Annotated in this window: 38 protein-coding genes and 3 pseudogenes (1 of these 41 cut by a window edge); 34 read left to right on the top strand and 7 right to left on the bottom strand. The window is 43.9% G+C overall.

Annotated features, from left to right (window positions below):
- Positions 1-295 precede the first annotated feature (295 nt).
- From EDD74_RS02475 to EDD74_RS02460, 4 genes are all read left to right on the top strand, one after another.
- Positions 296-1,756, top strand: a complete 1,461-nt coding sequence (locus tag EDD74_RS02475) for a putative DNA modification/repair radical SAM protein (protein ID WP_116442073.1) — start codon at positions 296-298, stop codon at positions 1,754-1,756.
- Entirely contained in the window at positions 1,753-2,583 is an 831-nt protein-coding gene (locus tag EDD74_RS02470) for a TIGR03915 family putative DNA repair protein (protein WP_116442074.1), read from the top strand. Before EDD74_RS02475 ends, EDD74_RS02470 begins: the two co-directional genes overlap by 4 nt.
- A 70-nt stretch (positions 2,584-2,653) precedes the next feature.
- Positions 2,654-2,884 (top strand): HPr family phosphocarrier protein, encoded by a 231-nt coding sequence (locus EDD74_RS02465; protein WP_008975922.1) that lies wholly within the window; start codon positions 2,654-2,656, stop codon positions 2,882-2,884.
- Between the two features lie 102 nt (positions 2,885-2,986).
- Positions 2,987-5,335 (top strand): ATP-dependent DNA helicase, encoded by a 2,349-nt coding sequence (locus tag EDD74_RS02460; RefSeq protein WP_116442075.1) that lies wholly within the window; start codon positions 2,987-2,989, stop codon positions 5,333-5,335.
- Positions 5,336-5,459: 124 nt separating this feature from the next.
- Here the strand turns inward: EDD74_RS02460 and EDD74_RS02455 are convergent, their stop codons facing one another.
- Complete coding sequence (locus EDD74_RS02455; protein WP_174704855.1) at positions 5,460-6,350, bottom strand: LysR family transcriptional regulator; 891 nt, start codon at positions 6,348-6,350, stop codon at positions 5,460-5,462.
- A 218-nt stretch (positions 6,351-6,568) separates the two neighbouring features.
- Between EDD74_RS02455 and EDD74_RS02450 the strand changes: the two genes are divergently transcribed.
- The 4 genes from EDD74_RS02450 (at position 6,569) to EDD74_RS02435 (ending at position 13,385) form a co-directional block, all read left to right on the top strand.
- Positions 6,569-7,252: a TIGR01906 family membrane protein gene (locus tag EDD74_RS02450; RefSeq protein WP_008975919.1), complete on the top strand. Its 684-nt coding sequence runs from the start codon at positions 6,569-6,571 to the stop codon at positions 7,250-7,252.
- Between the two features lie 105 nt (positions 7,253-7,357).
- On the top strand, positions 7,358-11,149 hold the full coding sequence (locus EDD74_RS02445) for a phosphoribosylformylglycinamidine synthase (protein ID WP_116442076.1): 3,792 nt from the start codon (positions 7,358-7,360) through the stop codon (positions 11,147-11,149).
- 138 nt (positions 11,150-11,287) lie between these two features.
- Entirely contained in the window at positions 11,288-12,622 is a 1,335-nt protein-coding gene (gene gdhA, locus EDD74_RS02440) for an NADP-specific glutamate dehydrogenase (protein WP_008975917.1), read from the top strand.
- A gap of 118 nt (positions 12,623-12,740) precedes the next feature.
- On the top strand, positions 12,741-13,385 hold the full coding sequence (locus EDD74_RS02435; RefSeq protein ID WP_008975916.1) for a type I phosphoribosyltransferase: 645 nt from the start codon (positions 12,741-12,743) through the stop codon (positions 13,383-13,385).
- A gap of 47 nt (positions 13,386-13,432) precedes the next feature.
- Here EDD74_RS02435 and EDD74_RS02430 read toward each other — a convergent pair whose 3' ends face one another.
- Positions 13,433-13,927, bottom strand: a complete 495-nt coding sequence (locus EDD74_RS02430; protein WP_008975915.1) for a DNA-deoxyinosine glycosylase — start codon at positions 13,925-13,927, stop codon at positions 13,433-13,435.
- A gap of 108 nt (positions 13,928-14,035) precedes the next feature.
- Here EDD74_RS02430 and EDD74_RS02425 point away from each other — a divergent pair, with 108 nt between their 5' ends.
- Positions 14,036-14,857, top strand: coding sequence for an acyltransferase domain-containing protein (locus EDD74_RS02425; RefSeq protein WP_116442077.1), 822 nt, complete (start codon positions 14,036-14,038; stop codon positions 14,855-14,857).
- A 40-nt stretch (positions 14,858-14,897) separates the two neighbouring features.
- Here the strand turns inward: EDD74_RS02425 and EDD74_RS02420 are convergent.
- Together EDD74_RS02420 and EDD74_RS02415 are read right to left on the bottom strand one after the other, a co-directional pair.
- Positions 14,898-15,284, bottom strand: a pseudogene (locus tag EDD74_RS02420) (peptidoglycan-binding domain-containing protein); the annotation flags it as partial.
- A 51-nt stretch (positions 15,285-15,335) separates the two neighbouring features.
- Positions 15,336-16,820: a recombinase family protein gene (locus EDD74_RS02415; protein WP_116442078.1), complete on the bottom strand. Its 1,485-nt coding sequence runs from the start codon at positions 16,818-16,820 to the stop codon at positions 15,336-15,338.
- Between the two features lie 122 nt (positions 16,821-16,942).
- Between EDD74_RS02415 and EDD74_RS14990 the strand changes: the two genes are divergently transcribed.
- The gene (locus EDD74_RS14990) at positions 16,943-17,095 is read left to right on the top strand and encodes a hypothetical protein (protein ID WP_165851609.1); all 153 of its coding nucleotides are present in this window, start codon (positions 16,943-16,945) and stop codon (positions 17,093-17,095) included.
- An 81-nt stretch (positions 17,096-17,176) separates the two neighbouring features.
- On the top strand, positions 17,177-19,531 hold the full coding sequence (locus EDD74_RS02410) for a glycoside hydrolase family 3 N-terminal domain-containing protein (protein WP_116442079.1): 2,355 nt from the start codon (positions 17,177-17,179) through the stop codon (positions 19,529-19,531).
- Between the two features lie 121 nt (positions 19,532-19,652).
- Here the strand turns inward: EDD74_RS02410 and EDD74_RS02405 are convergent, their stop codons facing one another.
- Positions 19,653-21,143 carry an aldehyde dehydrogenase family protein gene (locus EDD74_RS02405; RefSeq protein WP_008975909.1) on the bottom strand — a complete coding sequence of 497 codons (1,491 nt, stop codon included), beginning with the start codon at positions 21,141-21,143 and terminating at the stop codon, positions 19,653-19,655.
- 131 nt (positions 21,144-21,274) lie between these two features.
- Between EDD74_RS02405 and pdxR the strand changes: the two genes are divergently transcribed.
- From pdxR to EDD74_RS02385, 4 genes are all read left to right on the top strand, one after another.
- A complete protein-coding gene (pdxR, locus tag EDD74_RS02400; RefSeq protein WP_116442080.1) occupies positions 21,275-22,693 on the top strand; it encodes a MocR-like pyridoxine biosynthesis transcription factor PdxR in 1,419 nt (472 codons plus the stop codon).
- Positions 22,694-22,788: 95 nt separating this feature from the next.
- Positions 22,789-23,406, top strand: a complete 618-nt coding sequence (udk, locus tag EDD74_RS02395) for a uridine kinase (protein ID WP_116442081.1) — start codon at positions 22,789-22,791, stop codon at positions 23,404-23,406.
- Positions 23,407-23,451: 45 nt separating this feature from the next.
- On the top strand, positions 23,452-24,081 hold the full coding sequence (locus EDD74_RS02390) for a glycerol-3-phosphate acyltransferase (protein ID WP_242990178.1): 630 nt from the start codon (positions 23,452-23,454) through the stop codon (positions 24,079-24,081).
- Positions 24,078-25,184, top strand: coding sequence for an MGDG synthase family glycosyltransferase (locus tag EDD74_RS02385; protein ID WP_116442082.1), 1,107 nt, complete (start codon positions 24,078-24,080; stop codon positions 25,182-25,184). Before EDD74_RS02390 ends, EDD74_RS02385 begins: the two co-directional genes overlap by 4 nt.
- 75 nt (positions 25,185-25,259) lie before the next feature.
- Here EDD74_RS02385 and EDD74_RS02380 read toward each other — a convergent pair whose 3' ends face one another.
- Both EDD74_RS02380 and EDD74_RS02375 read right to left on the bottom strand, forming a co-directional pair.
- Complete coding sequence (locus tag EDD74_RS02380) at positions 25,260-26,300, bottom strand: FAD:protein FMN transferase (protein ID WP_116442083.1); 1,041 nt, start codon at positions 26,298-26,300, stop codon at positions 25,260-25,262.
- On the bottom strand, positions 26,293-26,877 hold the full coding sequence (locus EDD74_RS02375) for a TetR/AcrR family transcriptional regulator (RefSeq protein ID WP_008975903.1): 585 nt from the start codon (positions 26,875-26,877) through the stop codon (positions 26,293-26,295). Before EDD74_RS02375 ends, EDD74_RS02380 begins: the two co-directional genes overlap by 8 nt.
- 204 nt (positions 26,878-27,081) lie before the next feature.
- Between EDD74_RS02375 and EDD74_RS02370 the strand changes: the two genes are divergently transcribed.
- The 19 genes and pseudogenes from EDD74_RS02370 to EDD74_RS15680 form a co-directional block, all read left to right on the top strand.
- A complete protein-coding gene (locus tag EDD74_RS02370) occupies positions 27,082-29,358 on the top strand; it encodes a glycoside hydrolase family 2 protein (protein ID WP_008975902.1) in 2,277 nt (758 codons plus the stop codon).
- 215 nt (positions 29,359-29,573) lie between these two features.
- Entirely contained in the window at positions 29,574-29,963 is a 390-nt protein-coding gene (locus tag EDD74_RS02365) for a GrdX family protein (RefSeq protein ID WP_116442084.1), read from the top strand.
- 90 nt (positions 29,964-30,053) lie between these two features.
- Positions 30,054-30,761 (top strand): TetR/AcrR family transcriptional regulator, encoded by a 708-nt coding sequence (locus tag EDD74_RS02360; protein WP_008975900.1) that lies wholly within the window; start codon positions 30,054-30,056, stop codon positions 30,759-30,761.
- Between the two features lie 265 nt (positions 30,762-31,026).
- Positions 31,027-32,313: a sarcosine reductase complex component B subunit alpha gene (gene grdG, locus EDD74_RS02355; RefSeq protein WP_008975899.1), complete on the top strand. Its 1,287-nt coding sequence runs from the start codon at positions 31,027-31,029 to the stop codon at positions 32,311-32,313.
- A gap of 30 nt (positions 32,314-32,343) precedes the next feature.
- A complete protein-coding gene (grdF, locus tag EDD74_RS02350) occupies positions 32,344-33,663 on the top strand; it encodes a sarcosine reductase complex component B subunit beta (protein ID WP_081637470.1) in 1,320 nt (439 codons plus the stop codon).
- Between the two features lie 94 nt (positions 33,664-33,757).
- A complete protein-coding gene (locus EDD74_RS02345) occupies positions 33,758-34,894 on the top strand; it encodes a YkvI family membrane protein (protein ID WP_008975896.1) in 1,137 nt (378 codons plus the stop codon).
- Positions 34,895-35,195: 301 nt separating this feature from the next.
- A pseudogene (locus EDD74_RS02340) lies at positions 35,196-37,060 on the top strand (polysaccharide biosynthesis protein).
- A gap of 171 nt (positions 37,061-37,231) precedes the next feature.
- Positions 37,232-37,861, top strand: a complete 630-nt coding sequence (locus tag EDD74_RS02335; RefSeq protein WP_009261682.1) for a hypothetical protein — start codon at positions 37,232-37,234, stop codon at positions 37,859-37,861.
- A gap of 4 nt (positions 37,862-37,865) precedes the next feature.
- Positions 37,866-38,519 carry a class D sortase gene (locus tag EDD74_RS02330; RefSeq protein ID WP_116442085.1) on the top strand — a complete coding sequence of 218 codons (654 nt, stop codon included), beginning with the start codon at positions 37,866-37,868 and terminating at the stop codon, positions 38,517-38,519.
- 11 nt (positions 38,520-38,530) lie between these two features.
- Positions 38,531-39,409 (top strand): hypothetical protein, encoded by an 879-nt coding sequence (locus EDD74_RS02325; RefSeq protein WP_116442086.1) that lies wholly within the window; start codon positions 38,531-38,533, stop codon positions 39,407-39,409.
- Positions 39,410-39,429: 20 nt separating this feature from the next.
- The gene (locus EDD74_RS02320; RefSeq protein WP_116442087.1) at positions 39,430-40,164 is read left to right on the top strand and encodes a CpsB/CapC family capsule biosynthesis tyrosine phosphatase; all 735 of its coding nucleotides are present in this window, start codon (positions 39,430-39,432) and stop codon (positions 40,162-40,164) included.
- A gap of 31 nt (positions 40,165-40,195) precedes the next feature.
- Positions 40,196-40,912 (top strand): YveK family protein, encoded by a 717-nt coding sequence (locus EDD74_RS02315; protein ID WP_116442088.1) that lies wholly within the window; start codon positions 40,196-40,198, stop codon positions 40,910-40,912.
- 18 nt (positions 40,913-40,930) lie between these two features.
- Positions 40,931-41,653 (top strand): polysaccharide biosynthesis tyrosine autokinase, encoded by a 723-nt coding sequence (locus tag EDD74_RS02310; RefSeq protein WP_116442089.1) that lies wholly within the window; start codon positions 40,931-40,933, stop codon positions 41,651-41,653.
- Between the two features lie 215 nt (positions 41,654-41,868).
- Positions 41,869-41,979: pseudogene (locus tag EDD74_RS15610) on the top strand (polysaccharide biosynthesis protein); the annotation flags it as partial.
- A 493-nt stretch (positions 41,980-42,472) separates the two neighbouring features.
- Positions 42,473-43,144, top strand: a complete 672-nt coding sequence (locus EDD74_RS02300) for a PIG-L deacetylase family protein (RefSeq protein ID WP_116442090.1) — start codon at positions 42,473-42,475, stop codon at positions 43,142-43,144.
- A 3-nt stretch (positions 43,145-43,147) separates the two neighbouring features.
- On the top strand, positions 43,148-43,810 hold the full coding sequence (locus EDD74_RS02295) for a sugar transferase (RefSeq protein ID WP_116442091.1): 663 nt from the start codon (positions 43,148-43,150) through the stop codon (positions 43,808-43,810).
- The gene (locus EDD74_RS02290; protein WP_116442092.1) at positions 43,807-44,931 is read left to right on the top strand and encodes an ATP-binding protein; all 1,125 of its coding nucleotides are present in this window, start codon (positions 43,807-43,809) and stop codon (positions 44,929-44,931) included. The genes EDD74_RS02295 and EDD74_RS02290 overlap by 4 nt, the downstream gene beginning before the upstream one ends.
- 66 nt (positions 44,932-44,997) lie before the next feature.
- Positions 44,998-45,732 carry an APC family permease gene (locus tag EDD74_RS15685; RefSeq protein ID WP_330410014.1) on the top strand — a complete coding sequence of 245 codons (735 nt, stop codon included), beginning with the start codon at positions 44,998-45,000 and terminating at the stop codon, positions 45,730-45,732.
- A protein-coding gene (locus EDD74_RS15680; protein ID WP_330410015.1) for an APC family permease crosses the window boundary here: on the top strand, positions 45,726-45,899 show its 5' end (the start). The gene runs 486 nt beyond the window's last position; the window shows 174 of its 660 coding nt (coding positions 1-174); the start codon lies at positions 45,726-45,728; its stop codon lies beyond the right edge, outside the window. Before EDD74_RS15685 ends, EDD74_RS15680 begins: the two co-directional genes overlap by 7 nt.

Below are 45,899 nucleotides of genomic sequence, written 5' to 3'. Positions count from 1 at the left end.
GGTTGCAATACGAAATTCGTGTACTGCGTAAAATCTTAATCGTAAAGACATTATTACTGTATGGCATGGGAAGTTTAGTACCTGATACAGTTACAAGCCCATGACCTTTAGGTCGTGGGTAGTTGACAAGGAACAGTTACATAGGAAGCTGCGCCGCTTTTCGATAAAGAAAGGCTGCGCAGTTTCTTTGTGCAAAAAACAAAACAAGTATTGCAAACATATGTTCCTTGTGATAAGATAAAACAAACAGATGTTCCGAACAAATGTTTGAAAAAGAAGGGAGAGGAAGAGTCAGATGCAGGGACTGATACTAGGAAAATCAGAGATACAAAGGAGTATGACCACACAGCCGATAGGAAGAACTTTTGGGACAGCTCCGGCACTCTTTGGTGGGCAGAAGTCACTATATGAGAAGCTGAGTATTCTGTCAGATGCGGCGAAGTATGATGTGGCATGCACATCTAGCGGAACGAGTCGGAGGGGTGATGGAAACGGACTCGGAAGCTGCGAAAAAGCAGGGATCTGTCACAGCTTTTCTGCGGATGGGAGATGTATCTCACTTCTGAAGATTCTTTTTACGAATGAGTGTATCTATGACTGCAAATACTGTATCAATCGTGCATCCAATGATGTAGAAAGGACTTCCTTTACCCCGGAGGAGGTATGCCGGCTGACGATGGAGTTTTACCGGAGAAATTATATTGAAGGATTGTTTTTGAGTTCGGGAATTTGGAAAAGTCCCAACGAGACGATGGAGCAGATTGTGACCACACTCTGGAAATTGCGAAATGAATTCCGCTTTCAAGGATATATTCATGTGAAGGCAATTCCCGGAGCAGATGAGCGCCTGATTGCCCGTGCGGGATTCCTCGCAGATCGTATGAGTGTCAATTTGGAGCTTCCGACAGCAGAGGGGCTCAGGCAACTTGCCCCACACAAATCCAGAAAAAATATACTTACACCGATGCGGTTAGTACAGAATGGGATGTCAGAGAATCGGCAGGAGATTCAGCTATACCGCAGCGCGCCAAAGTTTGTGCCGGCAGGACAGAGCACTCAGATGATTATTGGTGCGACACCAGAGACTGATTTTCAGATTATGCGTGTGGCAGAGTCACTGTACCAGAAGTTTGATCTAAAGCGAGTATTTTATTCTGCATTTGTACATGTCAATGAAGATAAGGCCCTTCCGGCAGCGGGGGAGCAGGGGCCTCCTCTTTTGAGGGAGCATCGTCTTTATCAGGCAGATTGGCTTTTGCGGTATTATGGATTTCGGGCGGAAGAACTGTTAGATGAACAACAACCGAATTTCAATGTTTTACTGGATCCGAAGTGTAACTGGGCACTGAAGCATTTAGAGTATTTTCCGGTAGAGGTAAATCGGGCGGATTATTTTACATTGCTTAGAGTGCCGGGGATTGGTTACAAGTCAGCGGAGCGTATTGTAAAAGCAAGGAGAATGGGCAGCCTTTCCTTTGAAGATTTAAAGAAAATGGGAGTCGTATTAAAAAGAGCGCTATATTTTCTGACTTGTAATGGCAAAATGTTTGGTCAGGTACGGATAGAAGAGGATTATATTACAAGAAATCTTCTTCAGACAAAAGAGAGCTTGCCGGATTCTGTCAGAAACATGAATTATCGTCAGTTATCATTGTTTGATGATGTAAATTTTCGGGAAATCAATCGGATGGACGGAAGTCTTGGATGTTTAGCTGTTTTGGATGAGAGTGAACTAAAGGAAAAGGTGGCAGGATGAGAACTATTTACGTTTGTGAAGATAGCCTGACCGGGATCTTTTCAGGCATCTATGAGGTGTGGAAGAGAAAAATGACAGCGGAAGAGGCGGGGCTGGAAGTGGGAGATAGTTTTGAAAGACGATTGTTCTGCGAATATATTTTCTGTAAGGCGGAGGAAAGAAAGGCACTTGCTGTTATCCGCATGATTCAAAAAAATCTTGGGGCGGACGTCTATGAGAAAATCTCTTATGCATTGTTATCGGCGGACAGAAGAAAGGCGGATATGGTATTTCGTGCAATGCTCGAGGCGAAGAAATTATCTAGGAAAGATCGGTTGATGGAACATTTGGGAAATGAGGCAGTCAGAGCTGTTTTTGGAATGTACCGGCAGGTGGCAAACGAAGCACATCATTACAAAGGTTTTGTGAGATTTCGGGAATTAAAGAATAAGACACTGTTTGCAAAAATTGAGCCAAAGCATGCAGTACTTCCGTGTATTGCAGAACACTTTGCAGATCGCTTTCCACAGGAAAACTGGATCATTTATGACAAGACCCATGAAGTGTTTCTCATTCACGAGAAGGGGAAAAGATATTACTTTTTGCAGCAGTATATGTGCATGAAGGGAGATTCTGGGAGTGCTCAGAATATTGCCGGTGGATTTTCAGAAGAAGAGATGGACTATGAGACATTGTGGAAAGGATTTGTTCAGAGCATCAGTGTTGCAGAGAGGGAGAACCGCGCATTACAGAATCAAAATCTTCCGCTTCGTTTTCGAACAAATTTGGTGGAGTTTAGTAAAGAAGAATGGTCGGATTCCCCGAATTTTGGAGAGTTTTCTAGTTGACTTTCTGAGAAAATGGTGACATAATGGGTTCCGTGTTATACAAACAATCCATTGGAAAGGGGTGTTGGTAATGGAACAGAAATGGAAGATTAGATTATCAGCAAATGAAGATGTGAGAGACTTTGTAAGAACAGCAGAAAAATGTGATTTTGATATCGATATATTTCATAATAGAAGAATTATAGATGCGAAGTCGATTCTCGGTGTGTTAAGCCTTGATTTGACGCAAGTATTGACGGTTCGCTTTTACGGAAAAGATACAGCATTTGAAGATGTTCTTCAGAGATTTTGTGTTGCATAATACATCACATCAAAGTTCACAGGTGGCGGGATATTCCGATAGGAGTATGCCGCCATTCCTGTATAAAAATGTCCATGGATAAGAAAGAGGCGGTAGAGAGGGATGAGTGAGACAGTAAAGATTTCTGTCCGGAATCTTGTGGAGTTTATTTTAAGAGAGGGAGATATCGATCAGCGGCGGACGGCAGGAGCGGATAAAGAGCAGATGCAGCTTGGGGCAAGGATCCACAGAAAGATCCAAAGACAGATGGGATCGGATTACCATGCAGAAGTACCTTTGAAGATGGAAGTTTTGTGCGAAGGATTCACACTTTGTCTCGAAGGAAGGGCAGATGGAATTATTAAGCGGGAAGATGAGATTGTCATTGATGAGATCAAAGGGGTTCTCAGAGAGTTAAAATATATCGAGGAACCAGTCGCAGTGCATCTGGCGCAGGCTAAGTGTTATGCATATATGTATGCATCACAGAATCATCTGGAAGAGATCCGGATCCAAATGACATATTGTCAGATGGAGACAGAGGAAATCAAGAGATTTTTGCAGACGTTTTCCATAGAAGAATTGAAAACCTGGATGGAAGATGTGATCAAAAGATATGAAAAGTGGGCAAAATTTCAGATGGAGTGGAGAAAAGTTTCCAGAGAGTCCATCCGACAGATTCAGTTTCCGTATGCATACCGGGAAGGGCAGAAGGAACTTGCGATGTCTGTGTATCGGACTATTTTAAGGAAAAAGAAACTTTTCATACAGGCGCCTACCGGGATCGGAAAGACGATGGCGACGGTGTTTCCGGCGGTGAAAGCAGTCGGAGAAGGGTTGGGAGATAAGCTTTTTTATCTGACAGCGAAGACGATCACAAGGACAGTAGCGGAGCAGGCCTTTCAGACACTGAAAAAGCAGAAGCTGCGCTATAAAGTGATCACGTTGACGGCGAAAGAGAAAATCTGTTTCTGCGAAGAGGCGGTGTGCAATCCGGAAGCGTGTCCATATGCCAAAGGGCATTACGACAGGGTAAATGATGCAGTTTTTGATCTGCTGACAGCGACAGACGATATGAGCAGATCAAATATAGAGGAATATGCGAGAAAACATGAAGTGTGCCCCTTTGAGATGTCTTTGGATGTGGCGCTGTGGGTAGATGCCGTTATCTGTGATTACAATTACGTGTTTGATCCGAATGCCCATCTAAGAAGATTCTTTTCAGAGGGAGGAAAAGAAGACTACTTATTTTTGATTGACGAGGCGCACAATCTCGTGGAACGTGCCAGAGAGATGTACAGCGCCGCCCTTTATAAAGAAGAATTTCTTACAGCGAAAAGGCTGGTGAAGGGAATGGACCGGAAATTGACGAGAAAACTGGAAATATGTAATCAACAGTTTCTTGTGCTGAAGAGAGAATGCGAGTCATATCGAGAATACACTTCGGTGGGCCATATCGCAGTCAGCCTCATGAACTTGATGGCGGAACTGGAGCGTTTTTTGGAAGAAACAGAGGCAGAGGAAGTGAGGGAGCAGTTACTGGAGTTGTATTTTCATGTGAGGGCATTCTTAAATATTTATGATATTTTGGATGAGCACTATGTCATTTATACAGAGCTGGAAACAGACGACAGTTTTCTTCTAAAATTATTTTGTGTCAATCCGGCAGTGAATCTTCAGGAGTATTTATCTAGGGGAAACAGTACTATCTTTTTTTCTGCAACGATGCTTCCAATCCGCTACTATAAGAAGCTTTTGAGTGTGGAAAAGGAAGACTATGCGGTCTATGTGTCATCGCCATTTCAAAAAGAACGGCGGAAGTTGTTTGTTGGGACAGATGTCAGTACAAAGTATACGAGACGAACAGGACAGATGTATGAGCGGTTTGCGTCCTATATTGCAGCTGCGCTTCAGGCGAAGAAAGGAAATTACATTGCATTTTTTCCGTCGTATCGTTTTCTGGAAGAGGTATATGAGAAGTTTCAGCGTTATCAGACGGAGGATGTCATCTGCATTGTCCAGGAACAGTCGATGGATGAAGAGAAGCGAGAGGCATTTCTCCAGGCATTTGATCAAGATCGGAGCGAAAGCCTGATTGGATTTTGCGTGATGGGAGGAATCTTTTCTGAAGGAATTGATCTGACAGAAGAACGGCTGATCGGGGCTTTCCTAGTTGGAACAGGGCTTCCGCAAGTGTGCAATGAACGTGAAATTTTAAAGAAATATTTTGATCGGCACGGGGAGAACGGGTTTTCTTACGCCTATCTCTATCCGGGAATGAATAAAGTGTTGCAGGCAGCCGGGCGTGTCATACGGACGGCAGAGGACAGAGGTGTTATTTTGCTGTTGGATGAGCGCTTTTTAGAAAGGCAGTATCAGGAGGTGTTCCCAAGAGAGTGGGATGATTATGAAATCGGGACACTTAAGACTGCAGAGAAAAGTATGATGAAGTTTTGGGATCAGGAAATGTAAAGAGAACATGGAAAAAAGAAAAAATACTCCTCATTTGGATGGTAGATTGGGAATCCAAATGAGGAGCAGAAATATATAAGACGATACCGATATCTCTTTCAGGTTCTGGGAAGAGACCAGTGCCTTAGACTTCTTCCAGTGGTGTAAAGTAATTGAGAAATTCCAGCGCTGCCTTGGAAGAAGGCACGTGATGATTGTGCGCGATGACAAGCTGTCTTGTCGGAAGTTCTTCATCAGTTTCTACAATAAAAAGGTTGTCGGATTTGTGCGGAATACAATAGTCCGGGATGAAAGCGATGCCAAGCCCGATGCTTGCAAGGTCGATCAACAGATCATTACTGCTCAGCTCGATCTCCGGTACAAGATCCAGCTGGTGTTGCTGGAACAGGCTGTGCAGGAACTCACTTGTCGTACTTTTGCGGTCCAGCATTAGGATCGGGTATTGGAGGAGTTCTTTCAGGGAGAGTTTCCGCCCTTTCAGTTCACTGAAAGATTCATTGGCAATAAAAACATCTTTAAAGTTTTTGATTTTTTTGACTGTAGTCAGACTGCTGAGATAGCTGTTCGGATAGTTGGTCACGATCAGATCGACTTGTCCGGTCTCAAGCAGTTCCACACATTTGATGGAAGTCTGGTTGGTCACCTTGATATGTGCGTTTGGAAATTCCTTGTGGAAGCGCTTCAAATAAGGGACAAGAAAATAGCGGCAGATCGTATCACTGGCGCCGATGCGGATCTGTCCTCCGGTTGTGGCAGAATCCATCAGCTGGGATTCTCCGCGCTTGATCAAATTCATTGCTGGTTCTACATGGCGCAGCAGGATCTCACCTTCCGGGGTGAGCTGGACTCGTTTGGTACTCCGGATGAAAAGGGTCTGATCCAGCTTTTTTTCCAAAGCTTTGATCGACTGGCTCACTGCCGACTGGGAGATAAAGAGCTGCTTGGAAGCTTCTGAGAAGCTGAGAGTCGTTGCTACATAGTAGAAGACTTTATATAATTCGTAATTGATGTCCATCATTAGTTCTCCTTATAAGTATTTTATATTTATAAGAATAAGAGGATTTTAGGAAAATGTCAACAGAAGTTTTGTAGAAAGTAAACAAGTAGTGGAAAGAAGAGAACAGCACAGTCCGTTTTTCTGGAATTCGATGCCAAAAACTGGTATACTTAAGAAGAAAGCATGGAACTATATTTGAGAAGGATATAATGTCTGGCAGAGAGATGAGGTGAAGAATGCAAAAAATTTTTGGTCTGGTGGCGGCAATGGCGATGATCGTGGTCATGTTGATCACAAGTTTTGAAATTGCAATTTATAGTGATTATGGATGGTACCAGAAGGAATATGAGAAGTATCAAGTACTGGATGATCTGGAGATGGAGATGCAGGATGTGATGGATGTGACTGAAGAGATGATGGCATATCTGAGAGGAGACAGGAAAAATCTGGAAGTAAAGACTGTGATCGCCGGAGAGGAAGGGATGTTCTTTAATGAACGGGAAAAGCTTCATATGGAAGATGTACAAGGACTGTTTCTCGGAGGGATACAGATCCGCAGAGTCGCCTTTGTGATTTTCGCAGCAGCAGTTTTGCTGATTCTTTTTCAGAAAGGAAATTTAAGAGAGATTTTACCTCAGATGTATGGATGGGCAGTCGGTCTGTTCCTTGGGGTGGCAGCAGTGTTTGGAGGGTTGGTCGCGATTGATTTCAATAAGTATTTCGTGTTGTTCCACGAGATCTTTTTTAACAATGATCTGTGGCTGCTGGATCCGGCTACGGATTTGCTGATCCGGATGCTGCCGGAAGGATTTTTCTTTGATATGGTGATTCGGATCGGAGTGATTTTCATAGGGAGTCTGTTAATTCTGTGGGGTGCCGGGGCACTCTGGAGACGGGGCAGAGCGAAGAAAAAATCATAGCATTAATATTTCTTATAAGTAAATTAAGTTATATTAATTATACTAATGATTTGAATTGTGGTAGGATACAAATAGAAGAAAGTATCAGACGAAATGGAGGATATTATGAGTAGTGTAAAACGTGTATATGTAGAAAAGAGACCGGAATTTGCTGTGCAGGCAAAGGAATTACAGCACGAAGCAAAAAGTTATCTTGGCATTCAGACAATTACAGGAATCCGTGTGCTGAACCGCTATGATATTGAGAATCTTTCTGACGAGACTTTTGAGACAGCCTGCAATGGTATTTTCTCAGAGCCGCCGGTAGATATTTTATACAGAGAAGAATTCCCGATGAAGGAAGGAAGCAGAGTTTTTTCCGTAGAGTTTCTTCCGGGACAATTTGATCAGAGAGCCGATTCAGCAGTACAATGTGTACAGTTTATCAAAGAAGATGAGACACCGGTGATCAAGACGGCAACAACATATGTGATCGAAGGAGAGATTACAGATGCTGAATTTGAAGCGATCAAGAGTCACTGCATCAATCCAGTCGATTCCAGAGAGACAGGGATGGACAAGCCGGAGACACTTGTCACAGTGTTTGAGGAACCGGAAGATGTGAAGATTTTTGACGGGTTCAAAGAGATGCCGGAGACAGAATTAAAGGAGTTATATGATTCTCTCGGGCTTGCAATGACGTTCAAAGATTTCCTTCATATTCAGGGATATTTTAAAGGGGAAGAAGACAGAGATCCAACGATGACAGAGATTCGTGTGTTAGACACATACTGGTCAGATCACTGCCGCCATACAACGTTCTCCACAGAATTAAAAGAAGTTACATTTGAAGATGGAGATTACAAAGAACCTCTCGTAAAGACTTATGAGAGATATCTGGAAGACCGCTCAGAGATTTTCAAAGGGCGTGAGGACAAATTTGTATGTCTGATGGATCTTGCCCTGATGGCAATGAGAAAACTCAAAAAAGAAGGAAAATTAAATGATCAGGAAGAGAGCGATGAGATCAATGCGTGCAGCATCGTTGTTCCGGTGGTCGTAGATGGAAAGGAAGAGGAGTGGCTTGTCAACTTCAAGAATGAGACACACAATCATCCGACAGAGATCGAACCATTTGGAGGAGCTGCAACTTGTCTTGGCGGAGCAATCCGTGACCCGCTTTCAGGACGTACTTATGTTTATCAGGCAATGCGCGTAACAGGTGCGGCAGATCCGACCGTATCTGTGAAAGATACGATGAAAGGAAAGCTTCCACAGAAAAAACTGGTGACAGAGGCTGCCCATGGATATAGCTCTTATGGAAATCAGATCGGACTTGCCACAGGAGCAGTCAAAGAGATTTACCATCCGAACTATGTTGCAAAGCGTATGGAGATCGGAGCAGTATTAGGAGCTGCACCTAGAAGAGCGGTGATCCGTGAGACATCTGATCCGGGCGATATCATTGTACTGCTCGGTGGACGTACCGGACGTGATGGATGCGGCGGTGCGACTGGTTCTTCCAAAGTACATACAGAAGAATCTATTGAGACATGTGGAGCAGAAGTACAGAAGGGAAATCCACCGACAGAACGGAAGATTCAGAGACTGTTCCGCAGAGAGGAAGTCAGCTGCCTGATCAAAAAGTGTAATGACTTCGGAGCAGGCGGAGTGTCTGTTGCGATCGGAGAACTTGCAGATGGTCTGCGGGTAGACTTAGATAAAGTACCGAAAAAATATGCAGGGTTAGATGGAACAGAGATTGCCATCTCAGAATCTCAGGAACGTATGGCAGTTGTCGTAGATCCGAAAGATGTGGCACAGTTCCTTGCATATGCGAAAGAAGAGAATCTGGAAGCCGTGGAAGTGGCAGTTGTGACAGAGGAACCGCGTCTGGTACTTTCTTGGAGAGGAAAAGAGATTGTCAATATTTCCCGTGCATTCTTAGATACAAACGGAGCACACCAGGAAACAGCAGTTACTGTGGAAATTCCGGACAGAGCGGGAAGCCTTTTCGTAAGAGAAGAAGTAAAAGATGTCAAAGAAAAATGGATCGCAACATTAAAAGATTTAAATGTATGCTCGCAGAAAGGGCTTGTAGAACGGTTTGACGGTTCCATCGGAGCAGGTTCTGTCTTTATGCCACACGGTGGAAAATATCAGATGACAGAGACACAGAGTATGGTTGCAAAACTTCCGGTGCAGGAAGGAACTTGTGATACTGTGACAATGATGAGCTATGGATTTGATCCATATTTATCTACTTGGAGCCCATATCACGGAGCAGTCTATGCAGTAGTAGAATCTGTTGCAAAAATCGTGGCAAATGGTGGAGATTACAGTAAGATCCGTCTTACATTCCAGGAATACTTCCGCAGAATGACAGAAGATCCAAAGAGATGGAGCCAGCCGTTTGCAGCGTTGCTCGGTGCATATGATGTACAGCTTGGTCTGGGACTACCGTCAATCGGTGGAAAGGACAGTATGTCCGGAACGTTCCAGGATATTGATGTTCCTCCAACATTAGTTTCTTTTGCAGTAGATGTGGCACATGATCATGAGATCATTACACCAGAGCTTAAGAAAGCAGGAAATAAGTTAGTATGGCTTCGGATGGAACAGGATCACTATGAACTTCCAGTATATGCAAGCTTAAAAGATCAGTATGCAAAATTTGCGGAAGATATCCACAGTGGTAAGATTGTTTCTGCCTATGCGCTGGACAGACACGGAATTGCAGCAGCGGTAAGTAAGATGGCATTTGGAAATGGCATGGGTGTAAAACTGGAAGAAACAATTGATAAGCGTGAACTGTTTGCACCGGCATTCGGGGATCTGATCGCAGAAGTACCGGCAGAAAGACTTGAAGAACTTTCTATTTCTTATACACTCCTTGGAGAAGTGACAGCAGACGACACAATCTCCTATGGAGAGATGCAGCTTAGCTTGAATGAAGCAGTGACTGCATGGAAAGAAACTTTGGAAAGCGTATTCCCGACTGTTTCAGAAGAAAAGCAAAAGATGCAGAACATCGATGTGCAGCCGGCATCTGAAAAGGCAGTGATCGAAAACGGACTGTATCGTACAAGTGATATCCATATCTGCACACATAAGATTGGACAGCCTACAGTCTTCATTCCAGTATTCCCAGGTACAAACTGTGAGTACGACAGTAAGAAGGCATTTGAGCGTGCAGGGGCAAAGGTGATCACAAAAGTATTCAAGAACTTAAATGCAGAAGATATCCGTGACTCTGTAGCAGAGTTTGAGAAGGCGATCGCACAGTCACAGATGATCATGTTCCCAGGTGGATTCAGCGCCGGAGATGAGCCGGATGGTTCTGCAAAATTCTTTGCAACAGCATTCCAGAATGCGAAGTTAAAAGAAGCAGTGGAAAAATTATTGCATGAGCGTGACGGACTTGCACTTGGTATCTGTAACGGATTCCAGGCATTGATCAAACTTGGTCTGGTTCCATACGGAACAATCTGTGGACAGACAGAGAATTCTCCGACATTGACATACAATACGATCGGACGCCATATTTCCAAGATGGTATACACAAAAGTCGTAACAAATAAATCACCATGGCTGCAGCAGGCAGAACTTGGCGGAGTTTACACAAATCCGGCATCTCATGGAGAAGGTCGCTTTGTAGCTTCCGAAGAGGTATTAAAACAGCTTTTCGCAAACGGTCAGGTGGCAACACAGTACTGTGATCTTGACGGCACAGTGACAATGGATGAGGAATGGAATCCAAATGGTTCTTACTGTGCGATCGAAGGAATCACAAGTCCGGATGGACGTGTGATTGGTAAGATGGCTCACTCAGAACGAAGAGGAAAATCGGTTGCAGTCAATATTTACGGAGAGCAAGATCTGAAGATCTTCGAGTCTGGTGTTGCATACTTCAAATAAATACGAAGAGGAAAGTCAAAGTGAAAAATTGCTTGACTTTCACAGAGCATAACATTATAATGTCAAAGTAAACAAGGCAATGAGGCCGCGCAGGAGTTTTTCTGTGCGGCTGATTTTATATCTGAGGAGGTAATGAAGATGTCATATGTAGATGAAGTCATTGAGTTAGTAGTGAGAAAGAACCCGGCGGAGCCGGAATTTCATCAGGCGGTAAAGGAAGTGCTGGAATCTCTCAGAATTGTAGTAGAAGCAAATGAAGAGAAGTTCCGAAGAGAAGCCCTTCTCGAGAGATTGGTAGAGCCGGAAAGACAGTTTAAATTCCGGGTGCCGTGGGTAGATGACAAAGGACAGGTACAGGTGAACACTGGATACCGCGTGCAGTTCAACAGCGCGATCGGACCGTACAAAGGAGGACTTCGTCTGCATCCATCTGTGAACCTTGGGATCATCAAATTTTTAGGATTCGAGCAGGTATTTAAAAACTCTCTGACCGGACTTCCGATCGGCGGAGGAAAAGGCGGATCTGATTTTGATCCAAAAGGGAAATCAGATAGAGAAGTGATGGCATTCTGCCAGAGTTTTATGACAGAATTATGTAAATATATTGGAGCCGATACCGATGTACCTGCCGGAGATATCGGAACAGGAGCAAGAGAGATCGGGTATCTGTTTGGACAATACAAGAGAATCCGTGGTGTCTATGAAGGCGTGCTGACTGGAAAAGGATTAAGTTACGGGGGATCTCTTGCAAGAAAAGAGGCAACAGGATATGGTCTGTTATATTTGACAGAGGAAATGTTAAAACTCAATGGAATCGAACTTGCAGGGAAAACTGTAGCAGTGTCAGGTGCGGGAAATGTGGCGATCTATGCGACAGAAAAAGCACAGGAACTCGGGGCAAAAGTTGTGACGGTCAGCGATTCTACCGGATGGGTGTATGATCCAGACGGAATTGACGTAGCAGCATTAAAAGAGATCAAAGAAGTGAAGCGGGAGCGTCTGACGGAATATCCAAAATATCGCCCAAATGCGAAGTATCAGGAAGGAACCGGAGTATGGTCAGTGAAGGTTGATATCGCCCTTCCATGTGCAACACAGAATGAACTGCATCTGGAAGATGCAAAGATGCTTGTAGCAAATGGCTGTATTGCGGTGGCCGAAGGAGCAAACATGCCGACGACAATGGAAGCTACCGAATATCTTCAGAAGAATGGTGTGCTTTTTGCACCGGGAAAAGCAGCCAATGCAGGCGGAGTTGCCACATCTGCGCTTGAGATGTCCCAGAATAGCGAGCGGTTAAGCTGGACCTTTGAAGAGGTGGACAGCAAGCTGAAAGGGATCATGGTCAACATTTGCCACAATATGGCAGACGCAGCGAAAAAATACGGTGTGGAAGGAAATTATGTGGCAGGTGCCAATATTGCAGGCTTTGAGAAAGTAGTAGATGCAATGAATGCACAGGGAATCGTGTAGAAATCCGGCAGTTTAGTAAAATGTAAAAAAGTTCTAGATGCAAGAATATAAAAATTGTGCTAATATAAGAGTATTGATAAAAGAAATCTGACAAAATAGTGTTTGGGAGGGAAGCACAATGGAATTAAAGTTGAAAGATTTACGTTCATCTAAGAATCCAAAGGCGCGTATCAAAATCCTGCAAGGACATTTTGCGACGGGAAATTCACACATCAATACCTATATTGATATGTCTACAGTGAAGACACGGCACAACAATGCCCGCGAAGCGGCGAAAGAACTTGCAAAGGAATATTTGACGACAACTATGGTCGATACGATCGTCTGTCTGGATGAGACGGAAGTAATTGGAACATTTCTGGCAGAGATTTTGTCGGACAGTACAACGATGTCCATGAGCAGCAAAAATAATATTTCTGTAATCACGCCGGAATTTCATCAGGCAGGACAGATCGTGTTCCGGGATAACAAGCAGCGGATGATCAAAAATCAGCAGGTATTGATACTGGCTGCCTCAGTGACATCAGGGAAGACCGTTTCCAAAGCGATTGAGTCCGTGCTGTACTATGGAGGCAGTGTCTGTGGAATCTGCTCTATTTTCAGCGCTGTGACAAAAATTGCAGGAATGAAGATTAATACAATTTTTACGAGCAGCGATGTTCCGGATTACCGGGCATATGCTCCTCATGATTGTCCGATGTGCAAAGAGGGAAGACCGGTGGAAGCAATTGTAAACAGCTACGGGTACTCTAAGGTAGATTGATGATCTGCTGAGGAATATTGGGAGGAAAAAAGAGACACTGGAACTAATTATTCCAATGTCTCTTTTAGGTATACAGACCATTCTAAGATCAGTCGTTCCAGAGAATATGCCGCATTGGCAGGACTGGTAGAAGGGAGCCGGATCGCTTTTTGTCTGGTGAGAGGCAGACAGTATTTTTCGTAAAGCTTAAAGGCAGTACCGCCGTTTGTGTAGATCTGCCGGATCGGAGCATCCCGCAGAATTCTGGAGATGTCATTTGGGATCACATTACGGATACTGCTGTCACTGGAACCTTCAATCTCGCAGGAGGCGATGACATCCCATACTGCAATATGGTTCCTGAAAAGAAATGCTTTCTTGTCTGCAATCGTAACCGGAACATCCTCATGAGAAAGCGCTGCCAACAGCTTCCAGAAGCGATTCTGTGGATGATGATAGAAGAACTGTGCTTCCCGGGATTTGACAGAAGGGAAACTCCCTAAGATTAATATTTGTGAGTCACTGTTATAAATCGGTGAAATGTTATGGACTGCATGTTCCATAGAAGAAACACCCCTTTCGCATAAAAATTGTAAGTTCAGATTTATTGTAGCATTTGGATGAAGAGGGGGCAATCAAAAAATAGATACGGAAAAGAGAGGGAAAGATAGATGACAATGCGAGAATTTTGTGAAAAGATCGGAATGGATGAAGCATCCATACAGCAGGTAGAACAGTTCTCTATAGAGGATACGGTGTATACCAGTTACAAAAGAGCGTTTCAAGAAGACAAAAAGCGGTTTTTTGCCCGCTTAAAAGAGGAAGAAAACTGGCATGTGTTTGCACTTGTCCTTTACATCCGCATGGCAGTGGAAGTATATGAAACCTTTCAGGAGAAAGAAATTGCTGACCAGGTTTATTTTGATACGTTTTCTGATTTCCGGATTTGGAATGAGGAATGCAAAAAAAAGTATGGTATTTGTGGACTGACTGAGTGTGAGTGGCTGAGCCTTCCGCTGGAATTAAAGATCTTCCGGCTTGGCAGACTTCAGTTTGAACCAATCCGTCTGGAGAAAGCGATTGAGACGGAGAAATATACCTTACCGGAAGGAACAAAAGTTTTAAATGTACATATACCGGAAGATGGAAGGTTAGATATAGAGACATGCCTGGACGCCTTCGAGCGGGCAGAGAATTTTTTCCAGGAAACATTCGAGGCATTTGTCTGTGAGTCCTGGCTGGTTTCCCCGAAATTAAAGGAGCTGTTAGGAGAAGATTCCAATATTATAAAATTTATGGGGCTATTTGAAAATTATGGGATTGTCTATCCGTTCCGTCAGGCGGAACAGCGGGTGTTTGGGGCAATTCGCGAACAAAAAGAGGAATATCCAGAACATACTTCTTTGCAGAGAGCATTAAAGAAATACGTTCTGGATGGAAAGGAACCGGGAATGGGACAAGGGGTGCGTCTTCGCGCAGAGAAGCGAAGCTGATCACGGAGTCAGAACAATTCCGTGACCAGTTCTGCTATTGCTACACCAGTTCTGCGATACGGGAAACACCAACATAAATCTCAGAGATTTTATACCATGTCCGATAGTCTACGGTTCCTGTTGCCGGAAGACCGAAGACCGATTGGAATTTTTTTACAGATGCAGCGGTGGCTGGTCCATAGATGCCATCTACGGTGATCTTCGGAATGGCCGGATAAGCACCTGCAATGACATTTAATTCCTCCTGCATCTGTCGCACTTTATTGCCGGAAGAGCCGTTTTCTAACACATATCCCGGCCAGGAAGAAGGGATGCCGGAAATCTCCTGTGCGGTATTGATATACATATTGTCACCGTAATAATAGCGGAGAATTTCGATTGGGGAATAGCCCTGGTCTCCGAGCGCTTTCGATCCCCATTGGGTCATCCTTATGGAAGCGACATACAAACGACTGGAAAAGCCGGCAGCCACAGTATTTTACGAATCTGGGAGATGGTAGTAAATCGTAAGGACATCCTGCGGTTTGTCATAAACCATTTTCTGGATGATACTTCTGAGCACCTCGTTCTTCTGTGAATCTGAAAAGGTCTCGGAAAAAAGCACATCGCAGATGGTGTGAAGCTTCTGGCAGGCTTGCTCTTTTTGGGGAAAATTTGCCGGCGAAGAAGGCTGACAATTGCAGAGAAGTAGTTCCAGCTGTTTCTGCTCATTTCTAAGGATTTCTTTATTTTCTTTGTATTCTTCTAAAGTATCAATGCCGTTTTGATAGGCTGCCTTGATCCGCTTTTCTTTTTGTTCCAGTTGCTTTAACTGTTCGGATAAGAGTTTTCGCTCATCAACCATTTCTTGTTTTCGTGTCGGTTCCCTTTTCATATAAGTGATTTCCTTTGTGTGGAAAACATCCTGCAATGCTTGAAGGACAACGGGTTCCAATAGAAGAGAACTGACACTGTTTTTGGCAGCACATTTTCCCTTGATGACACCATAACAAACAAAATAGGAATAGGCTTCTCCATTGGATTTCCGATACATCGTTTTGGCGATCATAGTGCGGCCGCATACCGGACATTTTAAGAGCCCACCAAGCCAGTGGTGGTAAGTAGAGGAAGGGCGGGCGCCTTTTGGAATGTGGGCAGAATGCAAGCGCTGCTGGGCGCGGTCAAACAACTCTTTGCTGATGATCGCTTCGTGCTGCCCGTTGGCAATGATCCAGTCTTTCTCCTCTTTGATTTCATTTGTCTCGCTTGTCGTCCGATTCCAGCGGATCATGCCGCAGTAGGTTGGGTTTTGCAGGATATACTCGATCGATCTCCGCTCAAAAGGTTCCTTCCGGGAAGTTCTATACCCGAGTTGATTCAAAAATCTTGCAATTTCAAAGCATCCACAACATTCTTCCACATACTTCTGAAAGATGATCCGGATGATGGCAGCTTCCTCTGGGACAATCACCGGAGGTTTTCCACGCTCGGTAATCTTATACCCGAGTGGTGGTCGTGCCTGATATCCGCCGCGCAGTGCTTTTTCGGTCATTCCTCGCTTCACTTCATCCGAGAGACGGATGGAATAGTATTCATCCATCCACTCGATGATCCGTTCAATCAGAGAGCCGAAAGGACCGTCTACCAGTGGTTCAGAGACACTTAGGACATCAATCCCGCACTGTCTGCGAAGCAATGATTTATAGACGATGGATTCTTCCTGATTGCGGGCAAAACGACTATACTTCCAGACGATGATGACAGAAAAGGGACGAGGCTTTGTCTTGGCAAGACCAATCATCCGCTGGAAATCATAGCGTTTTTCTGCTTTTCTTCCGGAGATGCTTTCCATAAAGATGTATTCTTCCGGGATGGTGATATTATTTTTTTGGGCAAATTCTTTCCCGAGCCGGATTTGTGCATGGGGAGATAATTCATCCTGATTATGTGTGCTGACACGGACATATAATGCGCCGATTTTCATGTGCAATCACTCCTTCTCTTGATTATATATGCAAAAAGAGAGAAAAATAACAGACAACCTCGCATGCGGGACAGGCTGTGCTGCATATCTTTTGGAAAGAAACGCGGGGAGAGAAAAGAAAAGTGAAAGTAAGACAGATCCTTGTGATGGATGATAAAGAGATCGACTTGGAACAGTTAAGTAAAGAAGAGCAGAAACAGGTGGAAGCGCGATTGAATGCGGCAGCTTTGCGCCAGGCGGGATATGAGCCTTCGCCGAGACGAAAAGATCCCTAGATTTTTGTGCAAAGGCTATGGTATAATCATGAAAGAGTTCTGTATTAATAATTAGCAGAAATAGATAAGGAGAACATGCGGATGATAAAAAGAAAATTAGCGGCAGAGGAAATACAGGAAATGAAAGATGGGTATATTCCTGCACCATATCAGCTGGAAGAGGGAGAACAGATCAATGATGTTTACCTGGAACCAGTATTTTTTGAAAACGAAAACGGACCGACAATCGGTGTGACGACATGTGGGGTGATTGTGAAGGATGGATTGTTTTTTAAAGATATGGACAATTCTGGAGAACTGTCACCGTACAAGGATTGGAGACTGGATCATGAGACACGCGCCAAAGATATGGTTGCGCACTTGCGGTTAGATCAGCAGGCAGGTCTGGTGCTGAATACACTGTGGAATTCCCCGATGGTGATGACGCGCGAGGAGGCAAAAGATGATAAGGGAGAGATCATCCCATCGAAGATTTTCAAGCGGTTTGATCCAGAAGAGAAAGAGGGACCTTCGTTTCTTCCTGGTGTCACGATGAATGTCAGTGATGCCGACGTACTGGAACGGAAACTGACGGGCGGAGTGTACAGGGGCGATATGCGCGCAGAAGCGGGTATGAGTGCACTTTACCACAATTTAGGGACACAGATGCTGGAGTATGAGGCATGTCAGGATGGCGTGGCGATTCCGTATTCGCTGCATACGAATCCAATCAACATCGGTTATCCGGATTTCCTCGGAATCGGTGCAGCCGTGATGGGAGATGGTAATTTTGATCTTGTATATGAGATGGCGGATACGGATCGCAAGATGATGAAGGCAGCAGGGCAAAATATTATGTATGGTCCTCAGGTAGATGTGGCGACAGATCCAAGATGGCCTCGCAATAGTGGGACATACGGGGAACGTACGGATATCACTTGCGGAATCATCAAAGAATTGGTTCGTGGATATCAGAACGGAGAAGATGGCCTCAACGAAGGGTCTGTCGTGATCACGGTGAAGCATTTCCCGGGAGATGGGCCGGCAGAGAATGGATTTGAGCCACATATGCCGATCGGTCAGTGGAGACTTTATCCGACGGAGGGATCGATGGAAAAATATCACCTGCCGCCATTTCAGGCTGCTTTTGATCTGAAAGCATCGGCAATCATGCCGGATTATTCCAGAATCTGTGCAGATAGCCGCAGCAAAGAGCAGTATTATCGCGGAAGACTGACTTCGCGTGAGACGGTTGGTTCTACTTACAGCAAAGAACTGATCACAGATCTTGCCCGCGAGACAATGGGATTTGAAGGGTATGTAAACTCAGATTCAGGAATTACGACGGTACAAACATACGGGGTGGAAGAACTTACAGTACCGCAGCGGTATGCGAAGGCGATTTCTGCGGGGACAGATGTAATCGGAGGAAATTCAGATTCTGAAAATATCGTAAAGGCAGTGGAAGAAGGCTATCTGGCAAAAGAAGAGTTAGATCGCGCTAATTATCACAGATTACTTAGTCTGTTCCGCGTAGGACGGGTGGACAATCCATATCTGGATCCGGATCATGCAGACAAGGTTCGGGAGGAGAATCTGCACGATGCGAAACAGGCGGCATATAAGGCGAATCAGAAGGCGGTCGTTCTGGCAAAAAATCATGCAAACGTACTTCCGATGGAACAAGGCAAAAAAGTTTACATTGCATGCTTCAAAGGAGTGGATCCGGGAGCAGCTCTTGCGCAGGCCATGGGCGCTGCCGTAGGAGGAAAGGGAGATGAAGAAGCATTTGCAGCGCGACTGAAGGAGTTGTTCACAGAGAGAGGATTCTGCGTGGTAGATGATCCAAAAGAAGCTGATTATGCATATCTGCACGTGTGGCCGATCAGCAACGGAATGGTCTTTCGCCAGTATGCAATGCCGGTGATCGAGATGGTAGATGAAGAATTGTTTGAGGAAAGGGAAGTCAACCAAAGCCAGAAGAAAACTGGAAAGATGGTTCCGATCACGACATTGAAAGGGGTATCAGAGATTCCGAAGCTTGCAGAAATGGTTCATCAAAATGGAGGAAAAGTAATTGCCACCTGCGTAGTATGTAATCCGTGGATCCTTGATAAGTTAGAACCATATGTTGACGGACTCACGTTCCAGTATACGGTCAGTCCGGTGGCGATGGAGAATGCGCTGGGAGCACAGATGGATGTTCTCTCCGGAGCGTACAATCCAACTGGAAAGATGAGCCTGACAATGGTATCTTCTCCAGAGGTGATCCGCATCGAAGAAAAGGAACTGGATGGCGTTATGCGGGAAGTATGTGTTTCTCCAAATGATGTTCCGGGATATGACAAAGATGCATATATCGATCCGGAGATTTTGGCGAACGTGAAGGGCGGAAGTTACGCATACTGCGATGAAGATGGTAATTACTATCGGTCAGGATTTGGTTTGAGCTATTAGTTCCATCATAGAAAAAGTAAAAAGCGGCAGGGAGATACACAGGTCAGGTGTATCCTTCTGTCGCTTTTTGGGAATGAGAAGTTTTATCAATTATTTTAAGGAGGGAACTATCATCCCCATATTATGCCGGATAAAATCCGCTTGGGCTGTCGTTTAGATTGATCATAATATTCTTTTGCTGGCTGTAAGCATCGAGAATTGCCTTGTCATTCTCGCGACCGATGCCGGATTGTTTGTAGCCTCCAAATGGAGCACCTTCCGGAATCTGATTGTATGTGTTGATCCACATACGGCCAGTTTCAATACTTCTTGCGACGCGCAGGGCACGGTGAATATCCTTTGTCCAGACAGCTCCGCCAAGACCATAGTCAGAATCATTTGCAAGGGCAATGACTTCTTCTTCTGTCTGAAATTTAATCACGACAGCTACTGGTCCGAAGATTTCTTCCTGTGCAACACGCATATCATTGGTAACGTCTGTGATCAATGTCGGCTGGATGAAGTTTCCTTTCTCACATCCATGTTCGGTATAAGAGTGGCCGCCGCATGCGATGGTTGCCCCTTCCTGTTTCGCAGATTCGATGCAGGATAAGATTTTCTCCGCCTGTCGCTTACTGATCTGAGATCCCATCTGTGTCTCAGGATCCAGCGGATCGCCGATAGTTACTTTCTGGAATGCAGTCACAAGCTCTGAGACAAACCGGTCGTAAATCGATTCGTGTACGAAGACGCGGGATCCGGCACAGCATACCTGACCCTGATTAAAGAGAATACCAAGCTGTACGCCATCGATGGCTGCATCCCAGTTACAGTCGTCAAAGATGATGTTAGCACTTTTTCCGCCCAGTTCCAGTGTAGCCGGGATGAGTCTTTCGGCAGCGGCAACAGCAATGTCCCTTCCAATCTCTGTGGATCCGGTGAAAGCAAGCTTGCTAAGTCCCGGATGCTCAAGAAGGTACTGACCTGATTTTGAACCAGAACCAGTGATAAGATTTAGTACACCTGCCGGGAGCAGATCCTGGATCAATTCTGTAAATACAAGCATACTTAACGATGTCTCAGAAGAAGGTTTAAATACGATACAGTCGCCGGCTGCGATTGCAGGAGCGAGCTTCCATGCTGCCATCAGGAATGGGAAATTCCACGGCACAATCTGTCCGACGACACCGATTGGCTCGCGGAGCACAAGGCTCATCATATTGCCGTCTAAAACAGAGGCGGTTCCTTCATCTGTGCGGATCAAACTTGCGTAGTAGCGGAAATGGCGGATGGAATAAGGAATATCGATCGTGGAAGTTTCACGGATCGGTTTTCCGTTGTCCATCGTTTCTACCTGTGCCAGCCATTCTTTATTCTCTTCAATGCGGTCTGCGATTTTTTCTAAGATAAGTGCGCGCGCCTCTTTTGTCTGTGTCTTCCACTCTGGGAAAGCTTTCCACGCTGCCGCCACAGCAGCATCCACATCTTCTTTTGTTGCCTGTGCACACTGTGCAAGAATTTCTCCGTTTGCCGGATTGGTACTTGTATAGACTGCTTTGTCTGAAGCGTCTCTCCATTGTCCTCCGATAAATAATCCATAATGTTCTTTTAATGTATGTTTTTGATTGTTCATAAAAATTACCTCCAAAATTCAATTCAAAATCAATTGCTGTCACCAGCGCTTTACTTTTGTCTGCCCTTAGTCTACAATAGAAACTGATACCTTGAAATAACCAAAAAAATGTTTTTATAGGAGACCAGATTTTGCTTATTTATGATTTGGAACAGAGAGACGGAAAGTCGAAATATGAATATTTGTATCAATGTCTGAAGGAAGATATTTTGAACGGAAAACTTGCAGAGGGCGAAAAAATGCCGTCGAAAAGACAACTTGCAAAGGAAAACGGAATCAGTGTGCGGACCGTGATCAATGCGTATGAACAGCTGCAGATGGAAGGATACCTGCAGTCGAGGGAGCGGAGTGGATATTATGTGGTATCTGATTTTGATTCACCTTTAAGGTACCAGAAGATCACAATCCCCGATCCGACTCCGGAAAAAGAAGAAAAATGGGTGGCAGACTTTGCCTCAAATACAACAGTATACGAGAAATTTCCATTTTCGATGTGGACGAAAGTCATGCGACAGGTGCTTGGGGACTACAATCTGCATCTGATCATGCGTGGAGAATTTCTTGGAAGCCCGGAACTTCGGTATGAGATTGCAAAATATTTGTATCACAACCGAAGCATGGTAGTATCCCCGGACTGTATTGTGATTGGAACCGGGATTGAATATTTGTATTCCAAATTGATCGGACTGCTTCCGGAACATGCAGTGTATGCGGTGGAAAATCCCGGATACAGAAAAATCCGGCTGATCTATGAAGAACTCGGAGTGAAGTGGACTTGGACGGCTATGGCGGAAAATGGAATTCATATGGGAAGTCTGCGAAGCAGCCAGGCAACAGTTGTCCATACCTCGCCCGAACACCATTATCCACTTGGGACGGTGATGTCTGCAAGACGCAGACAGGAATTGCTGAAGTGGCTGGAGGAATCGGAAGAACATTATATTATAGAAGATGATTACGACTGCGAGTTCCGCTATAACGGGCATTCGATTCCGGCGCTTTTCGGTCTGGATACAAGCGGGCGTGTCATTTATATGAATACGTTCAGTAAGACATTAAGTCCCGGGATCCGTATCAGCTATATGGTGCTGCCGCCAAAGCTTCTGGAACGTTATGTGAACTCGGCAAACTTTTTTTCGAATACTTCGTCGAATCTGGAACAGCATACGCTGGCAAGATTTTTGCGTGATGGGTATTTTGACCGCCATCTGAACCGGCTGCGTAAGTATTATCTAAGTCAGGGAGAAAAGTTGAAGCATGCAATTGAATACACACCGACCATTCCGGTGGAAGAAATTGTCGGAATGGAGACGGGCACGCATCTGCTCGTAAAACTTCATACAGAGCTTCCCGATGCGGAAGTGAAGCGGCGGGCACAAGAAAGGGGAATTCATCTTTGCTGTCTGTCGGAGTTTTGTATCGAAGAGCAGAAGCGGTACGAACATGTGCTGGTACTCAACTATTCTGGCATGGAAGAAGAGCGGATGCAGGAGGTTGCAGAGCTTCTTGGAGGAGTGTTTGATTCTGAGATTGCAGAGAAGCGGGAATAAAAAGCAGAGGGGAAAGGATTGACGGTATTTCCTGTGAATTGTATAATAAAAGCGCCAAGGTTGCAAATAAGAAAAATAGGATATAGGTAAAAGAGATGAAGACGATCATTATTGGAATTGCAGGTGGGACCGGATCTGGAAAGTCCACCTTCACAAGAAAGTTAAAAAAAGAATTTGAAGACGATGTGGCAGTGCTCTACCATGATAACTATTACCGGGATCAAAGTGATATTCCGCTGGAAGAGCGCCGTAAGACGAATTATGACCATCCGGATGCGATGGAGACAGAGCTGCTTGTCAGACAGCTGCAGGAGTTAAAAGAAGGAAAGACGATACAGTGTCCGACTTATGACTACACACTTCACACAAGGTCAAGCGAAGTTGTGACTGTAGAGCCAAAGAAAGTAATTTTATTAGAAGGAATCCTTGTCCTGGCAGACGAACGGCTGAGAGATCTGATGGATATCAAGGTGTATGTAGAGGCCGATGCAGATGAGAGAATTCTCCGCAGGATTATTCGTGATGTCAAAGAGCGTGGGCGCGATATGGAAGGTGTTGTGGAGCAATATCTTACAACTGTCAAACCGATGCATTATCTCTATGTAGAACCGACAAGGAGTACTGCAGATATCGTGATCAACAGCGGTATGAATCCGATCGCCTTTGAACTGGTGAAAAATACGATTCAGAAGATACTGGACGAAGAGGCGTAGATACAGATCTGTAAAAAGAATGTGGAAACAGATGAAAAAGAGTAAATGGGAAAGATTTATACAACGAGGTGGACAATGGGACGGGGAATATTTTATACGATGATCGGGTATGTTTCCGGGAGTGTGTTATATGCAAAGGTGTTTGGGAAGCTATTCTGCCAGAAAGATGTGACGGAAGATACGATTGACGGGAATCCCGGAACGACAAATGCATTTCTAAATGGAGGAATATGGTGTGGCATCTGCACGTTGTTGTGCGATCTTTTAAAAGGAATTTTGCCGGTGTATGCTTACATGCATGGACTGCCGGGGGCAGATATCTGGATTACGTTTGTGCTGGCAGCACCGGTTGCCGGACATATCTTCCCGGTATTTCATCGTTTTCGTGGAGGAAAAGGGATTGCAGTTTCTTTCGGGGTGCTGCTTGGACTCTATCCATATATGAAACCAGTGCTGCTGCTGGCATGCTGTTTTCTCTTATTCTCCTTTGTGATTGTGATCACGCCGAATTATCATAAGACATTTGCGACGTATCTTTTTGCGACGATTCTCGTATTGTTTTTTGGAAAAAATTCTTACGTCAGCCTGGGAATGATTCTGATCTCTGCGCTGGTACTTGGCAAGCTGATGCTTTGCCGGGAAGAAAGAGAGGAAATTAAGGTGAAACTATTATGAATGTACTGATTTTATCTTGTGATACCGGTGGAGGACATAATTCTGCTGCCAGATCCATCCAGAAAGAACTGATCCGGAGAGGACATCAGGCGGTCTTTTTAAATCCATTTGAACTGTCCGGAAAGCGTGTTGCGGGAGCGGTAGGTGGAGCTTATGTAAAATTGGTCCAAAAGCATCCGCGGGCATTTGGGATGCTGTATAAGCTCGGGGCATTTGTAAGCAGACTGCCCGGCAGATCTCCGGTTTATTATGCGAACAGCCTTGTGGCAAGGCATCTGGCAAAGTATCTGGAACAGAAGTCTTACGATGCCATTGTGATGCCGCATCTGTACCCTGCGGAGATGATCTCCTACTTAAAAAGAAAAGGGTGGAACTGTCCGAAGTCGGTCTATGTGGCGACGGACTACACCTGTATTCCTTTTACCGGGGAGACGGAGTGTGATTATTATGTGATCCCCCATGAGGAGTTAGAACTGGAATTTGTCCGAAAAGGGGTAAAGAAACAGAAGCTTCGCGCATTTGGCATTCCGGTAGATGAGACATTTTGTTCCAAGGAAACAAAGCAGCAGGCGCGAGAGAAGCTTGGGATGAGCGAGGATGGCATCTACTATCTCGTAGCAGGAGGAAGCATCGGTGCCGGGAAAATCCAACAGTTGCTGGATCTGATGCGAGAAGCACTGGAAGAGGTGGAGCAGGCGGTGGTGATCTGTGGAAGGAACAAGAAGCTGGAGAAGAAGCTTCGCAAGCGCTATGACGGTTATAAAAATATTTCTATTATAGGAAGTACTGACCAGATGGCAACCTATATGCGGGCATGTGACGTTCTCTATTCGAAGCCGGGAGGACTTTCCTCCACCGAAGCGGCTGTGATCGGAATACCGTTGATCCATCTGACACCGATTCCGGGGTGTGAGACAAGAAACCGCATATTTTTCCGGAAACATGGCATGTGTCTTGCTCCCCGTATGATCGAAGATCAGTTGCTTGCGGGGCGGAAACTGATGAAAAATACAAGACCGACAGGAAGGATGATCGAAAATCAACAGAATACTGTACCGGCAGATGCTGCGGAACGCATTTGTAATTTGCTGGAACAGATATAAAAAGAATAAGAGAATCTCCCATAGAAGATCAAGCATGTACGGATCTTCTATGGGAGATTCTCTTTTGTTATGATTTTACGATCGTGGAAAACCGCTGCTGTAATGGAGTTTGTAATCTTCCGTAATAAATACTGCTTCCGTATCCGGAAGATCTTCGATGAAGTTCATACCTTCTTCGAGACCAAGGGAAAAGCAGGCAGTGCTGAGTCCATCTCCATCTACGGATTTTTCGGACAGGATTGTGACGGACACAAGTGAGTTGTCATAAGGGTACCCCGTTTTTGGATTTAACAAGTGATGGTAGAACTTGCCGTCTTTTTCAAAAGAACGCTCGTAGATCCCGGAGGAGACAATGGATTTGTCCCGCACCTGGATTGTCGACACGGTCTCGCTTCGTTTTGCAAAAGGCTTCTGGATTCCGATTCCGAAAGCATCTCCATCTGGCTTTTCTCCGACACAGAGGACGTTTCCACCAAGGTTGATCACGGCGCTTTTTACCCCATGCTCCAGCAGAAATTCTTTTATTTTGTCAGCGATGTAGCCTTTGGCGATCGCTCCCAGGTCAAGCTGCATTCCCTCCTGCAAAAACCGGACACGGTTTTCTTTTACAATGACCTTTCGATAATCTACCAGCGGAAGTGCAGCAGAGATCTCAGCATCCGACGGCACCACCTTTTCTTCAGAAGTAAAATCCCACAGAGCAGAGACCGGACCAATGGTGATGTCGAAGGCTCCGCCAGATTTCTCACAGTAGGAGAGTGCGGCAGTGAGCAGTTCTGTCATCTCCGGTGAGATACAGAAAAAACCGTCCTCCTGTGGAAGAAGACCATGATTGAGCTGGTAGAGCTCGCTTGTCGGGCGTGTGCGGCTGAACAAGTTTTCGTATTTGTCGCAGAGATCGATCGCTTCTGCAAGCAGGTTCTCATCTGTAGAGTCATAGAGCGTTACAGTGACAACGGTATTCAGTTTAAAAGCAGTGTCAGAAATAGGAGCTTTTGCAGTTTCATCCGTTCCCGAAGATTGCTTTTTCTGCTGCTCAAAAGAGAAGAACAGGAGCAGCAGGAAGACAAGAAGCACAATTCCTGTCTGAAATATTCGTCTGTGAAAGTTAGTCATTGCTTCTATGAGCCTCCTTCCATGAGTAGAGGAGTGCATCCGAAGATTGGATCGCATAGTCAGCAATCTGTTCATAAGGAATCTTTAGCCCATCGTGGAACCATTTCCGGATGATTCCAATGATTCCGCAGACGCGGAACGTATAGAGATAATCAAAAGAGTCCGGATCAAATGCATCGCAGCTTTCTTGCATCAAAGTGCGACTGACATCGTATTGCAGTGCGAACAGACGCTCGAGAAATGCATCTTCCGAATGAAGGATCAGTACACGGCAGGAGTCCATGTTTTCATAGAGAAAACGAAAGATATCACAGATCAGTGCACGGTTGTCCGCATAAGGTTTCTGCTGTTGGGTAAACAGTGCCATCTGTTCGAGAAAATCGTCCTGGACCTGCCGATATAATGCAAAGATATCTTCAAAGTTCGAATAAAATGTAGTGCGGTTGACGTCGGCAGTCTCACAGAGCTTCTGTACGGTAATCTTAGAGAGCGGCTGGTCGACCAGTAATTTGAGCAGAGCTTCCTTTAGTACTTTTTGGGAGTAAGCTCTCTTTCGATGTAATTTTTCCTGTTGCATAAAAACACCTTTCTATAAACATTCAAAAATGGTTTATTTGTAAATCATAACACAAAGAAAGGAAAACGACAAAGAAAAATAGAAGAAAAACAACAGATATAGGGAAAGTGTCGGTTTCAAAACGGAATGTCCATGATTGTTGATTGAACGGAAAAATCGGATATGCTATGATAAAACAAATTGATAGGAAAAGGAGAAGATATCATGAGAACTGTAATGGAATTAAATAAAAACTGGTATTTTCAAAAAGAAAATGTCGGACTTCCGCAGGAACTTCCTTGCGACTGGGCAAAAGTAGATCTGCCTCACACATGGAACGCTGTGGATGGCCAGGACGGAAGAGGAGAATACTACCGCGGAGCATGCTGGTATGCAAAAAGCTTTGAGACACCGGAGTGTATGGATGGATACCGTGTCTATGTAGAAGTGCTGGCAGCAGCATTGTCTGGACGCGTGTATGTAAATGGACAGGAAGTGGCATATCACGAAGGCGGATTCTCTACTTTCCGTGCGGATGTGACAGAAGCATTGCACGCGCAGGGAGAAAATCTTCTTGTGATCGAAGTGGACAATGGAGAGAAGAGCCACATCTATCCACAGGTTGCAGACTTCACATTCTATGGCGGATTGTACCGCGGTGTCAATCTGATCCTTGTGCCGGAAGTTCATTTTGATCTGGATTTTTATGGGGCTCCGGGACTGAAAGTAACTCCGGTTGTCAAAGGAAAAGATGCAGAGATCAAATTGGAATCCTGGGTGAAAAATGCAGACGAAAATTATACTGTCAGATACCAGATCAAAGATGCAGATGGAAACGTTGTAGCAGAAAGCTGGAGACCGGCAGAGCAGCCATCAGTCGTTCAGTTCCTTCCGGATGCACATCTGTGGCAGGGTGTGGAAGATCCATATCTTTACACATGTACAGCAGAACTGGTACGCCGCAATGAAACGGTCGATGAGGTTACTGTACGTTTTGGTATCCGTGAATTTTATGTCGACAAAGAAAAAGGATTTTTCTTAAATGGAAAACCGATGAAACTGCGTGGAGTTTCCAGACATCAGGATAAGCTGTATCAGGGAAATGCACTGACAAAAGAAGATCACCGTCTTGATGCAGATCTGATCCGGGAAGTTGGAGCAAATACGATCCGTCTTGCACACTATCAGCACAGTCAGGATTTCTATGATGTATGTGATGAGTATGGATTTGTCGTATGGGCAGAGATCCCGTACATCAGCAGCCAGAGTGATGATCCGGCGGCACATGAAAACTGTCGTCAGCAGATGAAAGATCTGATCTATCAGAACTACAATCATGCATGTATCTGCTTCTGGGGAATCTCAAATGAGATTACGATCCACGGTGAGAAACCAGGGCTTGTGGACAACCACAGAGATCTCAATGCCCTTGTCAAAGAGCTGGATCCGACCAGACTGACAACGATGGCACATGTGACATTGCTCTCCCAGGACAGCGATCTTCACAGTGTGACAGATGTAGAAAGCTATAATCACTATTTCGGATGGTACGGCGGGAAATATGAGCAGAACTCTGTATGGTTTGACGATTATCATAAGAAATATCCAGATCGCTGCATCGGACTTTCTGAGTATGGTGCAGAAGGAATCATTACTTATCAGCCGGATGAGCCGAAGTGCAGAGATTACTCTGAGGCATATCAGGCAGAGTACCATGAATTCATGGTGAAAATGTTGATGGAGCGCGACTATATCTGGAGCAGCCATGTATGGAACATGTTCGACTTCGGTTGTGCAGCCAGAGATGAAGGTGGAGTGGCAGGAAGAAATAACAAAGGTCTTGTCACTATCGACAGAAAGATCAAAAAGGAAGCATTCTACTTATACAAAGCATACTGGAGCAGCGAACCATTTGTATACGTTTGCGGTCGCAGATACGCACAGAGAGCCGGGGAGACTACAACGGTAAAAGTGTACTCGAACCAGCCGGCAGTACAGCTTTATGTAGACGGAGAATTATTTGCAGAGCAGAGCGGAGAGAAGATTTTTGTATTTGAAGGAGTTCCGCTTCACGAAGGATTTACACAGATCACTGCAAGATACAACGACTGCACAGATTCTCTCGCACTTGAAAAAGTAGCAGAAAAACCGGAGATCTACACACTTCCGAAGAATGAAGATGAGGAAGGAATGGAAGGAGCAGCCAACTGGTTTGATCAGGCGGCAGCAGAAGCAGCAAACGCAGGCGAGATGGTATTTCCGGAAGGATATTTCTCTATCCGCGACAAGATCACAGATATCATTGAAAATGATGAGGCGGCTGCAATTCTCAGCGGAGCTTTATCTGCAATGTCTGGTATGAAATTAAACAAAGGAATGTTAAAGATGCTCGGCGGAAAGACATTAGAAGAAATGATCCAGATGGTAGGACAGATGGGACAGGAAATTCCGGAGCAGGGCGTAAAAGTCTTAAATCTTCAGTTAAATAAAATCAAAAAATAAATCAGAATTCGTGAAATGCATTTGCGAAATCAGAAAGAGATGCCGGTGGACAAAAACAAGACCGGCATCTCTTTTTTAATCTGTTTCATAGATTCTTGTTTCTGTGCAGGAGGTTTGCACAGGAGAAAGAAATAAGAATTGATTTGCAGGCGCCGGACCGTTATAATAACTGTATAAAAAGCGGTAACAAACCGGCAGAAAAGAGGTAAGATTTTATGTGGGAATTAGAGAAGGCGGTGCTGATCACAAACAATGACAGAGTGTATGAAAAATACAAAGATCAGTTGCAGGTGATCTTGCTGAAGACGTATGAGGAAGTGCTGATCAAGGTGCGAGATATGGTATACGACCGACACCAGCTGCTGACACATCCGCAGGCATCCAGTCTGAAGCCAAATCAGACGCCGTTTCGTTCTGTTGTCGTATATCCGAAGGGCGAGGAAGACAACATGAAAGATATCATGCTGATTGAGAAGTGCATTGAGACATTCCGTCAGTGGCAGGAGATTGCAAAGACACCGGAAGATTATGAGGAAAAAGTGGCAGAGGACTTTAAAACGATCGATCTGTCTGTCGTAGATAATATCATTCCGAGAATCTGTTAACAGACAGCAATTTTTGCAGCAGCAGATAGAGCCGTATGGCAGGATTTTAGAAAATCGCCGAATATCAGTCAAAAAAGAGGGGGAAGAAGCGTGGCGCAGGAAGAGAACAAAAGCGGATATTTCAAAGGGCTTTCCAGACAAGACTATATTAAGAAGACACACGAGATCATGAAGAAGGAAGGGGTGGAAGCTGTTTCTATTCGCAGGATCGCAGCAGAGTTAGGCTGTTCTTCGGCAAGTCTGTACAGACATTTTGAAAATCGAGAAGAACTTTTATATTACGCAGAACTGCGGACATTGAAAAGTTATATTGACAGCCTGAATCGGGCGGAACGCACCTGGTCCAACATGTGGGATATTTATGTCGGAATCTGGGATTGTTATGCGCGGGAGGCATTTGCACATCCGGAAGCATATAACCTTTTGTTCTTTATCTATCCAAACAAGAAGCTAAACAAAGCGATCCGGGAATATTATGAGATTTTTCCGGAAGATTTGAAGCGTACAAACCGGTTCTTTCAGGAAATGCTAAAGACACCGGATTTTATGTCAAGGGATTTTGAGATGTGTAAAAAATGTATCAACGATGGAGCCGTTACCTATGAGAATGCGATCCGTCTCAATCGGATGGTATGTATGTTGTTTGCAGGCTATTTTAAAAAGGTGTTGGATGAAGGAATTGAAGAATATCAGATAGGAGAGCGTGTGGATCAATTTATTAAGGATGTGGACACGATCGTGAAAGCGCTGGCAAAAGATCTGAAGGGCTACACAGGATATAAGCAAAGGATTCATTAATAAGAAGAACAATGAAATAGAGGATTTTACAGCCGATGAGTAGGTGGGAGCGAGATGCTCCTCGTTACTTGTCGGCTGTTCTTTTTGTAGCAACTTTATATTTTTATAGAAAGAGAAGAAAATTATTTTGTACATAATGAGAGTGTTTTTTGACATATCATTTATAGATAAAAAAATATTTATAAAAAACTTGAATGTTATCGCGATTAGATGTATAATGTGAACAACAAGTTATCACGATAACAAATCGAAGGAGGGATTTTATATGAAACTGGAACTCGGTAAAATTTTTATCAAAGACATCCAATTTTCAGACCAGACTTGTGTCAAAGATCACGTTCTTTATGTGAACAAAGAAGAGGTGGAGAAGCTGGTGCTGGAAGATGACAAATTGTTAGAGTGTCATCTGGATATTGCCCGCCCGGGCGATTCTACAAGAATCACACCGGTAAAGGATGTCATCGAGCCACGTGTCAAAGTAAGCGGCGGAGAGATCTTCCCGGGGATGATCGGAAAAGTAACCCCTCAGGTGGGAGAGGGAAGAACACACGCGCTTGATGGCTGCTGTGTTGTGACAGTCGGAAGAATCGTTGGATTCCAGGAAGGTGTCATCGATATGAGCGGACCGGCAGCAGACTACTGCCCATTTTCTAAGACTGTGAACCTCTGTGTAGTGATTGAACCAAAAGAAGGGCTGGAGACACATGTTTATGAGAAGGCAGGACGTATGGCAGGATTGAAGGTTGCCACATACCTCGGAGAAGCAGGAAGAAATGTAGAGCCAGATACGTTAGAGACATTTGAGACGAAGCCGATCTTTGAGCAGGCTGCAATGTACCCGGATCTCCCGAAAGTAGGCTATGTACACATGTTACAGTCACAGGGACTTCTGCATGACACTTACTACTACGGCGTAGATGCAAAACAGTTTATCCCGACATTTATGTATCCGACGGAGATCATGGACGGTGCGATCGTATCCGGTAACTGTGTGGCCCCATGTGATAAGGTTACTACTTACCATCACTTCCACAATCCGGTGATCGAGGATCTTTACAAACACCATGGAAAAGATGTCAACTTCATGGGCGTCATCCTCACAAACGAGAATGTATTCCTCGCTGACAAAGAGAGACATTCAGATATGGTAGCGAAACTGGCTGAGTGGATGGGATTAGACGGTGTTCTGATCACAGAAGAAGGATACGGAAATCCAGATACAGACTTAATGATGAACTGCCGCAAGGTAGAACAGAAAGGAGTCAAAGTAGTTCTGATCACGGATGAGTTCCCTGGAAAAGACGGAAAGTCACAGTCGCTTGCAGATACTTGTGAAGAAGCGACAGCGCTTGCTTCCTGCGGACAGGGAAATGCGACACTACAATTCCCTGCAATGGATAAAGTCATTGGAACAATGGAATATATCGAGAATCAGATCGGCGGATGGGCAGGATGTGTCAATCCTGACGGATCATTTGAGGCAGAACTTCAGATCATCATTGCATCTACGATTGCAAATGGTTTCAATAAGCTGGCGGCAAGAGGTTACTAGAAATCGTCGGTAAGAAAAGGAGGAGCGGGTATGGCAACATATAAAATTGTTCATTATATCAATCAGTTCTTTGCCGGAATCGGTGGAGAAGAGAAAGCAGATATCGTGCCGGAAGTAAGAGAAGGCGCAGTAGGACCAGGTACAGCACTGGAAAAGGCACTCGGTGAAGAATATGAGATCGCAGCAACTGTGATCTGTGGAGATAACTATTTCGGAGAGAACCTTGACACGGCGACAGATACGATCGTCGAGATGGTGAAACAGTATGAACCAGATGTATTCGTTGCAGGGCCGGCATTTAACGCAGGACGTTATGGTGTGGCATGTGGTACGATCTGTAAAGCAGTAGAAGAAAGACTTGGCGTTCCGGTACTGACAGCAGAGTACGAGGAAAATCCTGGTGTAGATATGTTCCGCAAAGATGTCATCATCGTGAAGACCGGTGACTCTGCAGCGACGATCCGCAAGGCAGTTCCTGTGATGGCAGCTTTGGTGAAGAAGATGGCGACAGGCGAAGAAATCCTCGGACCAGATATCGAAGGTTATCATGAGAGAGGTATCCGTGTGAACTATTTCGCAGAAGAGAGAGCTTCCGAAAGAGCGATCCAGATGCTCACAAAGAAGATGAAAGGCGAAGAATTCCACACAGACCTGCCGATGCCGAAGTTTGACCGTGTAGATCCGGCAGAGCCGATCAAAGACATCAAACATGCAAAACTTGCTGTGGTAACATCTGGCGGTGTTGTTCCGACAGATAACCCGGATCACATTGAATCATCCAATGCGACAAAATATGGAGTATATTCCATTGCAGGTATGGATACTATGTCACCGAACGATTTCACAACGATCCACGGTGGATACGACAGACAGTTTGTTATGGAGAATCCAAACTTAGTCGTGCCGCTTGACGTACTCCGGGAGATGGAAAAAGACGGAGAGTTCGGCGAACTTGTCAACTATTTCTGTACGACAACTGGAACCGGTACTGCAACCGGATCAGCAGCAAAATTCGGTGATGAGATTGGAAAACGTCTCGTAGAGGATCATGTAGACGGCGTTATCCTCGTCAGCACATGAGGTACCTGTACACGTTGCGGCGCAACGATGGTAAAAGGTATCGAAAAATATGGTCTTCCTGTAGTTCATATGGCAACGGTTGTTCCGATCTCACTGACAATCGGTGCGAACAGAATCATCCCAGGTGTTGGTATCCCGTATCCTCTCGGAGACCCGACACAGGGCGAAGTAGATTCTAAGAAAATCCGAAAACGTATGGTCAGACGTGCGCTGAAGGCATTGCAGACACCGGTGGATGGTCAGACAGTATTTGAGAAAGACGATTTTTAAATCTGCTCTGCAAGGGGGACACCGCCGGCGTGCATACCAGAAGCGATGACATTTCCGGGAGTGTCCCCCATAGAGAGAGACAGGAGGGTATCTTATGGGAAATGGCGGCGAAAAAGTTAGTTGGAAGAGAGTTCTCATTTTAGCAGGAGCCGTGATCGCTTTTACGATCGGCTCGGGATTTGCAACCGGACAGGAAATCATTCAGTACTACACTGCATATGGAGTACAAAGTCTTCTTGTCATCCTTGTATTTGCGGTTGCGTTCCTGTATTATAACTTCAATTTTGCAAAAGCAGGTGCAGAGCAGAAGTTTGAAAGAGGAAACGATGTCTATAAATATTTCTGTGGAAAATACGTCGGTACCTTCTGCGATTATTATTCCACATTGTTCTGTTACATGTCCTTCTTCGTAATGATCGGGGGAGCGGCCTCTACACTTCATCAAGAATACGATCTTCCTACCTGGGTGGGTGGCGTGATCCTTGCTGTGCTGGCAATTTTGACGGTAGTCGGCGGGTTGAACTCACTTGTAGATGCGATTGGTATCGTAGGTCCGGTTATCGTTGTGCTCTGTATTGCGATCGGTCTGATCACTTGTATCCGTGATGGTGGAAATATTGCGGCAGGTCTTGATATTATCGAGCAGGGAGCATACGAAGGAGCAAAAGCAGGGGAGACGATGAAGAATGCAGGTGCAAACTGGTTGATTTCAGGACTTTCCTATGCGGGATTTGTTCTATTGTGGTTCGCAAGCTTCACCGCAGCGCTCGGCTCCAAGAATAAGAAGAAAGATTTAAACTATGGTATTATCGGCGGAACTATCGCAGTCTGCGTTGCCATCGGCTTAATCGCATTTGCACAGATTGCAAACGTCAATACCGGAGCAAATGGAACTTACATCTGGAACGCGGATATTCCGAATCTGATCCTTGCTACAAAGATCTGGAAACCATTCTCTGCAATCTTTGCAATCGTTGTATTTGCAGGAATCTATACAACAGCAGTTCCGCTTCTTTACAATCCGGTTTCCCGGTTTGCAAAAGAGGGAACCCCGAGGTTTAAGATCCTTACAGTCGTTCTTGGTGTGGCAGGTCTGATCGTTGGATTATTCCTTCCATTCAGAGTACTTGTCAACATCATTTACGTGCTGAACGGATACGTAGGTGCGGTTCTGATCCTGTTTATGATCTGGAAGAATATCAAAGACTTCAGAAATAAGAAAAAAGCATAATGGAAAGGGATAGATCAGATAGACGTTACGTTACGATATCGATACAAACAAATCCCTGAAAAGGTCCAAACGGAAGTGATTCCGGGCGGACCTTTTCTCATGGTAGTATAAATCACCGTTTATGGGAATGGAAATATTTACCATAAAAGCAGGAAAATACTTTTAAATTATAATCATTTAAAACAAACTTTTTCATGTCAAAACAAAACCGGGTAGGGGTACTTGAATTTCGTGAAATAATGTGCTATATATAATGTTATATATTATAATAGGAAATTACAAATGAGAAAAGAGTGGAAACATGAAAAAAACAGAAAAACATGCATTGACAGTCCGGATAGCTCTGCTTGTGATGTTAGACATTTTATTTATGCAGGTGGCATCTTTTGGCAGTCTGTGGATTCGACATGAGTTTGACTTTCAGGCTGTAGAAGAGACGTTTATCCATACCGTATGGAGATATATGCCGCTGAATATTTTGGTGACACTGGCTGTATTCTCCATGTTTCATCTATACACCAGCCTTTGGAAATATGCGAGTATCACAGAGTTATCCTGTATCGTTGCTGCTGTGGCGATTTCCAGTCTGCTGCACGTTCTGGGAATGGCAGTGATGGGACTTGAGATGTTTAAAAGCTACCTGTTGCTATACTTTTTACTTTTCTTATCCATGGTTGTGGGACTGCGGTTCTCTTACCGGTTTTTCCGGTTTGTAAGAAATAAGTGTAACCGTGGAATGGCGGAGAAGAGGGAGAATGTCATGATCATCGGAGCCGGTGATGCGGGGGCTGCGATCATCAAGGAGAATCGCCTGAGCAAAGCAGCTACGAGAAAGGTCTGCTGTCTGATTGACAAAGATCCGAAGAAATGGGGAAGTATATTCTTGGATGTCCGGTTGTCGGTGGGGCGGACAAGATTATGGAATCTGTAGAAAAGTATAAGATCCAGAAGATCGTCATTGCAATTCCTTCGGCGACAAGCCAGCAGATCAAGGAATTGGTGGAAATCTGTAAAGAGACAAAATGTGAGCTGAAGATTCTCCCTGGAATTTACCAGTTGATTGACGGAGAAGTCAGCATCTCACAGTTGAGAGAAGTTGAGATCGAAGATCTGCTCGGAAGAGAACCGGTCAAGGTGGATCTAGAGGAAATCTTAGGATATATCCAGGGAAAAACAGTGCTTGTCACCGGAGGAGGCGGATCGATCGGAAGTGAGATCTGTCGTCAGCTTGCGGGACACGGCGTGGGAAAATTGATCATCTTTGATGTCTATGAGAACAATGCCTATGCGATCCAGCAGGAATTAAAGAGAAAATATCCAAAGCTAGATCTGGAAGTTCTGATCGGCTCTGTCAGAAATACAAGCCGGATGAACGATGTGTTCGCCACGTATCACCCGGAAATCGTATTTCACGCAGCGGCACACAAGCATGTCCCATTGATGGAGGACAGTCCGAACGAGGCGATTAAGAATAACGTGATCGGTACTTATAAGACTGCGAAGATGGCAAGCGATTACGGAGTGAAAAAGTTTATTTTGATTTCTACAGACAAAGCGGTCAATCCGACCAATATTATGGGGGCGAGCAAAAGACTCTGCGAGATGGTCATTCAGACGATCGGAAAGAAGAGTCAGACAGAGTTTGCGGCAGTCCGTTTTGGCAATGTCCTTGGAAGCAACGGAAGTGTAATTCCGCTTTTCAAAGAGCAGATTAAAAACGGAGGTCCGGTCACTGTCACACACAAAGACATCATCCGGTATTTCATGACGATTCCGGAGGCAGTCAGCCTCGTACTTCAGGCCGGAGCTTATGCTAAAAACGGAGAGATCTTCGTATTAAATATGGGAGAGCCGGTGAAGATCGTTGATCTTGCCAGAAATCTGATCAAGCTGTCGGGATATGAACCGGATGTAGATATTAAAATTGAGTTTACCGGACTGCGTCCCGGAGAGAAGCTTTACGAAGAGCTTTTGATGGATGAAGAAGGAATGCAGACGACGGAGAACAAGAGAATCTTCATCGGAAGACAGATTGACGTAGATGAGGAGACCTTTGAGAAAAATATCGAGGCATTGGATGAAGCGTCCCGGAGAGAAGATAAGAACATTCGCGAACTTGTACACAAGATTGTTCCGGAATACCGATATCAGGCATCCCCAAAATAGAGCGCTTCGTGTGCAGGGCAACATGTAGTAAAAAAGTGGGCAAAAGGATATTTACAAACAGAAACAGATGCGATATACTGTTTTCGTATATAGAAATTATAAAGCAATTCATATTTCGAATGAAATATCCGTGTAAATATGAGATGTGTGTGATGTTTGGAGGGAAAGAATATGAGGAACCAAAAGAAATTTGCTGCAGTATTGGCCGCAGGTGTACTTAGTGCCTCTATGTGCATGCCGGCATTGGCAGCCTCAGGAGTCAGCGCAGAAGAGCAGAAGATTCTGAATAAGATGGAAAGCTCTGCAGCTGGATTTGGAGTGACAGATGTTTCTCTGTATGCAAGTTATTACAGTCAGGCAGAGAGCTGGCTCGCTTCCGGAGAAGTGGATCTGACAGCGAGTCAGGTAGATGCAGTGTTAAAAGCAATCGATCAGGCAGCTGGCCTTTTACAGCAGGCGATTGATGCGAATGGCGCTGCAAGTGCAAAAGATTTGTTAAATATTATCGGAAAAGATGGTATTATGCAGATCGCACAGCAGATTGTAGATGCGATTGCACCGGGACTGAAAGAAGTCGGAATCATTATCACAGCGGACATGCTCGCAGGAGACAACGGTGTGATCAATGTAAAGCTTGCAAAAGACGGTACAACTATCGGATCTTCTGACAAGGTGATCAAGAAGACTGGTATGAATGCCGGAGCGACATATGCGGTAGCAGCCGGATTTGTGATGGCTTTGGTAGGATGTGCTGCTGTGGCAAAGAAGAACAACTATAGAGAGACTGCAGAGGAATGCTAGATTGATGAAACAGCGTAAAAGCAGAATAGTGGCATATGTGATCGTGCCACTATTCTTTACCATGATAGGTTACGGAGTTGTATATGTTGCGGCATCCCCGTTTATAAATATAGTAACGACTGCAGGCAGCATGTTTATGACTGAGAGCCTTCCTGAATTTTCTGAGGAATTGGGCTCTATTTTTTCGGAACCAGATAAAGATGCAGAGGCGGAAGAGATTCCGCTTGCGGATGTAACCTGGCCGAAGTTTGGGGAGCATTATGCAAATGTGACTTGTGAGCAGATTGGTCTGGATGTACCGCTCTACTACGGTGACAGCATGGAGATCATGCGTGTGGGAGCCGGACAGTACCAGGGCAGCTTTATCCCAGGGTATGGCAAGACGATTTTACTCAGTGGCCACAATACAACCTACTTTTCTCCGCTGCAAAAGATTGCGGTGGGAGACGAAGTGACAATTAAGACAAGTTATGGGATCTACCGCTATCAAGTGCGGGAGACAAAGGTCTTAAACGAATCTGATCCGCAGGCAGTAGACCTGCTTCAGAAGAAAGAAGAACTGGTCATGTATACCTGTTATCCGTTTGACATGCTGTCAAGTACGGATCAGCGTTTCTTTGTCTATGCAGACAAAGTGAGTGGACCAGTATTAAAATAGGAGGAAGAAAGATGGAATATCAGAAAACAAAGAAGCAGTCTTCCTCCAACAGAAAAGGAAGAACGATCGTGAGCATGATCCTGTCCTTTTTGATCGCGGTGACACTGACAATGGCAGCGCTTCTTGGAAGCCTTCGGTTAGGATTCCTGAATGAGAAGATGATCGTTCGCAGCTTGAATGTGAAGGATTATTATGGAGTAGTCTGTGATGATTTTTACGAGCGAGTGGAAGATTTATCCATTCCTCTTGGGATTCCGAAAAGTGCACTGGAAGGAATTGTAGATACGAACAGTATGTACAACGATATCCGGGCGAGTCTGGAGGCGTCTTTGACCGGACAGACTTATCAGCCGGATACCGGGAAGCTTCGAACAAAGTTAAAAGAGAATGTAGAAAACTATGCAAAGTCCAGGGAGATTGAGCTGGGGGAAGCACAGCAGACGGTACTGAATACTTATCTGGAACAGGCAGCAGAGCAATATGTAAGGGCAACGAAGATTCCTTTTATTGAATATTATGGAAGAATTCACAGTTTTGCAGAGAAAGTAATTACAGTTGGCATTCTCGGCTGCTTAGTCTTTGCGGTGCTGGCAGGAATTGTATTGTTTCGGATGTATATTTGGAAACATCACGCGATGCGCTATCTTGTGTACAGTACACTGGCATCGGGGATGATGATCGGTCTTGTTCCGGCGTATTTGCTGCTTGCACAGGACTATCGGCGGCTTGTGATCGAACCGGAATATTTGTACCAGTTTATGGTGACTTATGTGACGAACGGTCTGCTGATCTTTGAGGGATTTGCGATGGGATTCTTTGGAATTGCCGCATTATTACTACTGCGGATTGCAAGTTTGCGAAGACGGCTGATCAAAAACAGCAGAGGATAGAAAAGGTGAGGTGAACATAGATGAAAGGGCTGATTGATATTCATGCACACATCCTTCCGGGGGTGGATGACGGAGCTTCGGATTTTCAGGAAAGTGTGCGGATGTTAAAAAGTGCATATCGGCAGGGGGTACGGTGCGTGATTGCAACGCCCCACTATCATCGGAATCACTTTCACCGCAACCCGGAACGGACCATGGAAGCTTTGCAGAAGATCCGCGGATGGCTGCGAGAACATCTGCCGGATATGATCGTACTTTTGGGGACAGAGATCTATTATACAATCGATTTTGCGGAGGAGATTGCCGCGGGGAATATTTTCCCAATGGCAAAGAGCAGATATCTGCTTGTAGAATTCTCGCCACTGGAAGATTATGCGTATATCCGCAATGCAGTTCACGTTATGGTCAACAGAGGATACTGCCCGATCATCGCACATGCCGAGCGGTATCGTGTCTTCCACCAAAATGTCAGCAGAATTTCTGAAGTGATCCAGTTGGGAGCTTATATCCAACTCAATGGCGACAGCATCGTAGGGAAAAACGGTCTGCGGATGAAGCTTTTTGCTCAGAAGCTGATGAAAAAGGAACTGGTGCACTTTGTGGCATCGGACATGCACCATATGGAATCGCGCAGACCGAATCTGAAGGAATGTGCCGAATATATGGAAAAAACATATGGATTTGCGCGTACAAAAGAACTGCTGTATGACAATCCACGGAAATTGATCGAAAATAAACTCATAGAGGAACTGTGACAGAGAAAAGAGAACATATAGGAGAAAATGAATGAGACAACGAGAAGAACAGATAGAAGAAAACGGGATCGATCTGCTGGAGATATTAGCAGTCCTGTTAGATAAAGCGTGGGTCATTATTCTGGTCGGTGTACTGACAGCCGGAGCTGCATTCGGTTATACGAAATTTATGGTTACACCAATCTACCAGGCGACCACACAGGCATATGTATTGACAAAAGCGGAGGATGCAGCGGTGACATCGGGAGACATCAGCCTCAGCAATCAGCTGCTCGGTGATTGTGCCTCTCTCTTAAAGAGCCGACCAGTCACAGATAAGGTGATTGAGGAACTTGGACTGAAGATGTCCAGTACTGCGCTTGCCAATGCAATTACAGTGACAAATCAGGAAAATACATTGATTCTAAATATTTCTGTCAGCAATCCGGATCCATATCTTGCAAAAGAACTTGCGGATAAAGTAAGAGATGTGGGAGCAGAACATGTGACAGAAGTTATGAACTTAAAAGCGTTGAATACGGTACAGGAAGCACTGATTCCATCCAGCCCGGCAAGTCCGAACATTATGAAAAATACTGTAATCGGTGGAGCGGCAGGAGCCGTGCTGACAGCTGGAATCATTTTACTGATCTTCCTGATGAATGATAAGATCCGCAGTCAGGATGATGTAGAAAAATATCTTGGAATCGGAGTACTTGGAGCGATTCCGTCCACGGAGGACAAGACAAAGACGAAGAAAAAGAAATAGAACACAAGGGAGAAAGCGATGCAGAAGATTAATTTGGTCATACCAGACAACATGGACTACAGAACAAGCGAAGCATATCGCACCTTGAGAACAAATGTATTGTTCTGCGGGGAAGAGATCAATGCCATTGCAGTGACAAGCTGCACCCCTGGAGAAGGGAAATCAGAAGTATCATTTCGGTTGGCAGAAAGCCTTGCCGAGACAGACAGAAAAATTCTTTATATCGATGCGGATCTTCGCCGCTCGGTATTCTCAAAACGATATCAGGTCACGCAGGAAGTAAAAGGGCTTTCCCATTATCTGTCCGGACAGGAAGAACTGGGGGCAGTCGTATGTGCTACGAATATTTCCAATCTGCATGTCATCCTTCCGGGGCCGGTACCGCCAAATCCATCCGAATTACTCGGGAACGAACATTTCAGACAGCTAATGGAAAAGACACACGCACTTTATGACTATATTATTATTGACACACCGCCGCTTGGAAGTGTGATTGATGCAGCGGTCATCGCGAAAGAATGTGACGGGGCAATGCTCGTCATTGAAAATGATGCGATCAGTTATAAAATGGCACAGAAAGTAGAACGACAGCTGGAAAGATCCGGATGTCGGATTCTCGGGGCAGTGTTAAATAAAGTAGATGTCAGAGCAAAAGGGTATTATGGAAAGTATTACTATAGTAAATATTATGGTGGGGATTATAGTAGTGTTTATTATCAAAAACCAGAAGAAATTAAGTAGGAAGTGTAGGATACATAAGCAGATTTTGGAATGAGTAAGCCTGATATCTATTGGGGACATTAACACTCCGTATGATGTATCGATATGTGTATAAATGACGAAACCAAGAAACAAAAGAAGAAAAATCTTTCTATATAATTATATATCCTTTTAGGAATCAAAGCAGGAGATAAAAAGGAAACACAGAGAATTAAGATTGCAATCATCACCCACAGCTTACCATCAATGCCGTTGCCCACAAGAATGTACCATTGATGGAGCATAACTGTGTAGAAGACATTTACAACAATGTGGTTGGTACACAGAATCTTGTGGAGCTTTACTAAGAATATAAGGTGGAGCACTTTATGATGATTTCTACAGATAGATGGTTAATTCGGTTGATGTCATGGGCGCAACCAAGAGAATGTGTTAAATGATTATACAGGGTGCTAGCACACATGGGAATGTGAAATACTGTGCCACTCGGTTTTGGAAATGTGTTGAGTAGTGCTGGATTAGTGGTATCGTTTTTTTAATTCTAGGTTGTGAATAACAGACCGGTTACGGTAACAGATAAGAGTATTATCAGATACTTCATGACACAATGCCAGAGCAGTATAGCAGGAGTTGGATGGCTGTTGGAAGCAGTGTACAAGAATAAAGGTGATATAAAAGAAAGGGCACAGAAGGTGGTTACAATTTATTATCAGGCGTAAAAATAGAGAATATTTTGATATCGAAAGCGAGGACTAGGAAATTATGAGGTGAGAAATATTAAGAATTCAAAAGGATAGTATATTGACTTGAAAGATAAAATATAAGAGGGAGATAGATAGTATGAACTATTTAGTAGTTGTGGCACACCCAGACGATGAAGTTTTGGGAGCGGGAGCAACAATTCATAAATTGATTTTAGAAGGACATAGGGTTGCTGTGGCTATTATGGTTTCACAAGCTGAAGCTAGAAAAGATTTGTCTTTATCATTATCTGATGACGAGGGTAAGGCGCTTTCTATAGTTGGTGTAGAAAAGACTTACCATGCAAACTTTCCTAATATTAAGATGAATATAGTTCCGCATCTTGACTTGGTTCAGTTTGTTGAGAGATGTATTGAAGAATGGAAAGCTGAGGCACTTATTACACATCATCCTTCTGATACTAATAATGATCATGTTCAGACTTCTTATGCAGTTCAGGCTGCAAGTCGTCTGTTCCAAAGGAGAGATAACATCCCAGCGTTAAAAGAGTTACTTTATATGGAAGTTCCTTCTTCAACAGAGTGGTCTTTTGATACTTCTGCAAATCGTTTCTCTCCAAACTATTTTGTTGAAATTGGTAAGAAGGGTGTTGAATTGAAAATAAGAGCGCTTTCGGCATATAAGGGCGTAATGAGACCTTATCCTTACCCACGTTCAATCGAAGCACTAGAAGGTTTGGCTGCATATCGTGGTGTTCAGGCTGGTTGTAATTATGCGGAAGCTTTTGAGTGTGTATTTAAGAGGGAGTAGGAAATGTATAAGTTGTTTATTAAGCGATTGTTAGATATTGTTTTATCTGGTATTGCAATTATTGTATTGTCACCAATTTACCTGATTATTGCCATTGTTGTAAGAGTACAGATGGGAAGTCCAATTCTTTTCTCACAAGATCGAATTGGTAAGGACGAGAAGATATTTAAATTATATAAATTTCGTTCAATGACAAATGAAACGGATGAGAATGGAGAATTACTTCCAGAAAAAGAGAGACTTACTAAGTTCGGAATTGCTTTACGGTCCACATCTTTGGATGAACTTCCAGAATTATTCATGATCTTTAAGGGAGATATGAGTATTGTAGGACCAAGACCTCAGCCGTCATTCTATCTTCCGTATTATACAGAAAAAGAACGTAAAGGACATAAGGTAAAAGGAGGATTAATTCCGCCTGATTGTCTTAGTAAAGAAATACAATGTGACTGGGAAACTCAGTTAGAAATTGAAGCATATTATGCAGAAAATCTTTCATTTATTATGGATGTTAAGGTGATATTATGTACTTTTGTTATTCTATATAAACGAATGAAGAGTAATTATGGCGAAGATGATAGACCAATGCTTCATGATTATCGTCGTGAAACAGTAGATGAAAAAACACTCAAAGAATGGGAGAAAAAGGGAGTAGAGATTAAATGAGAGAATATATAGTTCTTGTTACAAAAGAACATTACAATCCATTGGGAATTGTAAGAACGCTTGGCGAGGCTGGAATTAGCCCAATTGTTGTCGCCGTCAGAGGAGACTTAAAATTTGTTGGACAAAGTAAATATGTAAAGGAAAAGTACTACGTAGACTCTACAGAAGATGGGATAGAACTTATTATTGATAAATTTGCAAGTACAAGAGAGAAATCATTTATCCTTACAGGTGATGATGTGACTGTTGCGATGATTGATAAGTATTATGATAGATTGAAAGATTATTTCTTTTTCTATAATGCAGGAGAGTCTGGACGCATTGCTCATTATATGGATAAAGATGTGATGATGAGTATTGTTGCTAAGCATGATATTAAGATTGCAAAAACATGGAAAGTAAAAGTGGGAGAAATTCCTAAAGATATAGTTTATCCGGTTATGACTAAGGCCATTAATTCGATAGGTGATGAATGGAAAGATATTGTATATGTTTGTTACAATGACATCGAACTTAATGAAGCTTTCAGTCATATGAGGAGTGAAAAAGTCCTTGTTCAGCAGTATATTGAAAAAGTTGATGAGTTGTCTTTCGATGCCATTAGTGTAAATCATGGTAAAGATGTTTGGGTAATAACGGAGGCTAGTCAGGTGTATAATATGCCAGATAAGTATTCGCCTTACTGGTTTATTAAGAATTCTGAAAATAAAGAAATGCAGAAGAAAATTGCAAAAGTTATTGAGGATATTAGATTAGAGGGGATTTTTGAATTTGAATTTTTGAAAGACAGAGATGGGAATCTTTGGTTTTTGGAAATCAACTTTAGAAATACTGCCCTTGGATATTCTACCACAGTAGCAGGAATGCCTCAAGTTGTCTATTGGTGTGAGTCTATGGAAAAAGGGTTTATTGATAAGGAAAAATATTATAAAAAAGTTCCCGATGGTTTAACTGCTATGGCTGAGTGTTTTGATTATGACGTTCGTGTTAAAACAGGAATTATTTCAAAAGAGGAATGGCTTAAGGAATATATGACGGCTGAATGCAAGATGTATATGGGGAGAGATGATTTTAAACCATTTCAGCTCTTCATGGAGTATAAGCAAAAATATATGCATTGATTGTGAGTGTTATATCTCTATTTGACGAGTGAAAGTTAAACATAAACTCAAGAAAGAGGAGAATTAATGGAAAAGAAGAGCAGAGAATTAAATAAAGTATTAAACACCGGTGATGTCTTAGTTACAGCTTTTGGAGCAATGATTGGATGGGGATGGGTTGTTTCATCTGGTGATTGGATTAAAAAAGCTGGAGTTTTGGGAACAATGCTTGCGTTCCTTTTAGGTGGTATAATGATTTATTTTGTTGGATTAGTATATGCTGAGTTGACAACAGCGATGCCAGAAAGTGGTGGGGCTAAGGTTTTCACTCAAAGGGCATTTGGAACTATTGGATCATTTATCTGCACATGGGCGATTATTTTTAGTTATATCGGTGTTGTATGTTTTGAGGCATGTTCTTTACCAACTATTATTCAGTATATTTTTCCAGGTTTTTTGAAAGGTTATTTATATACAATAGCTGGATTTGATATTTATCTTTCATGGTTAATTGTAGCAATTGCGTTTGCTATATTGATTACATGGGTTAATATAAGAGGTGTTAAAGCAGCAGCTATGCTTCAGAAGATTCTTACAATTACGATTGCAACAGTTGATATCAGCTTAATAGTTATCTCAGCAATTAAGGGGGAAAAGTCAAACCTTACTGGACAGCTTTTTATTGGAAAAGATATTAGTTCAAATGTAAAGAATATTCTTTCTGTGGCTATGGTGACGCCATTTTTTCTTTTCGGTTTTGATGTTATACCTCAGGTAGCAGAAGAAATCAATATTCCTCTAAAAAAATTGGAAAGATGCTGATATTTTCTATTGCATTTGCGGTTGCATTTTATGGATTTGTTGTATTAGCCGTTGGTTATGGTATGAACGCTGATGAAATTTCTGATTCGATTTGTAAAAGTGGACTTGTTACAGCTGATGCAATGGCAAAACTGTTTAATAGTGCAGTGATGGCTAAGTTGCTTATT

It is taken from the genome of Faecalimonas umbilicata (assembly GCF_004346095.1).
GTDB classification, from domain to species: Bacteria; Bacillota; Clostridia; order Lachnospirales; family Lachnospiraceae; genus Faecalimonas; species Faecalimonas umbilicata.
This window is presented reverse-complemented; position numbering and strand designations above follow the sequence as displayed.

Bases quoted from the DNA above. Each gene is read 5' to 3' on its own strand.
- EDD74_RS02345 (WP_008975896.1), top strand. From the start codon at position 33,758: ATGGGAAATGGCGGCGAAAAAGTTAGTTGGAAGAGAGTTCTCATTTTA.
- EDD74_RS02450 (WP_008975919.1), top strand. From the start codon at position 6,569: ATGCAAAAAATTTTTGGTCTGGTGGCGGCAATGGCGATGATCGTGGTC.
- gdhA (WP_008975917.1), top strand. From the start codon at position 11,288: ATGTCATATGTAGATGAAGTCATTGAGTTAGTAGTGAGAAAGAACCCG.
- EDD74_RS02290 (WP_116442092.1), top strand. From the start codon at position 43,807: ATGAGAGAATATATAGTTCTTGTTACAAAAGAACATTACAATCCATTG.
- EDD74_RS02330 (WP_116442085.1), top strand. From the start codon at position 37,866: ATGAAACAGCGTAAAAGCAGAATAGTGGCATATGTGATCGTGCCACTA.
- EDD74_RS02425 (WP_116442077.1), top strand. From the start codon at position 14,036: ATGACAATGCGAGAATTTTGTGAAAAGATCGGAATGGATGAAGCATCC.
- EDD74_RS15685 (WP_330410014.1), top strand. From the start codon at position 44,998: ATGGAAAAGAAGAGCAGAGAATTAAATAAAGTATTAAACACCGGTGAT.
- EDD74_RS02310 (WP_116442089.1), top strand. From the start codon at position 40,931: ATGCAGAAGATTAATTTGGTCATACCAGACAACATGGACTACAGAACA.
- EDD74_RS02460 (WP_116442075.1), top strand. From the start codon at position 2,987: ATGAGTGAGACAGTAAAGATTTCTGTCCGGAATCTTGTGGAGTTTATT.
- udk (WP_116442081.1), top strand. From the start codon at position 22,789: ATGAAGACGATCATTATTGGAATTGCAGGTGGGACCGGATCTGGAAAG.
- EDD74_RS02475 (WP_116442073.1), top strand. From the start codon at position 296: ATGCAGGGACTGATACTAGGAAAATCAGAGATACAAAGGAGTATGACC.
- EDD74_RS02315 (WP_116442088.1), top strand. From the start codon at position 40,196: ATGAGACAACGAGAAGAACAGATAGAAGAAAACGGGATCGATCTGCTG.
- EDD74_RS02320 (WP_116442087.1), top strand. From the start codon at position 39,430: ATGAAAGGGCTGATTGATATTCATGCACACATCCTTCCGGGGGTGGAT.
- EDD74_RS02385 (WP_116442082.1), top strand. From the start codon at position 24,078: ATGAATGTACTGATTTTATCTTGTGATACCGGTGGAGGACATAATTCT.
- EDD74_RS02465 (WP_008975922.1), top strand. From the start codon at position 2,654: ATGGAACAGAAATGGAAGATTAGATTATCAGCAAATGAAGATGTGAGA.
- EDD74_RS02375 (WP_008975903.1), bottom strand. From the start codon at position 26,877: ATGCAACAGGAAAAATTACATCGAAAGAGAGCTTACTCCCAAAAAGTA.
- EDD74_RS02380 (WP_116442083.1), bottom strand. From the start codon at position 26,300: ATGACTAACTTTCACAGACGAATATTTCAGACAGGAATTGTGCTTCTT.
- EDD74_RS02410 (WP_116442079.1), top strand. From the start codon at position 17,177: ATGATAAAAAGAAAATTAGCGGCAGAGGAAATACAGGAAATGAAAGAT.
- EDD74_RS02370 (WP_008975902.1), top strand. From the start codon at position 27,082: ATGAGAACTGTAATGGAATTAAATAAAAACTGGTATTTTCAAAAAGAA.
- EDD74_RS02335 (WP_009261682.1), top strand. From the start codon at position 37,232: ATGAGGAACCAAAAGAAATTTGCTGCAGTATTGGCCGCAGGTGTACTT.
- EDD74_RS02300 (WP_116442090.1), top strand. From the start codon at position 42,473: ATGAACTATTTAGTAGTTGTGGCACACCCAGACGATGAAGTTTTGGGA.
- EDD74_RS02365 (WP_116442084.1), top strand. From the start codon at position 29,574: ATGTGGGAATTAGAGAAGGCGGTGCTGATCACAAACAATGACAGAGTG.
- EDD74_RS02390 (WP_242990178.1), top strand. From the start codon at position 23,452: ATGGGAAAGATTTATACAACGAGGTGGACAATGGGACGGGGAATATTT.
- EDD74_RS02295 (WP_116442091.1), top strand. From the start codon at position 43,148: ATGTATAAGTTGTTTATTAAGCGATTGTTAGATATTGTTTTATCTGGT.
- EDD74_RS02325 (WP_116442086.1), top strand. From the start codon at position 38,531: ATGGAATATCAGAAAACAAAGAAGCAGTCTTCCTCCAACAGAAAAGGA.
- EDD74_RS02445 (WP_116442076.1), top strand. From the start codon at position 7,358: ATGAGTAGTGTAAAACGTGTATATGTAGAAAAGAGACCGGAATTTGCT.
- EDD74_RS02415 (WP_116442078.1), bottom strand. From the start codon at position 16,820: ATGAAAATCGGCGCATTATATGTCCGTGTCAGCACACATAATCAGGAT.
- grdG (WP_008975899.1), top strand. From the start codon at position 31,027: ATGAAACTGGAACTCGGTAAAATTTTTATCAAAGACATCCAATTTTCA.
- EDD74_RS02430 (WP_008975915.1), bottom strand. From the start codon at position 13,927: ATGGAACATGCAGTCCATAACATTTCACCGATTTATAACAGTGACTCA.
- EDD74_RS02470 (WP_116442074.1), top strand. From the start codon at position 1,753: ATGAGAACTATTTACGTTTGTGAAGATAGCCTGACCGGGATCTTTTCA.
- EDD74_RS02405 (WP_008975909.1), bottom strand. From the start codon at position 21,143: ATGAACAATCAAAAACATACATTAAAAGAACATTATGGATTATTTATC.
- EDD74_RS02455 (WP_174704855.1), bottom strand. From the start codon at position 6,350: ATGGACATCAATTACGAATTATATAAAGTCTTCTACTATGTAGCAACG.
- EDD74_RS02435 (WP_008975916.1), top strand. From the start codon at position 12,741: ATGGAATTAAAGTTGAAAGATTTACGTTCATCTAAGAATCCAAAGGCG.